This window comes from Nocardiopsis sp. NRRL B-16309, from assembly GCF_001279585.1.
Taxonomy (GTDB): domain Bacteria; phylum Actinomycetota; class Actinomycetes; order Streptosporangiales; family Streptosporangiaceae; genus Nocardiopsis.
Genome location: NZ_LGEC01000005.1, coordinates 1 through 56,972, shown reverse-complemented (window position 1 = coordinate 56,972; position 56,972 = coordinate 1). Strand labels below are relative to the sequence as shown.

General features: G+C 71.8%; 52 protein-coding genes and 1 riboswitch. Of the genes, 24 read left to right on the top strand and 28 right to left on the bottom strand.

What is annotated here, in order from left to right; genetic code table 11:
* Nucleotides 1-151: 151 nt before the first annotated feature.
* The 9 genes from mihF to pyrR all read right to left on the bottom strand — a co-directional run bounded on the left by mihF (nucleotide 152) and on the right by pyrR (nucleotide 11,531).
* Nucleotides 152-475 (bottom strand): integration host factor, actinobacterial type, encoded by a 324-nt coding sequence (gene mihF, locus ADL05_RS03010; protein ID WP_053615304.1) that lies wholly within the window; start codon nucleotides 473-475, stop codon nucleotides 152-154.
* 326 nt (nucleotides 476-801) lie between these two features.
* Nucleotides 802-1,515 (bottom strand): orotidine-5'-phosphate decarboxylase, encoded by a 714-nt coding sequence (gene pyrF / locus ADL05_RS03005; protein WP_053615303.1) that lies wholly within the window; start codon nucleotides 1,513-1,515, stop codon nucleotides 802-804.
* Between the two features lie 303 nt (nucleotides 1,516-1,818).
* Nucleotides 1,819-2,760: a dihydroorotate dehydrogenase gene (locus ADL05_RS03000; RefSeq protein ID WP_053615302.1), complete on the bottom strand. Its 942-nt coding sequence runs from the start codon at nucleotides 2,758-2,760 to the stop codon at nucleotides 1,819-1,821.
* An 80-nt stretch (nucleotides 2,761-2,840) separates the two neighbouring features.
* Entirely contained in the window at nucleotides 2,841-3,740 is a 900-nt protein-coding gene (locus ADL05_RS02995; RefSeq protein WP_053615317.1) for a dihydroorotate dehydrogenase electron transfer subunit, read from the bottom strand.
* Nucleotides 3,741-3,942: 202 nt separating this feature from the next.
* On the bottom strand, nucleotides 3,943-7,248 hold the full coding sequence (gene carB, locus ADL05_RS02990; RefSeq protein WP_053615301.1) for a carbamoyl-phosphate synthase large subunit: 3,306 nt from the start codon (nucleotides 7,246-7,248) through the stop codon (nucleotides 3,943-3,945).
* Between the two features lie 10 nt (nucleotides 7,249-7,258).
* Nucleotides 7,259-8,404, bottom strand: a complete 1,146-nt coding sequence (gene carA, locus ADL05_RS02985) for a glutamine-hydrolyzing carbamoyl-phosphate synthase small subunit (RefSeq protein WP_053615316.1) — start codon at nucleotides 8,402-8,404, stop codon at nucleotides 7,259-7,261.
* A 50-nt stretch (nucleotides 8,405-8,454) separates the two neighbouring features.
* Nucleotides 8,455-9,756 carry a dihydroorotase gene (locus ADL05_RS02980; protein ID WP_053615300.1) on the bottom strand — a complete coding sequence of 434 codons (1,302 nt, stop codon included), beginning with the start codon at nucleotides 9,754-9,756 and terminating at the stop codon, nucleotides 8,455-8,457.
* A gap of 267 nt (nucleotides 9,757-10,023) precedes the next feature.
* On the bottom strand, nucleotides 10,024-10,932 hold the full coding sequence (locus ADL05_RS02975; RefSeq protein ID WP_053615299.1) for an aspartate carbamoyltransferase catalytic subunit: 909 nt from the start codon (nucleotides 10,930-10,932) through the stop codon (nucleotides 10,024-10,026).
* Nucleotides 10,932-11,531, bottom strand: coding sequence for a bifunctional pyr operon transcriptional regulator/uracil phosphoribosyltransferase PyrR (pyrR, locus tag ADL05_RS02970; RefSeq protein ID WP_197285671.1), 600 nt, complete (start codon nucleotides 11,529-11,531; stop codon nucleotides 10,932-10,934). The genes ADL05_RS02975 and pyrR overlap by 1 nt, the downstream gene beginning before the upstream one ends.
* 559 nt (nucleotides 11,532-12,090) lie before the next feature.
* Between pyrR and ADL05_RS02965 the strand changes: the two genes are divergently transcribed.
* Nucleotides 12,091-12,585 carry a transcriptional regulator gene (locus ADL05_RS02965; protein ID WP_053615297.1) on the top strand — a complete coding sequence of 165 codons (495 nt, stop codon included), beginning with the start codon at nucleotides 12,091-12,093 and terminating at the stop codon, nucleotides 12,583-12,585.
* A 275-nt stretch (nucleotides 12,586-12,860) separates the two neighbouring features.
* The gene (locus tag ADL05_RS29265; protein ID WP_197285669.1) at nucleotides 12,861-13,478 is read left to right on the top strand and encodes a GNAT family N-acetyltransferase; all 618 of its coding nucleotides are present in this window, start codon (nucleotides 12,861-12,863) and stop codon (nucleotides 13,476-13,478) included.
* On the opposite strand, the gene metF is transcribed toward ADL05_RS29265, so the two are convergent.
* Nucleotides 13,387-14,343, bottom strand: a complete 957-nt coding sequence (gene metF / locus ADL05_RS02955) for a methylenetetrahydrofolate reductase [NAD(P)H] (RefSeq protein WP_197285668.1) — start codon at nucleotides 14,341-14,343, stop codon at nucleotides 13,387-13,389. The two genes, ADL05_RS29265 and metF, sit on opposite strands and share 92 nt — an antisense overlap.
* 161 nt (nucleotides 14,344-14,504) lie before the next feature.
* Between metF and ADL05_RS02950 the strand changes: the two genes are divergently transcribed.
* The 3 genes from ADL05_RS02950 (at nucleotide 14,505) to ADL05_RS02940 (ending at nucleotide 17,969) form a co-directional block, all read left to right on the top strand.
* A complete protein-coding gene (locus ADL05_RS02950; protein WP_053615294.1) occupies nucleotides 14,505-15,587 on the top strand; it encodes a polyprenyl synthetase family protein in 1,083 nt (360 codons plus the stop codon).
* 137 nt (nucleotides 15,588-15,724) lie between these two features.
* On the top strand, nucleotides 15,725-17,008 hold the full coding sequence (locus tag ADL05_RS02945) for a DUF418 domain-containing protein (protein ID WP_053615293.1): 1,284 nt from the start codon (nucleotides 15,725-15,727) through the stop codon (nucleotides 17,006-17,008).
* Between the two features lie 67 nt (nucleotides 17,009-17,075).
* Complete coding sequence (locus tag ADL05_RS02940) at nucleotides 17,076-17,969, top strand: SDR family oxidoreductase (RefSeq protein ID WP_053615292.1); 894 nt, start codon at nucleotides 17,076-17,078, stop codon at nucleotides 17,967-17,969.
* An 82-nt stretch (nucleotides 17,970-18,051) separates the two neighbouring features.
* Here the strand turns inward: ADL05_RS02940 and thiE are convergent, their stop codons facing one another.
* Nucleotides 18,052-18,726, bottom strand: coding sequence for a thiamine phosphate synthase (gene thiE, locus ADL05_RS02935; RefSeq protein WP_053615291.1), 675 nt, complete (start codon nucleotides 18,724-18,726; stop codon nucleotides 18,052-18,054).
* Between the two features lie 114 nt (nucleotides 18,727-18,840).
* Complete coding sequence (locus tag ADL05_RS02930) at nucleotides 18,841-19,200, bottom strand: Rv2175c family DNA-binding protein (RefSeq protein ID WP_053615290.1); 360 nt, start codon at nucleotides 19,198-19,200, stop codon at nucleotides 18,841-18,843.
* 85 nt (nucleotides 19,201-19,285) lie between these two features.
* Nucleotides 19,286-19,398, top strand: a riboswitch (TPP riboswitch).
* Between ADL05_RS02930 and thiO the strand changes: the two genes are divergently transcribed.
* From thiO to thiI, 7 genes are all read left to right on the top strand, one after another.
* Nucleotides 19,366-20,616, top strand: coding sequence for a glycine oxidase ThiO (gene thiO / locus ADL05_RS02925; protein WP_053615289.1), 1,251 nt, complete (start codon nucleotides 19,366-19,368; stop codon nucleotides 20,614-20,616). (Overlaps the previous riboswitch by 33 nt.)
* Nucleotides 20,607-20,822, top strand: a complete 216-nt coding sequence (gene thiS / locus ADL05_RS02920) for a sulfur carrier protein ThiS (protein WP_053615288.1) — start codon at nucleotides 20,607-20,609, stop codon at nucleotides 20,820-20,822. Before thiO ends, thiS begins: the two co-directional genes overlap by 10 nt.
* Before the next feature lie 4 nt (nucleotides 20,823-20,826).
* Entirely contained in the window at nucleotides 20,827-21,591 is a 765-nt protein-coding gene (locus tag ADL05_RS02915; protein ID WP_053615287.1) for a thiazole synthase, read from the top strand.
* 686 nt (nucleotides 21,592-22,277) lie between these two features.
* Nucleotides 22,278-24,260, top strand: coding sequence for a Stk1 family PASTA domain-containing Ser/Thr kinase (pknB, locus tag ADL05_RS02910; protein ID WP_053615286.1), 1,983 nt, complete (start codon nucleotides 22,278-22,280; stop codon nucleotides 24,258-24,260).
* 45 nt (nucleotides 24,261-24,305) lie between these two features.
* Nucleotides 24,306-24,968 (top strand): response regulator transcription factor, encoded by a 663-nt coding sequence (locus ADL05_RS02905; RefSeq protein WP_053615285.1) that lies wholly within the window; start codon nucleotides 24,306-24,308, stop codon nucleotides 24,966-24,968.
* 282 nt (nucleotides 24,969-25,250) lie between these two features.
* Nucleotides 25,251-26,276, top strand: coding sequence for a 6-phosphofructokinase (locus ADL05_RS02900; RefSeq protein ID WP_053615284.1), 1,026 nt, complete (start codon nucleotides 25,251-25,253; stop codon nucleotides 26,274-26,276).
* A gap of 153 nt (nucleotides 26,277-26,429) precedes the next feature.
* Nucleotides 26,430-27,710 (top strand): tRNA uracil 4-sulfurtransferase ThiI, encoded by a 1,281-nt coding sequence (gene thiI, locus ADL05_RS02895; RefSeq protein WP_053615283.1) that lies wholly within the window; start codon nucleotides 26,430-26,432, stop codon nucleotides 27,708-27,710.
* Nucleotides 27,711-27,763: 53 nt separating this feature from the next.
* On the opposite strand, the gene aroF is transcribed toward thiI, so the two are convergent.
* Nucleotides 27,764-28,810 carry a 3-deoxy-7-phosphoheptulonate synthase gene (aroF, locus tag ADL05_RS02890; RefSeq protein ID WP_053615282.1) on the bottom strand — a complete coding sequence of 349 codons (1,047 nt, stop codon included), beginning with the start codon at nucleotides 28,808-28,810 and terminating at the stop codon, nucleotides 27,764-27,766.
* 449 nt (nucleotides 28,811-29,259) lie between these two features.
* On the opposite strand from aroF, the gene ADL05_RS02885 reads away from it, so the two are divergent.
* Nucleotides 29,260-29,781, top strand: coding sequence for a molybdopterin-dependent oxidoreductase (locus ADL05_RS02885; RefSeq protein ID WP_053615315.1), 522 nt, complete (start codon nucleotides 29,260-29,262; stop codon nucleotides 29,779-29,781).
* A gap of 261 nt (nucleotides 29,782-30,042) precedes the next feature.
* On the opposite strand, the gene macS is transcribed toward ADL05_RS02885, so the two are convergent.
* From macS to ADL05_RS02870, 3 genes are read right to left on the bottom strand one after another with little or no spacing between them, the layout of a single operon-like run.
* Nucleotides 30,043-31,128, bottom strand: a complete 1,086-nt coding sequence (macS, locus tag ADL05_RS02880) for a MacS family sensor histidine kinase (protein WP_369800877.1) — start codon at nucleotides 31,126-31,128, stop codon at nucleotides 30,043-30,045.
* A gap of 39 nt (nucleotides 31,129-31,167) precedes the next feature.
* Nucleotides 31,168-31,998: a hypothetical protein gene (locus ADL05_RS02875; RefSeq protein ID WP_053615280.1), complete on the bottom strand. Its 831-nt coding sequence runs from the start codon at nucleotides 31,996-31,998 to the stop codon at nucleotides 31,168-31,170.
* Nucleotides 31,995-32,792 (bottom strand): carboxylesterase, encoded by a 798-nt coding sequence (locus ADL05_RS02870; protein WP_053615279.1) that lies wholly within the window; start codon nucleotides 32,790-32,792, stop codon nucleotides 31,995-31,997. The genes ADL05_RS02875 and ADL05_RS02870 overlap by 4 nt, the downstream gene beginning before the upstream one ends.
* 379 nt (nucleotides 32,793-33,171) lie before the next feature.
* On the opposite strand from ADL05_RS02870, the gene ADL05_RS02865 reads away from it, so the two are divergent.
* Nucleotides 33,172-34,011: a 1-acyl-sn-glycerol-3-phosphate acyltransferase gene (locus ADL05_RS02865; RefSeq protein ID WP_053615314.1), complete on the top strand. Its 840-nt coding sequence runs from the start codon at nucleotides 33,172-33,174 to the stop codon at nucleotides 34,009-34,011.
* Between the two features lie 82 nt (nucleotides 34,012-34,093).
* On the opposite strand, the gene ADL05_RS02860 is transcribed toward ADL05_RS02865, so the two are convergent.
* A complete protein-coding gene (locus ADL05_RS02860) occupies nucleotides 34,094-35,041 on the bottom strand; it encodes an ROK family glucokinase (protein WP_053615278.1) in 948 nt (315 codons plus the stop codon).
* 146 nt (nucleotides 35,042-35,187) lie between these two features.
* Entirely contained in the window at nucleotides 35,188-35,628 is a 441-nt protein-coding gene (locus ADL05_RS02855; protein WP_053615277.1) for a hypothetical protein, read from the bottom strand.
* A gap of 500 nt (nucleotides 35,629-36,128) precedes the next feature.
* Here ADL05_RS02855 and ADL05_RS02850 point away from each other — a divergent pair, with 500 nt between their 5' ends.
* Nucleotides 36,129-37,928: a long-chain fatty acid--CoA ligase gene (locus tag ADL05_RS02850; protein WP_053615276.1), complete on the top strand. Its 1,800-nt coding sequence runs from the start codon at nucleotides 36,129-36,131 to the stop codon at nucleotides 37,926-37,928.
* Nucleotides 37,929-38,834: 906 nt separating this feature from the next.
* Here the strand turns inward: ADL05_RS02850 and ADL05_RS02845 are convergent.
* From ADL05_RS02845 to ADL05_RS02830, 4 genes are all read right to left on the bottom strand, one after another.
* On the bottom strand, nucleotides 38,835-40,487 hold the full coding sequence (locus tag ADL05_RS02845) for a cytochrome bc complex cytochrome b subunit (protein ID WP_053615275.1): 1,653 nt from the start codon (nucleotides 40,485-40,487) through the stop codon (nucleotides 38,835-38,837).
* A 3-nt stretch (nucleotides 40,488-40,490) separates the two neighbouring features.
* Nucleotides 40,491-41,615: a ubiquinol-cytochrome c reductase iron-sulfur subunit gene (locus tag ADL05_RS02840; protein WP_053615274.1), complete on the bottom strand. Its 1,125-nt coding sequence runs from the start codon at nucleotides 41,613-41,615 to the stop codon at nucleotides 40,491-40,493.
* Nucleotides 41,608-42,510 (bottom strand): cytochrome c, encoded by a 903-nt coding sequence (locus ADL05_RS02835; RefSeq protein WP_231640579.1) that lies wholly within the window; start codon nucleotides 42,508-42,510, stop codon nucleotides 41,608-41,610. Before ADL05_RS02835 ends, ADL05_RS02840 begins: the two co-directional genes overlap by 8 nt.
* A gap of 95 nt (nucleotides 42,511-42,605) precedes the next feature.
* Nucleotides 42,606-43,160, bottom strand: coding sequence for a heme-copper oxidase subunit III (locus tag ADL05_RS02830; protein ID WP_082376063.1), 555 nt, complete (start codon nucleotides 43,158-43,160; stop codon nucleotides 42,606-42,608).
* A gap of 553 nt (nucleotides 43,161-43,713) precedes the next feature.
* Here ADL05_RS02830 and ADL05_RS02825 point away from each other — a divergent pair.
* A complete protein-coding gene (locus ADL05_RS02825; RefSeq protein WP_053615272.1) occupies nucleotides 43,714-44,151 on the top strand; it encodes a hypothetical protein in 438 nt (145 codons plus the stop codon).
* 234 nt (nucleotides 44,152-44,385) lie between these two features.
* A complete protein-coding gene (gene trpD, locus ADL05_RS02820) occupies nucleotides 44,386-45,477 on the top strand; it encodes an anthranilate phosphoribosyltransferase (RefSeq protein WP_053615271.1) in 1,092 nt (363 codons plus the stop codon).
* 58 nt (nucleotides 45,478-45,535) lie between these two features.
* Here the strand turns inward: trpD and ADL05_RS02815 are convergent, their stop codons facing one another.
* Nucleotides 45,536-45,913 carry a hypothetical protein gene (locus tag ADL05_RS02815; protein WP_156365693.1) on the bottom strand — a complete coding sequence of 126 codons (378 nt, stop codon included), beginning with the start codon at nucleotides 45,911-45,913 and terminating at the stop codon, nucleotides 45,536-45,538.
* Nucleotides 45,914-45,945: 32 nt separating this feature from the next.
* Nucleotides 45,946-46,413 (bottom strand): ATP-binding protein, encoded by a 468-nt coding sequence (locus ADL05_RS02810; RefSeq protein WP_053615312.1) that lies wholly within the window; start codon nucleotides 46,411-46,413, stop codon nucleotides 45,946-45,948.
* Nucleotides 46,414-46,762: 349 nt separating this feature from the next.
* On the opposite strand from ADL05_RS02810, the gene ADL05_RS02805 reads away from it, so the two are divergent.
* Together ADL05_RS02805 and ADL05_RS02800 are read left to right on the top strand one after the other, a co-directional pair.
* A complete protein-coding gene (locus tag ADL05_RS02805; protein WP_053615269.1) occupies nucleotides 46,763-47,575 on the top strand; it encodes a helix-turn-helix transcriptional regulator in 813 nt (270 codons plus the stop codon).
* 6 nt (nucleotides 47,576-47,581) lie between these two features.
* Nucleotides 47,582-47,776 carry a DUF397 domain-containing protein gene (locus ADL05_RS02800; RefSeq protein WP_053615268.1) on the top strand — a complete coding sequence of 65 codons (195 nt, stop codon included), beginning with the start codon at nucleotides 47,582-47,584 and terminating at the stop codon, nucleotides 47,774-47,776.
* Between the two features lie 47 nt (nucleotides 47,777-47,823).
* Here ADL05_RS02800 and ADL05_RS02795 read toward each other — a convergent pair whose 3' ends face one another.
* The 3 genes from ADL05_RS02795 to ADL05_RS02785 are packed head-to-tail and all read right to left on the bottom strand — an operon-like array spanning nucleotide 47,824 to nucleotide 50,669.
* On the bottom strand, nucleotides 47,824-48,099 hold the full coding sequence (locus tag ADL05_RS02795; protein ID WP_053615267.1) for an Lrp/AsnC family transcriptional regulator: 276 nt from the start codon (nucleotides 48,097-48,099) through the stop codon (nucleotides 47,824-47,826).
* A gap of 52 nt (nucleotides 48,100-48,151) precedes the next feature.
* Nucleotides 48,152-48,919, bottom strand: a complete 768-nt coding sequence (locus ADL05_RS02790) for a rhomboid family intramembrane serine protease (protein WP_053615266.1) — start codon at nucleotides 48,917-48,919, stop codon at nucleotides 48,152-48,154.
* Nucleotides 48,894-50,669, bottom strand: coding sequence for a DEDD exonuclease domain-containing protein (locus tag ADL05_RS02785; protein ID WP_053615311.1), 1,776 nt, complete (start codon nucleotides 50,667-50,669; stop codon nucleotides 48,894-48,896). Before ADL05_RS02785 ends, ADL05_RS02790 begins: the two co-directional genes overlap by 26 nt.
* 131 nt (nucleotides 50,670-50,800) lie before the next feature.
* Between ADL05_RS02785 and ADL05_RS02780 the strand changes: the two genes are divergently transcribed.
* The 4 genes from ADL05_RS02780 (at nucleotide 50,801) to ADL05_RS02765 (ending at nucleotide 55,111) form a co-directional block, all read left to right on the top strand.
* Nucleotides 50,801-51,064: a hypothetical protein gene (locus tag ADL05_RS02780; protein WP_053615265.1), complete on the top strand. Its 264-nt coding sequence runs from the start codon at nucleotides 50,801-50,803 to the stop codon at nucleotides 51,062-51,064.
* Nucleotides 51,061-52,476, top strand: a complete 1,416-nt coding sequence (locus ADL05_RS02775) for an NYN domain-containing protein (protein ID WP_053615264.1) — start codon at nucleotides 51,061-51,063, stop codon at nucleotides 52,474-52,476. The genes ADL05_RS02780 and ADL05_RS02775 overlap by 4 nt, the downstream gene beginning before the upstream one ends.
* Nucleotides 52,477-52,723: 247 nt before the next feature.
* Nucleotides 52,724-53,725 carry an NlpC/P60 family protein gene (locus tag ADL05_RS02770; protein ID WP_082376060.1) on the top strand — a complete coding sequence of 334 codons (1,002 nt, stop codon included), beginning with the start codon at nucleotides 52,724-52,726 and terminating at the stop codon, nucleotides 53,723-53,725.
* A 345-nt stretch (nucleotides 53,726-54,070) separates the two neighbouring features.
* On the top strand, nucleotides 54,071-55,111 hold the full coding sequence (locus ADL05_RS02765) for a C40 family peptidase (RefSeq protein ID WP_053615263.1): 1,041 nt from the start codon (nucleotides 54,071-54,073) through the stop codon (nucleotides 55,109-55,111).
* 39 nt (nucleotides 55,112-55,150) lie between these two features.
* Here ADL05_RS02765 and ADL05_RS02760 read toward each other — a convergent pair whose 3' ends face one another.
* Complete coding sequence (locus ADL05_RS02760; RefSeq protein ID WP_053615262.1) at nucleotides 55,151-55,456, bottom strand: YrhK family protein; 306 nt, start codon at nucleotides 55,454-55,456, stop codon at nucleotides 55,151-55,153.
* A gap of 128 nt (nucleotides 55,457-55,584) precedes the next feature.
* Here ADL05_RS02760 and ADL05_RS02755 point away from each other — a divergent pair, with 128 nt between their 5' ends.
* Nucleotides 55,585-56,715: a glycosyltransferase family 4 protein gene (locus ADL05_RS02755; protein WP_053615261.1), complete on the top strand. Its 1,131-nt coding sequence runs from the start codon at nucleotides 55,585-55,587 to the stop codon at nucleotides 56,713-56,715.
* Nucleotides 56,716-56,972: the final 257 nt, after the last annotated feature.

Here is a 56,972-nt window from a genome sequence, read left to right as displayed (position 1 = left end):
GACCTGGGGCCGACCGCCCGCCGACCGCGGCGCGGGGATGACACTCATCCGGGCCCGGCCGCCTGCGCGGCGGGGGCTCCGCCGCGACTGTGGGGGACGCGGCGAGTCCGGAGCACTGCTTTTGTCCGGGTCCTACTCGGTCCTGCTGGTGCTACTTGGTGAGGTCGCCGAACTCGTCCTCAAGGGCGGCACGCTGGTTGGTACCCAGACCCCGTACACGGCGCGACTCAGCGATGTTGAGCCGCTCCATGATCTGCTTGGCACGGACCTTGCCGACACCGGGAAGGGATTCGAGCAGAGCCGAAACCTTCATCTTCCCGATGACGTCGTCCTTGAGGCCGTTGGAAAGCACCTCGGACAGCGAGATCCCGCCGTTCTTGAGCTTGTTCTTGACCTCGGCTCGCTCTTTTCTGGCCTTGGCGGCCTTGGCAAGAGCCGCGGTGCGCTGCTCGGGTGTGAGGGGAGGAAGGGCCACGCCGGGTCACCTCGGATTTCTACTCGTTTGTAGAGGGCGGACGCCTGCGCAAGTTAGTAGGTCTGACCCCTGTTAGGCAACGTAAAGTGCCCTTTCAGCGGCTATTTCATCGAAGGAACTACGCAGAGTAATGACTCAATTGCGGCCTGAGACGAAAATGAGGACCTTAGTCCCGATTAAAGGCCCCAGGACGCACGCCACCAGCGCAGGTCACAGAGGGGTGACCCGGGTCACTCTGGGGCGCCGAAACCGGGTTTCGGACACACCTATTTCGTGACCGTCCGTAAGACATAACTGCGCGTGATGAGCCCGCTGCGTTCACTCCTCTACACCCGCACACCGGCGCGCCGGACGGCCGCCGCGATCGAGGCGGCCGCCGCGCCCGGGTCCGGCGCCCGGGTGATCGGCCGGCCGACCACCAGCAGGTCCGCCCCCGCGGCGATGGCCTCCTCGGGCGTGGCCACGCGCGACTGGTCGCCCAGGTCCGCCCCCGCCGGGCGAACGCCCGGGGTGATCAGGGTGATGTCGGGCCCCACCTCCTCGCGCACCAGGGCGACCTCCTGCGGCGAGCACACGAGGGCGCGCGCCCCCGCTCCCACGGCCAGCACCGACAGCCGGCGCACCGCGTCGCGGGCCGGTCCGAGCAGCCCGATCTCCTGCAGGTCCTTCTCCCCCATCGAGGTGAGCACCGTCACCGCGGCGATCCTGGTGTCCGGCGCGGCCTCCACCGCGGCCCGGACCATGTCCGCTCCCCCGCCCGCGTGCACGGTGAGGATGGAGGGCCGCAGGCCGGCGACACTGCGCGCCGCGCCCGCGACGGTGGCGGGGATGTCGTGCAGCTTCAGGTCCAGGAAGACCTTGACCCGGTTGGCGCCGCGCATGGCGCTGATCACCTCGGGCCCGTAGCGCAGGTACAGCTCCAGGCCCACCTTCACCGTGCTCACGTGCGGCGCGACCGCGGACGCCCAGGTAGCGGCGGTCTCGATGTCGTTCGCGTCGATCGCCACGGCGATCGGAGCTGGCGCGGAAGGCGCGGTCATGCGGTTCTCCATTCGTGTGCCACCGGCTCGGTGCCGGCGTCGGCATCCCCGACGTTCTTACAGCCGTACTCGAGGATGCACGTTCGCTGTCATGTGCACACCACCATGGTGTGCGGTTCCCCGGATGAGTCACTTCATGCGCCCAGGGAGGATCACTTCCCCGTAACAGCCGCCCAAACGGCCGCAGGGACGCGTTCCTCGCCGCGCCGACCAGGTTGTCCCGGATGTCCCCGAGTGGTCGCACAGGACCCTCTCAGAGCCGTTCAGGCCGGTCAGAGGCCTACCGCCCCCCGTCGCGGCCCCTCAGACCCCGGTCCCGGGCCGGTGGGCGGCGCCCACCAGGTCCCGGGCGCGCGCGATGCCCCGCGCGTCGAGCGCCTCGGTGAACTCCCTGAGCACGCGGGCGCAGGCCGAGGGGTCGGAGAAGTTCACCGTCCCGACGGCGACGGCGCTCGCCCCCGCCGCCATGAACTCGATCACGTCCGCCCCCGTGCGGACCCCGCCGACACCGATGATCGGCACGTCCGGCATGGCCTCGTGGACGCGGTAGACGCACCCCACCGCGATCGGGCGCAGTGCCGGTCCTGACAGCCCGCCCATCCCCCCGGCGACCGCCGGGCGCAGCGTGCGGGAGTCCACCGCCATGCCGCGCACTGTGTTGATCATCGTCAGTCCGTCGGCGCGGGCGGCCACGCACGCCCCCGCCAGGTCCACCACGTCGGGCACGTCGGCGGAGAGCTTCGCGAGCACCGGGAGGTCCGAGCGGGCGTGCGAGCGCACCGTCTGGACCACCGCCGCGGCCTGGGCCGGGTCGTCGGCGAAGTACCGGCCCGCCGGGTCGGCGTGGTTGGCGCAGGACAGGTTGACCTCGATGGCGCTGACGCCCTCGGCGTCGGAGATCCGGCGGGCCAGCTCCCCGAACTCGTTCACGCCCCCGCCCGCGATCGACACGATCGCCCGGCCGCCCCGGGACAGCAGCCACGGCAGGTCCCGCTGGAGGAACACGTCCACGCCCGGCCCCTGCATGCCCGTGGTGCTGAGCATGCCGCTCGGCGTCTCGGCCATGCGCGGCGCGGGGCGGCCGGCGTGCGGCTCCAGCATCACCGACTTGGTCGTGACGGCGCCGATGTGGGCGACGTCGAAGAACTGCGCCAGCTCGCGCCCGGATCCGGCGCACCCGGCGGCGGTCACCACGGGGTTGGGCAGGTCCATGCCGCCCAGCCGCGTCCTGAGGTCTGCGTTCACGTGCCTTCTTGCTCGCTCGTCGTTGCCGCGTCGGTGCCGCGGTGCTCTGCGGTTCGGGGAGGGTGGGACGGAGAGGGGGCTCAGGCGATGTCGCGGGCCGACTCGGCGGCGCGCGCGGCGCTGGATCCCTTCCACCCGGGCGCGCCCAGGGCGTCGAAGGGGATCGAGCCGACGTCGTCGAAGCGCACCTGCTCGCCCCGGAAGACCGGGCCGTCCACGCAGGAGCGCACCATGCGGGTGATGCCGTCGTCGCCCACAACGGGGACCACGCAGGTCATGCAGATCCCGGTGCCGCAGGCCATGGTCTCCTCGACCGAGACCTGGACCGGGATGCCGTGCGTGCCGGCCACGGCGGTGACCGCGCGCAGCATCGGCATCGGGCCGCACGCGTAGACCACGTCGGAGCGGGCCTCCTCGATCACCCGTCCCAGGACGTCGGTGACGCGTCCGCGCGTGCCGAAGGACCCGTCGTCGGTGGTGAAGACCGCGGTCTCGGCCACGCGGCGGGCGGTGATCGCGCTGAACACCCGGTCGGCCGAGGCCGCGCCCAGGACGAAGTCCACCCGGCATCCGCGCCGGCGCAGCGACTGCGCCAGCGGGAAGAGCGGAGCGCTGCCGGACCCGCCGCCCACGAGCACGCAGTTGACGGGGTCGCGGGGCAGCGGGAAGGGGCGCCCCAGCGGGCCGACCACGTCGAGCAGGTCGCGTGATCTTCGCTCGGCCAGCCAGGCGGTCCCGGTCCCGCGCACGGAGAACAGGAACTCGACGGTGCCGCCGTAGTCGGGCTTGACGTCGTGGATGGCGAAGGGCCGTCGCAGCAGTGTGCTGGAGTGGTCGCCGCCCACCGACACCGAGACGAACTGGCCCGATCGGAAGCGCTCGGCGATGCCCGGGGCGACGACGGTGATGGCGTAGTAGGCGTCCACCCGGCGCACGTTCAGCACGGGGCACCTGACCTGCACCGGTCCGTTGTCGCTCATGGTGTGGCGCAAACCCCTCTCAACCTCGGCGGTGCGGACGCCGGGGCCCACGGCCCGCGGCGCCCGCACTCTACAGTCCGCCCGTGGCCCGTACCCGGCGGATACGGCCCGGACGTACAGCCTAGGCTGTGTTCCCCCGAACCCCCGCTTCGCTTCGGCCGGGCCGGACGGCGCCCCGTCCCGCGGGGCGCCGTCCGGCTTCCTAGGCCTCGCGGCGGGCGGTGAGGGCGCTCGCGTGCTCCTGCAGGGAGCGCACGCCCACGTCACCGCGGACCCGCGCCTCGATCGCCTGCACCGCGGCGGCCAGTCCCTGCACGGTGGTGACGCTCGGGATGCCGCGCAGGACGGCCGCGGTGCGGATCTCGTACCCGTCCAGACGGGGTCCCGACTGCCCGGCTCCGCCGAAGGGGGTGTTGACGACCAGGTCGACGCCGCCCTCGTGGATGAGCCGCACGATGGTGGGCTCCCCCTCGGGGCCGGGCCCCTCGCTGTGCTTGCGCACCACCGTGGCGTGGACGCCGTTGCGGCGCAGCACCACCGCGGTGCCCTCCGTGGCCAGGATCTCGAAGCCGAGGTCGGCCAGGCGCTTGACCGGGAAGATCATCGAGCGCTTGTCGCGGTTGGCGACCGAGACGAACACCTTGCCCTCGGTCGGCAGCGAGCCGTTGACGGCCAGCTGCGACTTGGCGTAGGCCGCGCCGAACTCCACGTCCAGGCCCATGACCTCGCCGGTGGAGCGCATCTCCGGGCCGAGGATGGTGTCGACGCCCTCGCCCTCCTTGTTGATGAACCGGTTGAAGGGCAGCACGGCCTCCTTCACCGACACCGGGGCGTCGGCGGGCAGGTCGCCGCCGTCGCCGGAGGCCGGGAGCATGCCCTCGGTGCGCAGGTCCGCGATCGAGGTCCCGGCCATGACGCGGGCCGCGGCCTTGGCCAGCGGCACCGCCGTGGCCTTGGACACGAACGGCACGGTGCGCGAGGCGCGCGGGTTGGCCTCCAGCACGTAGAGCACACCGGAGGCGAGCGCGTACTGGACGTTGAGCAGGCCCCGCACCCCGGTGCCGCGGGCGATGGCCTCGGTGGAGTAGCGGATCCGCTCGATGTCGTCGCTGCCCAGGGTGATGGAGGGCAGGGTGCACGCCGAGTCCCCGGAGTGGATCCCGGCCTCCTCGATGTGCTCCATGACGCCGCCCAGGTACAGGTCGCGGCCATCGTAGAGGGCGTCGACGTCGATCTCGATGGCGTCGTCGAGGAAGCGGTCGATCAGCACCGGGTGCTCGGGGCTGACCTCGGCGTTGCGCTTGATGTAGTCGGCGAGCATGGACTCGCTGTAGACGATCTCCATGCCGCGCCCGCCCAGCACGTAGGACGGTCGGACCATGACCGGGTAGCCGATCTCGTCGGCGGCGGTCTTGGCCTCGGCGAAGGAGTAGGCGGTGCCGTACTTGGGCGCGGGCAGTCCCGCCTTGGCCAGGACCTTGCCGAACTCGCCGCGGTCCTCGGCCAGGTCGATGGCCTCGGGGCTGGTGCCGATGACGGGCACGCCCGCCTCCTTGAGGCGGCGGGCCAGGCCCAGCGGGGTCTGGCCGCCCAGCTGGACGATGACGCCGGCGACGGTGCCGGTGAGCTGCTCGGCGCGCACGACCTCCAGCACGTCCTCCAGGGTGAGCGGCTCGAAGTAGAGCCGGTCGCTGGTGTCGTAGTCGGTCGAGACGGTCTCGGGGTTGCAGTTGACCATCACGGTCTCGTAGCCGGCGTCGGAGAGCGCGAAGGAGGCGTGGACGCAGGAGTAGTCGAACTCCACGCCCTGGCCGATGCGGTTGGGACCCGAGCCCAGGATGATGATCTTGGGCCGCTCGCCCTGCGGGACCTCGGTCTCCACGTCGTAGCTGGAGTACAGGTACGGCGTCTTGGCGGCGAACTCGGCCGCGCAGGTGTCCACGGTGAGGTAGACGGGGTGGATGCCCAGGGCGTGGCGCAGCTCGCGCACGACCTCCTCGGGCTTGCCGGTGATCTCGCCGATCTGGAGGTCGGAGAAGCCCAGTTCCTTGACGGCGCGCAGCTGGTCGGCGTCGAGCTTGGGTGCGGCGGCCAGGTCGCGGGCGGCCTCCTCCAGGCGCAGCATCTGGTCCAGGAACCAGGGGTCGATGCGCGTGGCCTCGTGCAGTTCCTCGACGGTGGCGCCGGCGCGCAGGGCCTGCTGGACCTGGCGGAGCCGGTGCTCGGTCGGGGTCGCGGACCGCCGCAGCAGCTCGTCCTTGTCGCCGGGCTCGCCCGCCCAGGTCAGACCGACGCCGGCCTTCTCCAGGGAGCGCATGGCCTTCTGCAGCGCCTCGGGGAAGGACCGGCCGATGGCCATGGCCTCGCCCACGGACTTCATGGTCGTGGTGAGGGCGGGGTCGGCGCCGGGGAACTTCTCGAAGGCGAACCGGGGGACCTTGACGACGACGTAGTCGAGCGTGGGCTCGAAGCTGGCCGGGGTCTCCTGGGTGATGTCGTTGGGGATCTCGTCGAGTGTGTAGCCGACGGCGAGCTTGGCGGCGATCTTGGCGATCGGGAAGCCGGTGGCCTTGGAGGCCAGGGCCGAGGAGCGCGACACCCGGGGGTTCATCTCGATGACGATGATCCGGCCGGTGGTCGGGTGCACGGCGAACTGGATGTTGCAGCCGCCGGTGTCCACGCCGACCTCGCGGATGACGGCGATGCCGATGTCGCGCAGCCGCTGGTACTCGCGGTCGGTCAGGGTCATGGCGGGTGCCACGGTGATGGAGTCACCGGTGTGCACGCCCATGGGGTCGAGGTTCTCGATGGAGCACACGACGACGACGTTGTCGTTGGTGTCGCGCATCAGCTCCAGCTCGTACTCCTTCCAGCCGAGGATCGACTCCTCCAGGAGCACCTCGGTGGTCGGGGAGAGCGCCAGGCCCTGTCCGGCCATGCGGCGCAGTTCGTTCGCGTCGTGGGCGAAGCCGGACCCGGCCCCACCCATGGTGAAGGAGGGACGCACGACGACCGGGTAGTTCAACTCCTCGGCCGCGTCCAGGCACTCCTGGACCGTGTGGCAGATGCGCGAGCGGGCGGACTCGCCGCCGATGCGCTCGACGATCGTCTTGAAGGTCTCGCGGTCCTCGCCGGACTGGATGGCCTCGATGTTGGCGCCGATGAGCTCGACGTCGTACTTGGCCAGGACGCCGGACTCGTCCAGGGCGACCGCGGCGTTGAGCGCGGTCTGGCCGCCCAGGGTGGGCAGCAGGGCGTCGGGGCGCTCCTTGGCGATGATCTTCTCGATCATCTCGGTGGTGATCGGCTCGACGTAGGTGGCGTCGGCGATCTCCGGGTCGGTCATGATCGTGGCCGGGTTGGAGTTGACCAGGATGACCCGCAGGCCCTCGGCCCGCAGGACACGGCAGGCCTGCGTGCCCGAGTAGTCGAACTCGGCCGCCTGGCCGATGACGATCGGACCGGAACCGACCACGAGGACGGATGAAAGGTCACTACGGCGCGGCATGCTCTTCCTCTTACTGCTTGGCAGCCGGTGCGGGCTGGGCGGACATCAGGTCACAGAACTCGTCGAAGAGTGCGGCGGCGTCGTGGGGGCCGGCGGCGGCCTCCGGGTGGAACTGGACGCTGAACACGGGCCGGTCCAGCAGACGCAGGCCCTCGACGACCTGGTCGTTGAGGCCGATGTGGCTGACCTCGGCCCGGCCGTAGGGGGTGTCGAAGGGCGTGTCGAGCGGCGCGTCGACGGCGAAGCCGTGGTTCTGGCTGGTGATGGCGACCTTGGTCGTACGGGTGTCGCGGACGGGCTGGTTGATGCCGCGGTGCCCGAAGCGGAGCTTGTAGGTGCCCAGGCCCAGGGAGCGGCCCAGGATCTGGTTGCCGAAGCAGATGCCGAACAGCGGCGTGCCCGCGTCCAGCACTCCGCGCATCGCGGCCACGGGGCCGTCGGCGGTGGCCGGGTCGCCGGGCCCGTTGCTGAAGAACACGCCGTCCGGCTCCAGGGCGAGGATGTCCTCGGCGGTGGCGGAGGAGGGCAGCACGGTGACGCGGCAGCCGCGCTCGGCCAGGCGCTGCGGGGTCATCGCCTTGATGCCCAGGTCGACGGCGGCCACGTGGAAGCGGGCCTGGACGCCCTCGGGCGGCAGGACCTCGTACGGGGCGTCGGTGGTGACCTCGGCGGCCAGGTCGGCGCCGGCCATGGCCGGCTGCTCCAGGACGCGGGCGAGCAGCGCCTTCGGGTCGGTCTCCACGGAGCTGACGGCGGCGCGCATGGCGCCCCGGTCGCGCAGGTGGCGGGTCAGGGCGCGGGTGCCGCTGAGGGCGATGCCGACCACGCCCTGGCGGCGCAGCTCCTCGTCGAGGGTGCGCTTGGCACGCCAGTTGGAGGTGATGCGCGCGGGCTCGCGGACGACGTACCCGGCGACCCAGATCCGGCCGGACTCGGGGTCGTCGTCGTTGACGCCGGTGTTGCCGATGTGCGGCGCGGTCATCACGACGATCTGCCGGTGGTAGGAGGGGTCGGTGAGGGTCTCCTGGTAGCCGGTCATGCCGGTGTTGAAGACGGCCTCGCCGAAGGTCTCGCCGACGGCGCCGAAGGAGCGGCCGTGGAAGACTCGGCCGTCCTCGAGCACCAGAATCGCCGGTCCGCCCGTTGCCTCGGACACGTTGTCCCCCTCCACTGCGCCAGGGTGTGCCTGCGCGTTCTCTGCTCTGCTCACTTGATCTCGCCTTCCAGGACGGTCGGGACGCCGCGCAGGAACGTGGCCTGGACGCGGCCCGGCAGGGTCATGCCCCGGAAGGGCGTGTTGCCGCTCTTGGTGGCCATGGCCGCCCCGTCCACCGCCACGGGCGCGGCCGGGTCGTACAGGACGACGTTGGCGGGCTCGCCGACGGCGAGGCCGCGCCCGTGTCCGTCGACCCGGCCGATGCGGGCCGGGACGGTGGACATGCGCTCGGCGACCTCGGCCCAGGTCAGCAGGCCGGTGTCGACCATGGCCTCCTGCACCACCGACAGGGCGGTCTCCAGACCCACCATGCCCATGGCGGCCGTGGACCACTCGGTCTCCTTGGCCTCCGCCGGGTGCGGCGCGTGGTCGGTGGCCACGATGTCGATCGTGCCGTCGGCCAGGCCCTCGCGCAGCGCACGGACGTCCTCGGCGGTGCGCAGCGGCGGGTTGACCTTGTAGACCGGATCGTAGCTCTCCACCAGCTCGTCGGTGAGGAGGAGGTGGTGGGGTGTGACCTCGGCGGTGACGTCGCAGCCGCGCGCCTTGGCCCAGCGGATGATGTCGACCGAGCCCTTGGTGGAGACGTGGCACACGTGCAGGCGGGAGCCGACGTGCTGGGCGAGCAGGCAGTCGCGGGCGATGATCGCCTCCTCGGCGACCGCGGGCCAGCCCGGCAGTCCGAGGCGGTCGGAGACGCGTCCCTCGTTCATCTGGGCGCCCTCGGTCAGGCGCGGCTCCTGGGCGTGCTGGGCGACGACGCCGTCGAAGGCCTTGACGTACTCCAGCGCGCGGCGCATGAGCAGGGCGTCGGAGACGCAGATGCCGTCGTCGGAGAAGACGCGGACGCGGGCCGCGGAGTCGGCCATGGCGCCGATCTCGGAGAGGCGCTCGCCGGCCAGGCCGACGGTGACGGCGCCGACAGGGCGCACGTCGCAGTACCCGGCCTCGCGGCCCAGGCGCCAGACCTGCTCGACGACGCCGGCGGTGTCGGCGACGGGGTCGGTGTTGGCCATGGCGTGCACGGCGGTGTAGCCGCCCATGGCGGCCGAGCGCGATCCGGTGGCGACGGTCTCGGCGTCCTCGCGGCCGGGCTCGCGCAGGTGGGTGTGCAGGTCCACCAGGCCGGGCAGGGCGATCAGGCCGGCGGCGTCGACGACCTCGGCGCCCTCGGGGGCGGCCAGGCCGGGGCCGGCCTCGGTGATCCTGCCCTCGGAGAGCAGGAGGTCGACGGGGTCGCCGCCGAGCGGACGTGCGCCGCGGATGAGGTGCGGTGCGTGGGTGTCGGGCATCGCGGTGTGGCTTCCTTGTTGTTCGTGTGAAGTCTGGTTCTGTGGCCGTCCCGGGTGCCGGTCGGGCGCGCCCGTGGACGGGGTCCGTCCTGCGGCCCGCCCGGCCGCGTGGGGCCGGGTCGGGTGCCGCTGCGGTTCCGGAGGGTCCGCGGGCGGACCGGCGCGGTCACGAGCCGGTACCGCGGAGGGCCCGGTGTGCCTTCTCGGGCCCGGTTCCGGCCACGCGGGCGCCCGGCCGGGCGGGCGGGGCGAGCCGGAGGGCAGGGTTCAGGACCCGCCGAGCAGCAGGTAGAGCACGGCCATGCGCAGGCTGACGCCGTTGGCGACCTGTTCCGTGACGGTGCAGCGCGGGGAGTCGGCGACCTCGGCGGAGATCTCCATCCCGCGCACCATCGGCCCGGGGTGCATGACGATGGCGTCCTGCGGCATGCGGCCCAGGCGCTCGCCGTCGAGTCCGAAGCGCCGGCTGTACTCGCGCTCGGACGGGAAGAAGGACTCCTGCATGCGTTCGGCCTGGACGCGCAGCAGCATGACCACGTCGGACTTGGGCAGGACGTCGTCGAGGTCGTAGGAGACCTCGCACGACCAGGTGTGGACCGAGACCGGCAGCAGGGTGGGCGGTGCGACCAGGGTCACGTGCGCGCCCAGGGTGGTGAGCAGGAGCACGTTGGAGCGGGCGACGCGGCTGTGCAGGATGTCGCCGACGATCGCCACGCGCAGGCCCTCCAGGCGGCCGAGCCGGGAGCGCATGGTGAAGGCGTCCAGGAGGGCCTGGGTGGGGTGTTCGTGGGTGCCGTCGCCCGCGTTGAGCACGGCGCCGTCGACCCAGTTGGCGAGCCGGTGCGCGGCACCGGACGCGCTGTGGCGGATGACGACGCCGTCGGCGCCCATCGCCTGCAGGGTGAGCGCGGTGTCCTTGAGGCTCTCGCCCTTGGAGACGCTGGAGCCCTTGGCGGAGAAGTTGATGACGTCGGCGGACAGGCGCTTGGCGGCCAGTTCGAAGGACGTGCGGGTGCGGGTGGAGTCCTCGTAGAAGAGGTTGACCACGGTGCGGCCGCGCAGGGTCGGCAGCTTCTTGACGGAGCGGTCGCCGACCCGGGCGAGCTCCTCGGCGGTGTCGAGGATGAGGGTGGCCTCGTCGCGGGACAGGTCGCCGGTGGACAGCAGGTGGCGCATCAGTCGTTCCCCTCGGTGGCGGCGGCGCGCGCGGGCGGGGAACCGGCCCGGGGGCCCCGGTGGGCGGGGCCGAGGAGGACGGCGTCGTGCCCGTCGGTCTCCTCCAGACGCACGGTGACGTTCTCGCGCAGCGAGGTGGGCAGGTTCTTGCCCACGTAGTCGGCGCGGATGGGCAGTTCGCGGTGGCCGCGGTCGACCAGGACGGCGAGCTGTACGGCGCGGGGGCGCCCGAGGTCGCCCAGGGCGTCCAGGGCGGCGCGCACGGTGCGGCCGGAGAAGAGGACGTCGTCGACCAGGACGACGACGCGGTCGTCGAGTCCGCCGACGGGGATCTCGGTCCTGCCGAGGGCGCGCGCGGGTGCCATGCGCAGGTCGTCGCGGTACATGGTGATGTCGAGGGATCCGACCGGGACGGCGAGGTCCTCGACGCGTTCGATGCGCCGCGCCAGGCGCTGGGCGAGCGGGACCCCGCGGGAGGGGATGCCCAGGAGGGTCACGCCCTCCCCGCCTTTGGTGCGTTCGAGCACCTCGTGGGCGATGCGGGTCAGGGCCCGATTGATCTCGGGGCCGTCGAGCACGGCCCGGGTGCCCTCGGGCACCTCCGGTGAGGCTGGGGGCACGCCCCGACTCTCACTTCCTGCTTGTTTTTGCGCACACAAAGTGATGACCCCTTCCCTGCCTCACAGAACAGGTCGTTAAAGGATGTCGATACGACCCACGCTACCAGCGACGATCACGGAGCCCGAGTGAGGGGCGGCGACCACCGCGGGGAGTGTGACTCTCGTCACACCCCATGTGGGCGGTTTCGTGCCCGAGAGTAGCCAAATCATGACAAGACGGATACGTCCTTACCTGGTGCAAAAGCTGAAATTCCCTGTAGGGACGGGCTTTTCGCCCATCCGATGTGCCCCCGCTCGTCCTGATCGATCCGGACATGAGAGGAGTCTCACCTACACACGGTTTGGCCACTGATTAGTCGCGTTTCACCCCAACGGCTTGACCTGGGAGCCAGACCGTCCTAGCGTCACTGTCTGTAATCAATACCGGGTGGGGTTGCGCCCCGTCACCGAACTGCCGGTCCGCTCAGCCGGGCGGGCGAACGAACGGTCCACATCCCCCTCCGATCCAGCCACCGTCACGGCCGGGAGCGACAAGAACATGCCATCCGAATACGCGAAGTCCCTCGGTGCGCGACTGCGTGCCATCCGCACCCAGCAGGGCCTGTCCCTGCACGGGGTGGAGGAGAAGTCCCACGGGCGCTGGAAGGCCGTCGTGGTCGGCTCCTACGAACGTGGCGACCGTGCGGTCACTGTCCAGAAGCTCGCCGAACTGGCCGACTTCTACGGTGTCCCGATGTCGGAGCTGCTGCCCGGCGGCGCCGCGCCCACGCCCCTGGGCCCCACACCCAAGCTCGTCATCGACCTCGAGCGCATGCAGCAGGTCCCGCAGGAGAAGGCGGGCCCGCTGTCGCGTTACGTGGCCACCATCCAGAGCCAGCGCGGCGACTACAACGGCCGGGTGCTCTCCATCCGCCAGGAGGACCTGCGCTCACTCGCGGTCATCTACGACAAGTCGCCCTCGGACCTGACCGAGGAGCTCATCAACTGGGGCGTTCTCGACCCCGAGGCGCGCCGGGCCGTCGACGCCTTCTGACCGGGACACTCCCGCACTGACCAGAACCGGTAGCCGCCCAGGCCTGCCGGTTCTCGTCGTGTCGGCTCCCCTCCGCTCCCGGGACCCGGCACACGGGTGGCGCGGACGAGAGCGGCGCGACCGGGCGTTGGGGCTTCCCCTCCCCAAGCCGGCCGCGCCGCCGCTCCGCCGGCCGAACCGGCGGCGATCGAACTCCTGTTCGATGAGCCCAGTTAACCGCAGCCCGCGCGGGTCGTCAAGCATCTCCGAGGGCCGCGCGGGCATAGGGTTGGTCCGTGGTAGACGACACCGAGCTGCGCGAACTGGACCCACGGGCGTTCGCGCACGCCGTCCCCGCCCTCCTACAGGTGTACGAGGCGGCCATGCGCCCGCCCCCGGAGCAGCTGCCCGGGCGGGCCGCCATCATGGACGGCCACGCCTCCTACCCCGGGTTCCGCTCGGTCGCCGCCCTGAGCGGCCCGGACGCCGTCGGTTTCGCCTACGCCTTCCACGGCCGCCCCGGCCAGTGGTGGCACGACACGGTCGTGGAGGGGCTGCGCGCCCACGGCCGGACGCGCGACGTGCGCCGCTACCTGGCCGACCCCCTGGAGATCGCCGAGGTCCACGTCCGGCCGGACGCGCAGGGCCACGGCATCGGCCGGGCCATGCTGCACGCCCTGTGCCGGGACAGGCCCGAGCGCACGGCGGTGCTGTCCACCCGGGCGGGTCCCTCCGTGGCCCGCCGCCTGTACCTCTCGTGCGGGTTCACCGAGGTGCTGGAGGAGTTCACCTTCCCCGGAAGCCCCGGTCAGCCCTTCGCGATCATGGCCGCGCGACTCCCGCTGAACGGCCCTCCCGACGACCGGAGACCTCCTGATAGATCTGCCTGGTGGCCGTGGAACGGTTCGAGGTGATGAAGTGGATGCCCGGCGCGCCCTCCGCCAACAGCCGCTGGCACATGCGCTGGGCGTACTCGATGCCGAAGGCGCGCACGGACTCGGCGTCGTCGCCGAAGCTCTCGAACTTGGCCGCCAGATCGGCCGGGAACTTCGCGCCCGACAGCTGCTCCGAGCGCGGGATGAACGACGTGCGCACCACCGGGAAGACCTCGGGGATGATCGGGATCTCGCACCCGCGCGCCGCCACGCGGTCGCGCAGCCGCAGGTAGTCCTCCGGGTCGAAGAACATCTGGGTGATGGCGTAGTCCGCGCCCGCGTCGCACTTGCGCACGAAGTGGTCGGTGTCGGTCTCCACGTCCGCCGAGCGCGGGTGCTTGTACGGGAAGGCCGCAACGCCCACGCAGAAGTCACCGCTGTCCTTGAGCAGCCGCACCAGTTCCTCGGTGTAGGTGAGCCCCTGGGGGTGGCGCACCCACTCGCCGTCGGGGTCGCCGGGCGGGTCCCCGCGCACGGCCAGCATGTTGGACACGCCCGCGTCGGCGAAGCGGCCGATGAGGTGGCGCAGTTCGGCGACCGAGTGGTCGACCAGGGTCATGTGCGCGACCGGCAGCAGTGTGGTGTCGGTCGCGATGCGCTCGGTGGTCTCGACGGTCATGCCGCGGGTGCTGCCGCCCGCCCCGTAGGTGACGGAGACGAACGAGGGGCCCAGCGCCTCGATCTCGCGGATCGCGCGCCACAGGCGCTCCTGCGCCTGCTGGGAGCGTGGCGGGAAGAACTCGAAGGAGAACAGCGGCTCGCCCGCGTGCAGCAGCTCTCGGATGTGCCGGGGGCGGGCCGTGGGGTTTCGGAGCGCCACGGGGCGTGTCGGTGCAGCGAGCATGACTCCAACCTTAGGCGAGGACTCCCGGTCGGCGTGGAGAAGGCGTTCCATTACGTGAGATCTGCCGGGAGAATGTCAGGATCCACACCGCGCCCGCCCGGCCCGCACACGTGTTCCCGGGCCGCGCTCCGACCGGTGGGACAACCGCTACTGTGCTGGGTATGGCCCCTTCTTCTTCCTCTTCCGCCTCACCCGTCACCGCGATCCGTTCCGCCGTCGACCGGGAGCTGGCCGCGTTCTGCGCCGACCACCGCGCCCAGGTGCTGGCGATCGGCGAGGAGCTCGCACCGGCCATGGACGCGTTGGAGGCGATGATCGCCGGCGGCAAGCGCCTGCGCCCGACCTTCCTCTACTGGGGCTGGCGGGGTGCCGGGGGCGCGGCCGAGGACGACCGGGTGGCCCGCGCCGGCGCCGCGCTGGAGTTCCTCCAGGCCTGCGCGCTGATCCACGACGACGTCATCGACAACAGCGACACCCGGCGCGGGCTGCCCGCCACGCACAAGCGCCTGGCCGCGCTGCACGCCGACCACGGGTGGAGCGGCGACGCCGACGAGTTCGGCCAGGGCGCCGCGGTCCTCATCGGCGACCTGTGCCTGGCGTGGTCGGACGAGATGTTCCAGGCGAGCGGGTTCCCGCTGCCGACGCTGCGGGACGCCCGGCCGCCCTTCGACGCCATGCGCACCGAGGTGATGGCCGGGCAGTACCTGGACACCCTGGAGCAGGTGCGTGGCACGGCCTCGCGCGAGGCGGCCCTGCGGGTCATGCGGTACAAGGCCGCCAAGTACACGGTGGAGCGCCCGCTGCACGTGGGCGCGGCCCTGGCCGGGCGCCTGGACGGCCTGGGCGCGGTCTACACCGCCTACGGGATGCCGCTCGGTGTCGCCTTCCAGCTGCGCGACGACGTCCTGGGGGTCTTCGGCGACCCGGGGACCACCGGCAAGCCGGCCGGGGACGACCTGCGCGAGGGCAAGCGCACACTGATCGTCGCCGAGACCCTGGCCCGGGCGCAGGCGTCCGAGGGCGAGCGGTTCCGCTCGCTGCTGGGCGCGCCCGGACTGTCGGCGGAGTCGGTGGCGTGGATGTGCTCGCTGATCGAGCGCTCGGGGGCGCTGGACGCCTGCGAGAAGATGATCGAGGGCTACGCCGAGGAGGCGGTCACCGCCCTGGAGAGCCCGGAGCTGGACGACGCCGCCCGGGGGCCGCTGCGCGAACTCGTGGTGGCCGCCACCGCGCGCACCCACTGATCTCGCGGTCCCGCGGCCGTCCCCTAGGGGAGATCTGGGTGGTTCCCCCGACCCGGCTCCGGTTGTGCCCCGGGTGCCGGTCCCGTTTGAATCGGTGAGAAGACATATCGCGAACCGTAGAGAACGGGGCACCGTCCATGACACGCGCGAGTACGTCGCGAGGGCCCGTCGGCCGGGGTGAGCGTTCGCTCGCACCCGATCTGGCACGCGGCTTCATGCTGTTGTTCATCGCGATCGCCAACTCGACCTGGTACCTGTGGGCGGAACCGATGACCGGGGGGAACGCCCATCCCACCCCCGAAGGCCCCCTGGACGCGGTCTCGCAGTTCCTCACCCTCGTGCTGGTGGACTCGCGCAGCTATCCGATGTTCGCCTTCCTGTTCGGGTACGGGATGGTGCAGCTGGCCGCCCGGCAGGAGGCGGCGGGCGCCGACCCCCGCGCCGTCGACGCCCTGCTGCGCCGGCGCAACCTGTGGCTGCTGGTCTTCGGCTTCTGGCACGCCCTGCTGCTGTGGATGGGCGACGTCCTGGGCGCCTACGGACTGGCCGGGCTCGTGCTGTGCTGGCTGTTCTTCCGCCGCCGGGACACCACCCTGCTGGTGTGGTCCGGCGTGCTGGTGGGCCTGATGGCGCTCATGTCCGCCGCGAGCCTGCTGGCGATCGCCTTCACCCCGCCCGGCGGTGGCTCGGACGGCCTCGACCTGGACTTCATGTCGGCCAGCATCGCCAACCCGTCGCTGCTCTGGGCCGCCGTGGGCCGTGTCACGATCTGGCCGGTGGTCGTCCTGGGCCAGGGGCTGCTGGGCCTGGCCGTGCCGGCCGCAATCCTGCTGGGCTTCTGGGCGGCACGCCGCCGGATCCTGGAGGAGCCGGGCCGCCACCTGCGCCTGCTGCGCACCGTGGCGGTCGCGGGTCTGGCCACGGCGTGGATCGGCGGCCTGCCCGAGGCACTGGCCCAGGTCGGGATCTGGGAGCTCGACGACGCCCGCGCCACCATGCTGGCCATGCCGCACACGGTGACCGGCCTGGCCGGCGGACTGGGCTACGTCGCGCTCATCGCGCTGGTCGCGCGCCGGATCGAGGCGCGCGGACGCGAGCCCGGCGCGGTCCTGACCGCGCTCACCGCGACCGGCAAGCGCTCCCTGACCTCCTACCTGGGCCAGTCCGTGCTGTGCGCGCCGATCCTGGCCGCCTGGGGCCTGGGACTGGGCGCGCACCTGACCTCGTGGAGCATGGCCCTGTACGCGGTCGGGGTGTGGCTGGTGACCGTGGCCGCGGCCTACGCGATGGAGCGGGCCGACCGGCGCGGCCCGGCCGAGGTCCTGCTGCGCCGCCTGTCCTACCAGCGCCCCGCCGCGGCACCGGCGGGCGCGGTGACGCCGTCCGGAGCCGACGAGGGCCAAGAGCGCACCAGCCGCTGACCGGATGCCGCAAAAAGGGCGTGCCGGTGAGTGCCCGGCGGCCCCGCGTCCCTCAGGATGAGGTGTCATGGGCGACGATCACATGACAAACCACACCATAGGGGTGACCGGGGCCACCGGAGCGCTGGGCGGTCGGGTGGCCGCCAGGATCGCGCGGCTGGGCCTTCCGCAGCGGCTCATCGTCCGGGACATCAACCGGGCACCGGAGTACCCCGGCAGTACCGCCGCGATGGCGGCCTACGAGGACACCGCCGGCTTCGAGCGGGCGTGCCGCGGCGTGGACACGCTGTTCCTGGTGCCCGCGACCGAGTCCGAGAGCCGGATCGACACGCACCTGAGCGCGGTGGACGGCGCGGTCAAGGCCGGGGTGTCCCGGATCGTCTACCTGTCCTTCCTGCGGGCCGGCCCGGCGGCGACCTTCACGTTCGCGCGCACGCACTTCTTCACGGAGGCGCACATCCGGGCGACCGGCGTGGGGCACACCTTCCTGAGACCCGGCCTCTTCCTGGACCTGCTGCCCGACTGGGTGGGCGGGGACGGCGTGATCCGCGGCCCGGCCGGTGACGGCCGGGCCGCGTGGGTCTCCCGGGACGACCTGGCGGACGTGGCCACGGCGGTCCTGACCGACCCGGAGCGGGCGGCCCTCGCGGAGGGGGCGACCTACGACGTCACCGGGCCCGAGGCCCTGACCCTCGGTGCGACCGTGGACAAGCTGAGCGCCCTGACCGGCCGCACCGTGCGCTACGTGCCCGAGACCTGGGAGGAGGCGCTGGAGTCGCGCCGCGCCGGAGGGGTGCCGGAGTGGGCCGCCGAGGGCTGGGCCTCCTCCTACGCGGCGATCGCCGCCGGAGAGATGGACGTGGTCGCGCCCACCGTTCCCATGCTCACGGGCCACCCCGCGCAGTCCATCGAGGGGTTCCTGCGCCGCCACCCGAGCGCTCTGTCACACGTGTCCGTGTGAGCCCGGAGCCCCGGCGGTCGAGAACTCGACGGCCGGGGCGCCACAGGGCATGAAGCGGGTCCTCGCGACCCGCGCAGGACGGTCAGGTGTCGGCCTGGGCCTGTTCGACCAGGCGGGCGCGCAACACGGCGGCGGCGGCGCGCGGGTCCTCTGCCTCGGTGATGGCGCGCACGACCACCACCCGGCGGGCCCCGGCGTCGAGCACCTGGCCGATGTTGTCGGAGTCGATCCCGCCGATGGCGAACCAGGGCCGGTCGGTACCCAGGGCGGCGGCCCGCTCCACCAGTTCCAGCCCGGCCGCGGGGCGTCCCGGCTTGGTGGGCGTCTCCCAGACGGGGCCCACGCAGAAGTAGTCGCTGCCGGGTTCCTCGGCGGAGGCCGCCGCGGCCTCGGGGTCGTTGTTGGAGCGCCCGATGACCGGGTCGGCGCCGACGACGTCCCTCGCCATGGGGACGGGAAGGTCGCGCTGGCCCAGGTGCAGGACGTCGGCGCGCACGGCGCGCGCGATGTCGGCGCGGTCGTTGACCGCGAGCAGGGCCCCGTGCCGTTCGCAGGCGCCCCGCAGCACCTCCAGTGCGGCGATCTCCTCGCGGGCGTCCAGGCCCCTGTCGCGGAGCTGGATGATGTCCACCCCGCCGGCCAGGGCGGCGTCGGCGAACTCGGCGAGATCGCCGCGCCCGGTCCGGGCGTCGGTGCACAGGTACAGAAGGGATGCGTCCAGGCGCTTGCGCAGGCTGGTTCCGTGGCTGGTCCTCACACGCACCACCCTAGGGGCTGCGGGAGGGCCGCCCAAGGGTCGCGGACACCGGCGCGCCTCGGGCGCCTACGGTTCTGTCCTTCCTGCTTCGGCCCGTGACCGGAGGGGACCGAGTCAGAAGGCCAGGCTTTGGGCGCGTCGGCGCACCTCGGTGCCGCGGTTCTCCCGCATGGCCTGGATGGGCGTGCCGGGCAGCGTCTCGTCGGGCGTGAAGAGCCAGCGCAGGGCCTCCTCCGTGGAGTACCCGGCGTCGGTCAGCAGGACCAGGGTGCCCGGCAGCCCCTTGACGAGGTCGTGGCCGTCGACGAAGTCGGCCGGGATGGAGAGCTCTCCGCGGCGGACCACGCCCATGAGGCGGTTCTCCCGGATCAGCGTCTTGATCCGGTTCGGGCTCACGCCGAGCGGCTGGGCCGCCTCCTTGAGGGTCAGCCAGGTGCCGACCAGGGTGTCGATGTCGCTGTCGCTGTGTGTCACACCTCCAATCTGCCACATCCGCGCGGGCGGCGAGCACCGCGGCGGGACCCTCCCGGGCGCTCTGGCCTAGGATGGGGGACAGAACAGAACATCCCGCGGGAGCCGGGTGGGACCCGGCTGAGAGGGAGGCTGCGAGCCTCCGACCGCACGAACCTGATCCGGGTCATGCCGGCGAAGGGAGTGGAATCGAGCACCATGCCCACCAATTCCGGGGAACACGGTGTCGTCGTGGTCGGCGGCGGACTCGCCGGACGGGTGACCGCCTGGCGGGCGGTCGGCCAGGGCCTGCCGGTCACCGTGGTCGAGCCCGACCCCGTCACCGATCCGAGCGGCGCCCGTGCCGCCTCCACCGTCGCCGCGGGCATGCTCACCCCCGCCACCGAGGCGATGTTCGGCGAGGAACCCCTGATGGAGTTCGCGATGCGCTCCGCCGGGATGTTCGCCGACTTCGTCGCCGAACTGGAACGGGCCAGCGGCCACACGGTCGGCTACCGCGCCACCGGCACGCTCCTGGTCGCCTACGACCGCGACGACCTGGCTCTGCTGACCGACCTGCACGCCCTGCAACAGCGCCTGGGCGTGGCCGCGGAACGGCTCACCGGCCGCGAGTGCCGTCGGCTGGAACCGATGCTCGCCCCGTCCGTGCGCGGCGGGGTCCTGGCCCCCGACGACCACTCCGTCGATCCGCGGCTGCTGCTGCGGGCGCTGGCGGAGGCCGGAGCGCGCGCCGGCGCCGCCGAGACCAGGGCCCGCGCCGAGGAGGTTTTGAGTCCCGGCCCCGACGAAGCCCGGTTGGGCGTGCGGCTGTCCGACGGACGGACCCTGCCCGCCGACCAGGTCGTCCTGGCCGCGGGCTGCTGGAGCGACCGGATCGCGGTCCCCGAACCCGTCGTGCCGCCGGTCCGCCCGGTCAAGGGCCAGCTGCTGCGCATGCGCGTGCCCGCCGGTGAGCCGCCGATCGTCCACCGCACCGTCCGGGGCCTGGTCAGGGGCTCCCCCGTCTACTTCGTCCCACGAGCGGACGGCGAGGTGGTCGTCGGCGCCACCCAGGAGGAGCTGGGCTATGACACCTCTCTCACCGCGGGCGGCCTCTGGCAGGTCCTGCGGGACGCGCGCGAACTCGTGCCCGGTGTGACCGAGCTGGAGGTCACCGAGGCCTGTGTGGGCCTGCGTCCCGGCTCACCCGACAACGAACCCCTCCTGGGCCCCACGCGTGTCCCCGGCCTGCACCTGGCCGCGGGGCACTTCCGGCACGGCGTGCTGCTGACCCCCGTCACCGGCGAGGTCATGGCCCAGGTCCTCACCACCGGCGCGCTGCCCGAGCACGCGCGCCGCTTCGCCGCCGACCGCGTACCGGGCGGCGCGCCCGGCGGCGGCCACGGCCACACCACGACCCTGGAGGAGCAGTGGAACTGATCATCAACGGCGCCCCGCGCGACGTCACCGCCGACACCACCGTGGAGTCGGTCGTGCGGGAGCTGACCGGGACCGCCGAGGGCGCCGTCCCCGGCGGCATCGCCGTGTCCCTCAACGACGAGGTGGTGCGCCGGGCCGCGTGGGGCGAGACGCCCCTGCGCGCCCGCGACCGCGTCGACGTCCTGACCGCCGTCCAGGGAGGCTGAGACCATGACCGCGCACACCGACGACCCGCTCGTGATCGCGGGCACCGCGTTCGGCTCCCGGCTCATCACCGGGACCGGCGGGGCACCCTCCCTGGAGGTCCTGGAGGACGCCCTGGTCACGTCCGGGACCGAGCTCACGACCGTGGCCATGCGCCGGGTGGCGCCGGGCACGCAGGGATCGGTCTGGGACGTCCTGAGCCGCAACAAGATCCGTCCCCTGCCCAACACCGCGGGCTGCTTCACCGCCGCCGACGCCGTGCGCACCGCCCGGCTGGGCCGGGAGGCACTGGGCACCGACTGGGTGAAGCTGGAGGTGGTGGCGGACGAGCACACGCTGCTGCCCGACCCCGTCGAGCTGCTGGACGCCGCCGAGCGGCTCGTGGACGACGGCTTCACCGTCCTTCCCTACACCAACGACGACCCGGTCCTGGCCCGGCGCCTGGAGGAGATCGGCTGCGCCGCGGTGATGCCCCTGGCCGCGCCGATCGGCTCCGGCCTGGGCATCCGCAACCCGCACAACCTGGAGCTGATCGTCGAGCGGGCCGGGGTGCCCGTCATCGTGGACGCGGGCATCGGCACCGCCAGCGACGCCGCGCTGGCCATGGAGCTGGGCTGCGACGCGGTCCTGCTCGCCACGGCCGTCACCCGCGCGCAGGACCCGGTGCTGATGGCCGCGGCGATGCGCGACGCCGTGCGCGCCGGACGCGCCGCCCGCCTGGCCGGGCGCATCCCGGTGCGCCGCTACGCACAGGCCTCCACCCCCGACTAGGGCCGTCACCCGGGCCGAAGCAGGAAGGACCGCGCCGGAGGCGTCCGTTGAGGGTGGTGGCGGGCGACGGTGCGGGCACGAGCGGCGGCCCAAGGCAAGCAGGGGGTGAGGGGCGCGCCGGTGCCTGCAGGCGACGACGAGGGCTCTGGCGTTAAACGCCCGAAGCCGCGCCGCAGGGGGGTGAAGGTGAACGGTTCCGCTCACCGGAACCACAGGGGGTTGGTCGGGCCAAAGCGAGGAACGAGCGGCGGCCCAAGGCAAGCAGGGGGTGAGGGGCGCGCCGGTGCCTGCAGGAGGAGTCTCTGCCGCCAGCGAGGAACGAGCCAGGCAGTAGCGACGACGAAGGACCCGGCGTGATGCGCCCCGAACCCTACCGGCGTGAAGCGCCCCGAACCCTCGCCCCGAACCCTCGCCCCGAACCTCCACCCCGAACCATCCTCCCCCGGGTGCTTGCCCCCGTCCCCTACCGTGGTGGGATGCGCCCTGCCCCTCCGGGCACGGCGCGGACGACGAAGAGAACGGCGCCACCGCCTCCCCTGCAGCGGACGCGGGGCGCCACGACCGCAGAGCGCGGGGCAGATCCGGCGCGGGCTTCCGCTATCGTGTCGGTTCGACACCCTGTGTCGGGTTACGCGCCACCGGCCGCGACACGCCCGCGCTCCCCGCAGCAAGGACAGCACTCCGCCGTGGACATGACGACTTCCGACCCGCTCGTAGGCTCGACTCTGGACCGACGCTACTTCGTCGAGTCCCGGATCGCCGGTGGCGGGATGGCGACCGTCTACGTCGCCCATGACCTTCGCCTGGACCGACGGCTCGCGCTCAAGGTCATGCACGCGTCCCTGGCGCAGGACCCGACCTTCGTCCAGCGCTTCATCAACGAGGCCCACTCGGTCGCCAAGCTCTCGCACCCCAACGTCGTCCAGGTCTTCGACCAGGGTGAGGACCAGGGCCACGTGTTCCTGGCCATGGAGTACGTGCCCGGCCGCACACTGCGCGACATGCTCAAGGAGCGCGGCCGCCTCACGCCGCGGGACGCCCTGAACACGATGGCGCCGGTGCTGGCCGCTCTGGGGGCCGCCCACCAGGCGGGGATGGTGCACCGCGACGTCAAGCCGGAGAACGTGCTCATCACCGCGGACGGCCGGGTCAAGGTCGCCGACTTCGGTCTGGCCCGCGCCGTGGAACAGTCCAACCAGGGCCTGACCCGGACCGGGACGCTCATGGGCACCGCCGCCTACCTGGCGCCCGAGCAGATCGAGAAGGGCACCGCCGACGCGCGCAGCGACGTGTACGCGTCCGGCATCATGTTCTACGAGCTGCTCACGGGCAGCCAGCCGCACACCGGCGAGACGCCGATCGCGATCGCCTACCAGCACGTCACCGAGGACGTCCCGCGCCCGTCGCACTTCCTGCCCGGCCTGCCCCCCGAGGTCGACGCCCTGGTGACCAAGGCCACCGAGCGCGACCCCCGGTACCGTCCGAGCAACGCGGGACAGTACCTCGCCAAGGTCCTGGAGGTCCTGGGGCGGCTGCCTGAGGACACCGGGGCGCCCGCCGGACCGCTGCCGCCCGTGGCCGCCGGAGCCGCGCCGACCGCCGCCGTCACCGCTCCGCAGCTGATCGCGGGCGGGGCCGGGCCCGGGACCGAGAACGCCACGATGATCGTGGAGATGGGCGGCGCCGCCCTCGACGACGACCGCTACGCGGACGACGACTACCCCGACGACGACGCGCCGCGCGGCCGCCGCGGCCTCCTGCTGGGGATCGGCGCGGCCGCACTGGCGATCGTGCTGCTCGCCGGCGGGTGGTGGTTCCTCTTCGGCCGGTTCGAGGCCGTACCGGAGGTGGTCGGGGCCGCGCCCGAAGTCGCCCGCGAGGACATCCGCACCGCCGGGCTCGTCTACGACCTGGTCGAGGAGCCCGTCTACAGCGACGAGGAGCCGGGCACGGTCGCCCGTACCGAGCCCGGCGCCGGTGAGCGGCTCTCGCCCGGCGACGACGTGAGCGTGTTCCTGTCCATGGGCCCGCGGTCGGTCGAGATGCCCGACCTGGAGGGCGAGAACATCGCCAACGCCCTCGCGGACCTGGAGGACCTCGGGTTCGACCCCGAGACCCTCGTCGAGGAGCCCGTCGACGCCGAGGGCGTGGAGCCCGGCGAGGTGATCTCCACCGTTCCGGAGGCCGGTGCCGAGGCCGACCGCGAGGAGGGCGTCACCCTCACGATCAGCCGCGGCATCGAGGTGCCCGCGGTCACCGGGCAGGAGCTGGAGGAGGCCCGCCAGGCCCTGGAGGAGCTCGGACTGACCGTGTCGGTCACCGAGGAGGAGAGCGAGGACGTCGACGAGGGCGTGGTGATCACGCAGAGCCCCGACAACGGCAGCACGGTCGGTGCCGGGGCCGCGGTCGAGCTCACGGTCTCCACCGGCCCGCCGGGCATCGACATCCCCGACGTGACCGACATGCGCGTGGGCGAGGCCCGCGAGGAGCTGGAGGACGCCGGGTTCGAGGTGAAGGTCGAGCGCCTGTTCGGCGGCAACGTCGTGGTGTCGCAGTCGCACACCGGGAAGGCGCCGGAGGGCACCGAGATCACCATCACCGCGACCCCGGTCGGCATCGACCTGGGCGACGGGGGCGGCGACGACCGCGACAGGGACGACGACGACTGACCCCGGCCCCCGCGGCGCCCGTGCGGTGCCGATAGGCTCGGCCGCATGGGCATGGACGCGATCCGGGTACTGGTGGTGGACGACCACCCGATGTGGCGCGACGCGGTCGCGCGCGACCTCGGCGAGGCCGGGGTGGACGTGGTCGGGACGGCGGGCGACGGCGCCAAGGCCCTGCGCATCGCGCCGGCCGCGCGCCCCACGCTGGCCGTGGTCGATCTGAACCTGCCGGACATGTCCGGCGTGGAGCTGACGGCGGGGCTGGTGGCCCTGGCCGACCCGCCGCGCGTGCTCGTGCTGTCGGCCAGCGGCGAGGGCGACGACGTCCTGGCCGCGGTCAAGGCCGGAGCCACCGGGTACCTGGTGAAGTCGGCCGCGCGCGAGGAACTGCTCGACGCGGTGCGCCGCGTGCACGCCGGGGAGGCGGTCTACACCCCGGGGCTGGCCGGTCTCGTCCTGGGCGAGTACCGCAGGCTGGCCTCGGCGAAGGAGCCCCGGGAACCGGACGGCCCCGCTCCCGCGCTCACCCCGCGTGAGACCGAGGTGCTGCGCCTGGTCGCCAAGGGGCTGGCCTACAAGCAGATCGCGGCGCGGCTGTCGATCGCGCACCGCACGGTGCAGAACCACGTGCAGAACACCCTCACCAAGCTCCACCTGCACAACCGGGTGGAGCTCGTCCGCTACGCCATCGACCAGGGGCTCGACGACTAGGTCGTGATTCTTTGCGGCATTCCGGGCTCGCGGCCGCCAGGCCGCCTCTCGCCGCGCCTCTGCGCTCGTGCAGCACAACCAGGCTGAACTTCGCACATCGTCCTGCGAGGGATGGCCTGACGACCGCTCGCTCACCCGGAAGCCCGCGGAAGAACACTCCCTGGCCTCGCCCGCCCGCGTGATCCACACCCGCCCACGGGTTGGCCTGGACTCCCTGGGCCCACTATGGTCTAGACCATATGGCGCGATGCGCTCAATCACACTACGTCGAGGAGTTGTCGCATGCGAGTCGGGGTGTTGACCGGCGGTGGAGACTGCCCTGGTCTGAACGCGGTCATCCGCGCCGTCGTCCGTAAGGGGATCAAGGACTACGGCTACGAGTTCGTGGGCTTCCGGGACGGCTGGCGCGGCCCCCTGGAAGGCGACACCATGCCGCTGGACGTCACGGCGGTGCGCGGGATCCTGCCGCGCGGCGGCACCATCCTGGGTTCCTCGCGCACCAACCTGATGAAGATCGAGGGCGGTGTCGAGCGGGTCAAGGACAACATGGCCGGACTGGGCGTGGACGCCCTGGTGGCCATCGGCGGCGAGGACACCCTGGGTGTGGCGCGCCAGCTCCACGACCGCGGTGTGAACGTCGTGGGCGTGCCCAAGACCATCGACAACGACCTCAACGCGACCGACTACACGTTCGGCTTCGACACGGCCGTGAACATCGCGATGGAGGCCATCGACCGGCTGCACACCACCGCCGAGTCCCACCACCGCGCGCTCGTGGTCGAGGTCATGGGCCGCCACGCCGGATGGATCGCGCTGCACTCGGGCATGGCGGCCGGCGCCAACGTGATCCTCATCCCCGAGCGCCCCTTCGACATCGACCAGGTCGTCAAGCACGTCGAGAGCCGCTTCCAGACCCAGTACGCCCCCATCATCGTGGTCGCCGAGGGCGCGCACCCGATGGAGGGCCAGATGGAGCTGGCGACCGGCGAGACGGACGCCTTCGGCCACGTCCGCCTGGGCGGCATCGGCCAGCGCCTGGCCGACGAGATCGAGCAGCGCACCGGCAAGGAGGCGCGCTCGGTGGTGCTCGGGCACGTGCAGCGCGGCGGTACCCCCTCCGCGTTCGACCGGGTGCTCGCCACCCGCCTGGGCGTCCACGCGATCGACGCCGTGCACGACGGCTCGTTCGGCAAGATGGTCGGCCTGCAGGGCACCGACATCGTGCGGGTGGACCTGGCCGAGGCCACCGACACCCTCAAGACCGTCCCGGCCGAGCGCTACGAGGAGGCCGAGGTCTTCTTCGGCTAGCGGCCCCTCGGGGCTCCTGCTCCCCTGTGGCCACCGCCCCCGTACCGGCGTCCTGCTGGTGCGGGGGCGCCGCTGTGGAAAGCGTTCGGAACGGTGGCGCGGATGTTCGATACTGGAGACGGCAGTCATCTCGTACCCACCGGAGGTAGCACCATGTCAGCGTCGCTCGAGTCCGCGCCGCTCCCCGCAGCCAAGGTCGGAGCCGGCACCGGGCTGGGCGAGCTCTGCGTGCTCATGAAGCTCGGCGAGATCGTCCTCAAGGGGTCCAACCGCAAGCTGTTCGAGCGGCGGCTGCACAACAACATCCGCGCGTCGGTGCGCGACCTGGGCGACGTCCGGCTCTCCCAGCGCGGTTCCGGCGTGATCATCGTCCGCAAGCCCGGCGCCTCCGACGTGGAGGTCGCCGAGATCGCCGACCGCATGGCCAACGTCATGGGCGTCGTGTGGGTGCACCTGGTGCGCCGGGTGGCCAAGGACCTGGACGCCATCACCGACATCGCGGTGCGCTCCCTGGCCGACCGCACCGGCACGTTCGCCGTGCGGGCGCGCCGCCGGGACAAGCGCTTCGAGATGACCTCGTCCGAGCTGGCCGGCTACCTCGGCTCCAAGATCATCGAGGCGCACGGGTACCCGGTCAACCTCAAGCGGCCCGACAACACCCTGTTCGTCGAGGTGGACAAGGACGAGGCGTTCGTGTTCACCGACGGCATCCCCGGCCAGGGCGGCCTGCCCGCCGGGATGAGCGGGCGCGGCCTGGTGCTGATGTCGGGCGGCATCGACTCGCCGGTCGCGGCGCACCGGATGATCCGGCGCGGCCTGAAGGTGGACTTCCTGCACTTCTCCGGGATGCCCTTCACCGGCCCGGAGTCCATCTACAAGGCCTACAGCCTGGTCCGCCAGATCGACCGCTACCAGGTCGGCTCGCGGCTGTTCGTGGTGCCCTTCGGCAAGGCCCAGCAGCAGCTGAAGAGCTCGGGCATCGAACGGCTGCAGATCGTCGCCCAGCGGCGGCTGATGCTCAAGACCGCCGAGGCGCTCGCCGACGACCTGGGCGCGGAGTGCCTGATCACCGGGGACGCCCTGGGCCAGGTGTCCAGCCAGACGATGACCAACCTCACCGCCCTGGACGACGCGGTGGACCTGCCGATCCTGCGGCCGCTCATCGGGATGGACAAGACCGAGATCATGGACCAGGCCCGCCGGATCGGCACCCTGGCCATCTCGGAGCTTCCCGACGAGGACTGCTGCACGATGCTGACGCCGCGCCAGGTCGAGACCGCCGCCAAGATCCCGGACCTGCGCCAGATCGAGAAGCGGTTGGACGCCGAGGAACTGGCCGAGCACCTGGTCACCACGGCCCAGCTGCACAAGCCCAGTTTCCTGGGCGAGGCGGCACCCGCCCGGGTGGCGCCCGCCGCCGCGGCCCGCGTCTGAGACGGGGGTGCTCCGCGCGCCCGGGGGGCCGCGGAGCACCCGCTCTCACGCGTTCACAGTCCGGCGAGTTCCCGGCCCGGGGCGGGCGTCAGGGTACGGCCGCTCAGGGTGGCCAGGGTCGCCGACAGGTCCCGCAGCTCCGCCAGGTCGGACTCCAGCAGGGCCTGGGGGCCGTCGCACAGCGCCTCCTCCGGCGTGGGGTGCACGTCCACGATGATGCCGTCGGCGCCCACCGCGATGGCGGCCCGCGACAGCGGCAGGACGAGGTCGCGCTTGCCCCCGGAGTGCGAGGGGTCCACGATGACCGGCAGGTGGGACAGGTTCTGCGCCACCGGGACGGCGCTGATGTCCAGGGTGTTGCGGGTGGCCTTCTCGAAGGTGCGGATGCCGCGCTCGCACAGGACGATGTCGAGGTTGCCGCGCTGGGCGATGTACTCGGCGGCCATCAACCACTCCTCGATCGTGGCGCTCATGCCGCGCTTGAGCAGGACGGGCTTGCCCGCGTCGCCGACCGCCTGCAGCAGGGCGAAGTTCTGCATGTTGCGCGTGCCGACCTGGAGCATGTCGGCGTAGGAGGCGACCAGCTCGACGTCGGCGGCGTCCACGACCTCCGTCACGATGGGCATCCCGGTCTCCTCGCGCACGTCCGCGAGGATCTTCAGCCCCTGCTCCCCCAGGCCCTGGAAGGCGTAGGGGGAGGTCCGCGGCTTGTAGGCGCCGCCCCGCAGCAGCGACGCGCCGGCGGCCAGCGCCATCCGGGCGGCCTCCAGGGTCTGGTCGGGGGTCTCGACCGCGCACGGACCGGCGATCACGGTCATGTTGTCGCCGCCGATCGGGACACCGCGCACGCTCACCACGGTGCGGCTGTCGTGGTTCTCGCGGCTGACGAGCTTGTAGGGGACCGAGATGCGCAGCACGTCGCTGACACCGGGCTTGGCGGCCAGGCCGAGGTCCTGGAAGCGCTCGACGTCCCCGACCAGGCCGATGATCGTACGGCTCACGCCGCGCGTCACGTAGGCCTCGCCGCCGACCGAGCTGACCAGCTCGACCAGATCGTCGATGTTGTCGGGGGTGGCGTCCGGTGCCATCACGATGACCATGTGGGTAGTCCCTGTTCGTTGGAGTGGCGGGTGGCTGAACCCTGTGGCCGCGCCCGGAACGCGAAGGAGCCCCGGGCCGTCCGGCCCGGGGCTCCTTGGAAGTCGTCCTGTATCAGCGCAGCGCTTGACAGGCGACCGGGGAGTTGGGCCGGTAGCCATAAAAGCGCCAAAAGTTCCGCTGCATGGCTGTGACTATAGCGCACGATCGGAGGGGACCCGCACACCCGGGGGGAGTGACCTAGCTCTCGTTGCCGCCTGGCAGGATGGCGAGAGCCTCCCTTCCCCCACCCAGCGAGGGGGGCAGGTCGCGAGAAGCAGTGACGGCACGGGCGGACCGGCCGTCTGAGAGAGGGGACGGATTGCACGAGGGAGCCCGGACCGGGGACCGGGGGGACACGCGGCGGGCCGACCTGCCGCCCGGCCAGGTGATACGCCACGAGCACAAGCCACTGCACTACGGACCCGTGCCCACGTTCCGGCCGCACCGGTGGGACTTCCGGGTCATGGGGGCCACCGAGACCCTGGGCACCTACCGCTGGACCTGGGACGAGTTCGCCGAGCTGCCGCGCGCGGACACGGTCCGCGACTTCCACTGCGTCATGCGCTTCAGCGTCCCCGACGTGCCCTGGTACGGGGTGCGTCCCCAGGATCTGGTCGACATCGCCCCACCCGCCCCCGAGGTCACACACGTGATGGCGTGGGGCGAGTACGGCTACAGCGCGAACCTGCGCCTGGACGACTTCCTGGCCGAGGGCACGATGCTGGCCATGGGCCGCGACCACCGGCCGCTGGACCCCGAGCACGGCTTCCCGCTGCGCCTGGTGGTGCCGCACCTGTACGGCTGGAAGAGCGTCAAGTGGCTGCGCGCCGTCGAGTACATGACGGCCGACCGCCGGGGGTTCTGGGAGGAACGCGGCTACCACAACCGGGCCGACCCGTGGCAGGAGCAGCGCTTCGCCTCGGGCGCCTAGTAGACGGGGCCTCACCGCGCCCGCCCTGGGCCGCCGCTCGTGCCCACACCGTCGCCCGCCACCACCCTCAACGGACGCCTGCGGCGCGGTCCTTCCTGCTTTGACCGGATAGACCCCCTGTGGTTCCGGCAGGCTGGACGGCCGACCTCTCGCCCCCTCGAGTCCCGTAGGGCTGTGCGTACATCTTCGATCCATCGGGGCACAGGCGATGGCACGCAACCTCGCGGCAGGGGTGACGGCCCACGAGGGGCGCCGCGTACTTCACCCCGCTGGGACTCGGGGGACGCGTAGTTCGACCTCGGCGCCCTCGCCGGGCTGGGACACGTACTCGGCGGTGCCGCCGAGGTCCCGCAGGCGGCCCTGGATGGACTGGGCCACGCCCAGGCGCCCCTCGCGGCGGGCGGCGTCCAGCCGGTCGGGCGGGATGCCCGGGCCGTCGTCGCGGACGGAGACGGTCACGGTGTCGTCCTCCTCCTCCACCAGCACCCAGGCACGGGTGCCCGCCGGGCAGTGGCGGGCCACGTTGTCCAGGGCGGCCTGGACGGCGGCGGAGAGCTCCGCGGCCGACCGGGCGGGCAGCAGCACCGGTGTGGCGGGGGTGGCGACGGAGACGGTGACCGACTCCTGCCTGCGCAGCAGTTCGCGCAGGTCCACCGGGCCGCCCTTCGGTTCGGGCAGGCCGTCGGTGATGAGCGAGCGCAGGCGCACCTCCTGCTCACCGGCCATCCGGCCCAGCTCCGCCGCCTCGCCGCCGGCCTCGGCCCCGCGGCGCCGGACCAGGGCCAGGACCTGCAGGACGGAGTCGTGGATCTCCCGGGCCAGCTGCTCGCGCTCGAACAGGCGGGCCTCCAGCGCCACCGCCTGGGTGAAGCGCTCCTCGGCCCGCTCGGCCACCCGGGCCATGTAGCCCACGGCCAGGCCCGTCAGGAGCAGGAGCACCACGCCGCGCGCGGTCGCCCCCGTGATGGCCGCTCCCATGACCACTCTGAGGGTGAGGTCGGCGAAGCCGTAGAGCAGGGCGACGGTGGCGGCGCCGCGCCGGCCCCAGATCACGCTCGCCGACAGGGAGGCCCCGGCGAACCAGTAGCCGCTCAGCGGCGGGGCCTGCGTGAGGTAGTAGGGAGAGGCCGCCAGGGCCGTCGCGAACAGGCAGCCGAAGGAGACCGCCAGGTCCGCGGTCAGCAGGCGCCACGTCCGCCACGGGGGGCGGACGTAGGCGTGGGCGGTGACCGCCGTCCAGGCCGCCATGACCGCCAGGACGCACCAGGCGGCCCAGGGCCGGGCCAGGTGCTCGTGGTGCTGGACGAGCAGGACCAGCGCGTAGACGAGGGCGGCGGCGCGGTACAGCGTGATCCCGCGCCACAGGGGGACGTCGAAGCCCAGGGCTCAGACCACCGCCCCGTCGTCGGGCCCGTTGTCACCGGGGGCCCGGCTGTCGGTCATGCGCAGGACCAGCACGACGAAGCTGGCCAGGAACGCCACGACCGCGGCGAACATCAGCCAGTTGGGCAGCGAGATCCCCAGGAAGGCCGACCCGAAGAGCACCACGGGGCCGCTCAGCAGTCCGAACCAGGCCGCGATGCCCACCCGGCTCCCCTGCAGCAGGGGCGGCGGTGGCGGCGGCTCGTAGTGGCCCTCCAGCTCCGCCTCGACCCGGCGGGCGAGCTCGGCCGCGTCCTCGTCGTCGGCGTCGTCCGGGCCGGCCAGGATGTCGCCGCCCACGCGCCCGGGTCCGGAGCGCTCGTCCGCGTCCGGGGCGCTCAGGTTCTCCGCGTCGGGCCAGCCCGTCCGGCGGCGCTCGGCGCCGTCGTCCCCGTCGTAGAACCGCGCGACCAGGTCCTGCCACACCGCGTCCTCGTCGGCGGGCTCGGCGGGCTCGGCGTCGGGGTCGACGTTCTCCGGAGGGCCGTCCAGCAGGTCGCCGCCCACCGGGGGGCCGGATTCGACGCGGGCCGTCTCGCCCAGGCCCGGCAGTTCGGCGCCCAGCACGCGTTCGGCGGCCCCGCGCTCATCGGCGTCCACGTAGAGGTGGTCGGTGGGCGGGTCGTCGGCCCGTCCTCCGGCGGGGTCCAGCACGTCCTCCTCCAGCGGCACCGCGTACGCGGCGATCCCGCTGCGGCGCAGGGCGTCCAGCATCAGGTCCGCGTGCGAGGGCGCGAGCAGGATCAGGGGCACGTAGGCATCGGCGAGCAGGCCGTTGCCCCGACGTTGTGTCATCGGTCGGCTCCTTCCCCGCTTTCACAGTGCTCTCGCACGAACGCGAGGCTCCCGTCGAATATGGCGGGCGCGTCGTGGTCGAGCGTGGCCACGTGGTAGCTGTCGTGCAGCAGGTGGATGGCCACCGTCGTGTTGACCGCCCTGTGAGCGAGCATACGCAGACTCGCGGGTCCCACCACATGGTCCTGGGGGCTCCGGAAGGCCAGAACAGGCGCCCGCAAACCGGACATGCCCTGCTGAACCGCACGCCACAGCTTCGGGAGTGTCGCCGCGGCCGCGGTCGGGACCCGGTCGTAGCCGCCTTCGGTCGTGTCGTCCTTGGAGACGTCGCTGGTCACGCCCGCGGTGGAGGGCAGCAGTCGCGCCGCCAGGCGCCCGAACGGGGCGATCAGGGGGAGCCTGTAGTCCTCCACCACCAGGGAGGGGTTGACGAGCACGATGCCGCGCACCAGGCCGGGGTGCCGCTGGGCCAGCCGGACCGTGAGCGCGCCGCCCATGGACAGGCCCATCACGTAGACCTCGTCGCACCGCCGCGCCAGGTCGAGCAGGGCCCGCTCCACGTGCGCGTACCAGTCGTCGGACCCGGTGAGGTTCATGTCCTGCCACACCGTGCCGTGGCCGGGCAGCAGCGGCACCTCCACGGTCAGCCCGGCCGCGGCCAGGTACTCGCCCCAGGGGCGCATGGAGTGGGGCGACCCGGTGAATCCGTGGCAGAGCAGGACGCCTGTCCTGGAGCCGGCGTGGCTGAAGGGCTCGGCACCCGGGAGGACCGGGGCTGCGTCGGTCGGGTTCACGCGGTGGCTCCCAGGGGATCGTGCGCCGCGCGGTCGCGCGGATGGTGCGGGCGGGCGGTGGGTGGCGGGGCACACTCCGGGATCGCGTTCCCGGCCCCAGGCGTGAGGCTAGCCGTTCGACGGAGTGTTTGTCATGGAGTGAAGACTAACGTTCCCCCCTTGACTCGGTATCCTCAGGCGGGGCACCGGTCACCGCGGCCCCAGGGGGCGGGGGGCACTTTGGCAGTTCGCCCCGCGCGGTGGGAGGATGGCGCATGTCAGTCGCGCTCTCCCCCTCAGTCGGTGGCCGGGGCGGTTCTGACGTTGTCGGCCGAGCGGGACAGAGAATCGGGCAGGCCCTGCCTGCGGACTCCCCGCGTGTGCAGGGGTGATCTGGACGATGTTCTACTGGGTGGTCAAGGCGTTCCTGGGCCCGATCCTGGCCGTGTTGTGGCAACCGCGCGCGGAGGGCGTGGAGAACGTGCCGCGGCGCGGTCCGGCCATCATGGTGAGCAACCACCTGTCCTTCTCGGACCACTTCTTCGGTCCGCTGCCGCTCCCCCGCAAGATCACGTTCCTGGCCAAGTCGGAGTACTTCACCGGGACCGGTGTCAAGGGCTTCTTCAGCCGGGCGTTCTTCACCGGTGTGGGGCAGATCCCGATCGACCGCTCCGGCGGCAAGGCCAGCGAGGCGGCCCTGCGCACGGGCCTGCGCGTGCTCAAGCGCGGCGATCTGCTGGGCATCTACCCGGAGGGCACCCGCTCCCCCGACGGCAAGCTCTACCGCGGCCGCACGGGCGTGGCGCGGCTCGCCCTGGAGGCCAAGGCCCCGGTGGTGCCGATGGCGATGATCAACCTGGAGAAGATCATGCCGCCCGGCCGCACCGTCCCGAAGCTGGGCGTGCGCCCCAAGGTGGTCTTCGGAAAGCCGCTGGACTTCTCGCGCTACTACGGCATGGAGCGGGACCCGCGGGTCCTGCGGGCCATCACCGACGAGATCATGTACGCGCTGATGGAGCTGTCCGGCCAGGAGTACGTGGACCGCTACGCGCAGTCGGTCAAGGCGGAGCTGGAGGCCGAGGCCAAGGAGGCCCGCCGCGAGCAGCACGCCAGCGACAAGGACCGCCGCCGCTCCGACCGGGCCAAGCGCAAGGAGGAGCGCCGCGCGCGCAAGGCGGCCAGGCGCGCCGAGCGCGGGGCCGCGGACGGCGGGAAGGACGACGCCGCGCCGCGGGAGTGACGCGGCTTCCGTACACGTGTGAGGGCGCGGCCCCGGTGGTGCACCGGCGCCGCGCCCTCGTCCGTGTCCGGGCCGTGCGGCGTCAGTGCCGGGCGAGGTCGCCCGCGCCGACGATCCCGGCCTCGCCGCCGAGCTCGGCCAGCCGCACCTCGGCCAGCCTGCGGCCGGGGCGGCCGGAGACGTGGCGGGCGAAGGAGGCCATGACCGGGTCCAGCAGGATCGATCCCGCGTCGGAGACCCCGCCGCCGAGCACGAAGCACTCCGGGTCGAGGATGGCCGCCAGGTCGGCCAGGCCGAGCCCGGCCCACTCGCCGACGATGCGGAAGCACTCCAGGGCGGCGCTGTCGCCCTCCAGCGCGGCCTGGGTGATGACGTGCCCCTCCACCTTCTCCACGTCGCCGTCGGCGAGCTTGAGCATCCGCTCGCCGGCCCTGGGGTCGGTCCGCGCCAGGTCCTGCCCCTCGGCCACCAGGGCGCGTCCGCTGGCGTACTGCTCCCAGCACCCGTGGTTGCCGCAGGCGCAGCGGCGCCCGTGCGGCACCATCCGGTAGTGGCCGATCTCGGCCGCGACGCCGAACCGGCCGCGGAAGAGGGCGCCGTCCAGGACCAGGCCGCCGCCGATGCCGGTGCCCAGGGTGACGCAGACCAGGTGGGCGCTGCCCCGTCCGGCGCCGAAGCGCGCCTCGGCCCACGCGGCGGCGTTGGCGTCGTTCTCGATGACCACGGGCAGGCCGACCCGGGCCTGGACGCGTTCCTTGAGGGGTTCGTCGCGCAGGCCGAGGTTGACCGCGACCTGGACCGTGGCGCGGTCCTCGTCGACGAACCCGGCCACGCCCACGCCGACCGCGTGGCACGCCCGCTCCGGCTGACGCGAGCGCAGGTCGTCGACGGCGCGGGCGACCACGTCGGCCAGGCCCGCCGGGTCGTTGGAGGGGGTGGGGTACTTGACCTTGTCCAGGATCTGCCCGTCCTGGTCCACGACCCCGGCTGCGACCTTGGTACCGCCGATGTCTACGCCGATGGTCAGCATGGGGGCAGTTCCTTCCTACTTACGCACGAACTCTGACATAAGCCGCGCGGTTCATGACAGAGGTCTTTCAAATGGTGTAAACCCCTCGATTAAACCAGCCCTCGGCGGCCCGAGGTACCCCAGGAGCCGAACCCGTCCGAAGCGCCCTAGTCCCCGGAGGTGACCTGCGGCTTCGCCTCCTCGCGCCGGTCCTGCGCCGACTCGGCCCCGGAGTCGTCCGCCTGCGGGCGGCTCGCGTCCGACCCGGTCTGCTCCAGCGAGCGCTCGACCACGTCCCACGTGCGCCCCAGGGCGCCCGCGAGGGCCAGCCCCGCTCGGCCGAGGTGCCCGGCGACCTCCGGCGCGGACGTGCGCACGATGTCGAAGAGCTCCTCCACGGCGGGCCGCTCCGGCTTGGTCTCCAGGCGGATGGCCTCCTCCCACACGTCGCCCTTGCGCGGCGCGGAGGTGACGGCACCGACCCCGCGCCGCACCCCCGCGGTGACCAGCTTGCGCTGCAGGCCGTCGACCAGCTTCAGGGCGTCGTCGATCAGGTCGGGGGCCTCGCCCCGCCCCGGCTCCTGCGGGCGACCGTCGTTCTCCGTCATCTCCGGACCTCCTTCGTCGGCATCCTCAGGCCTCACGTTAACCGGCGCGGGCGGCGCCGGGCCGGTTTCTCAGGGCAGGATCAGGGGCGAACCAGGGTGCCGCCCGCGGCCTCCGAAGGCCGGCCACTCCGTCCGTCGGGACCGGAAAACGCCCGAAACGCCGCAGAAGCCACCTGATGTGCACGAAGGTCACGACAGGAGATAGTCTCGCGTGCGTACGAGAAGGAGCCGGGACCACAGTTCTGACCTGCGCACTCCCGGACGGCCTGACGGCGTCGATCGCCGCCGGACCGGGCATACCCCCCGTACGAACAACCATCCCAGGGGGTCGGGGACACCGCTCCCACACCGTCCCGAGCTGCGGGTTCACAGCATCCGGAGCCGGACACGGGTCACTGTTGGATACCGAACGGCAACACGGCCTACTCACGAGTAGCATGTGTTGTTACGCTCGTCACGTCCCCCCTTTCAAGATCCCCGTACACGTCCAGGAGCATCACGTGCGCGAATACAGCTCTCCCGTCAAGGTTGAGATCGCCGATGACGCGCGGCTGACCGACACGCTCTACGCGCGCGCGGCAAGCGAGCCCGACGCCGTCGCCGCCCGTCGGCAGGAAGCCGGCCAGTGGCGCGACATCACCGTCGCGGAGCTGCACGGCGACATCGCCGCGTACGCCAAGGCGCTCATCAACGCGGGTATCGAGCACGGTGACCGGGTCGCCCTGATGTCGCGCACCCGCTACGAGTGGACGGTCCTCGACTACGCCATCTGGTCGGTCGGCGCCGTCACCGTCCCGGTCTACGAGACCTCCTCGGCCGAGCAGGTCGAGTGGATCCTGGGCAACTCCGGGGCCCGTGCCGCCTTCGTCGAGACCGCCGACCACGCCGAGCGCGTCGAGTCCGTCCGTTCCTCCGCCCCCGAGCTGGGCCAGGTATGGACGATCGAGGGCGAGGACCTCGCCCGGCTGCGCGAGACCGGCGCCGAGATCGACGACGCCGCGCTGGAGAAGCGGCGCACGGCGGTCAAGGTCGACGACCTCGCGACCCTCATCTACACCTCGGGCACCACCGGCCGCCCCAAGGGCTGCAAGCTCACCCACCGCAACTTCCTCTTCATCGCCCACCAGGCCCTGGAAGGACCGGCCCAGCAGATCCTCAAGGGCAAGGAGAACCCCTCCACCCTGCTCTTCCTCCCGCTGGCCCACGTCTTCGCCCGCTTCGTCCAGGTCATGGTCATCGAGGGCAAGGCCACCCTGGGCCACTTCCCCTCCACCGGCCCGGAGCTGATCGAGCAGTTCTCGGAGTTCCGCCCGACGTTCCTCCTCGCGGTCCCCCGCGTGTTCGAGAAGGTCTACACCAAGGCCGAGCAGAAGGCGACGGCCGAGGGCAAGGGCAAGATCTTCAAGGCCGCGGCCGACACCGCCATCGCCTACAGCAAGGCCCTGGACACCGGCCGGATCCCGCTGGGCCTCAAGCTCAAGCACGCGCTGTTCGCCAAGCTCGTCTACGGCAAGCTCCTGGCCGCCCTGGGCGGCAACGCCGACCACGCGGTCTCGGGCGGATCGGCGCTCGGCGCCCGCCTGGGCCACTTCTTCCGCGGCATCGGCTTCACGATCATCGAGGGCTACGGCCTCACCGAGACCACCGCCCCCACCTCGGTCAACAGCCCCGAGTTCAACAAGATCGGCACCGTGGGCCAGCCGCTGCCGGGCACCTCCGCCCGCATCGACGAGGACGGCGAGATCCTGGTCAAGGGCGACCACATCATGGTCGGCTACTGGGACAACGAGAAGGCCACCAAGGAGGCCTTCACCGAGGACGGCTTCTACCGCACCGGCGACCTCGGCTCCCTGGACGACGACGGCTTCCTCAGCATCACGGGCCGCAAGAAGGAGATCATCGTGACCGCGGGCGGCAAGAACGTCGCCCCGGCCGTGCTGGAGGACCGCATCCGCGCCCACGCGCTGGTCAGCCAGTGCATGGTGGTCGGCGACAACCGCAAGTTCATCGCCGCCCTGGTCACGGTCGACCCCGATGCCTTCGAGCAGTGGAAGGAGGCCAAGGGCAAGTCCGGCACCATCGCCGACCTGACCGAGGACCCCGACCTCAACGCCACCATCCAGGAGGCCGTGGACAACGCCAACATGGCCGTCTCCAAGGCCGAGGGCATCAAGAAGTTCCGCATCCTGCCCAGCGACTTCACCGAGGAGAGCGGCCAGCTGACCGCCTCCCTCAAGGTCAAGCGCCACGTGGTGAACAAGGAGTGGAGCCAGGAGATCGAGGACATCTACGCCGGGTAGGGGAGGTTCGGGGCGAGGGTTCGGGGCGAGGGTTCGGGGGCGCTTCACACCGGGTCCTTCGTCGTCGCTACTGCCTGGCTCGTTCCTCGCTGGCGGCAGAGACTCCTCCTGCAGGCACCGGCACGCCCCTCACCCCTGTGCCTTCTTTGGGCCTCCGCTCGTTCCTCGCTTTGGCCCGACCAACCCCCCTGTGGCTCCGGTGAGCGGAACCGTTCACCTTCACCCCCCACGGGGTCCCGGTGAGCGGTCCCCTCCACTCTCACCCGCTGTGGCCCCGTAGGCACTACGCCCTACGGGGCCACAGCGCGTTCAGGACCGAAAACGACACCGCCACCCGCGTGTCAGCGGCGCACCCCCCGAACAGGCCTACCTGAACCCCAGAGGGCTTTCGGCACACAGAACCCCGGCGGAGCGAAAGGTCTCCGTCCAGCCCGCCGAGACCACAGGGGGTTGGTGGTGCACACACGTGCCTGCCCCAGCCTCAGGGGGTTGGACCTGCACACGCGGGCCTGCGTTAGCCCGCGGAGGTTCGAGGTAGCCCTTCAACCCGCCGAGACCACAGGGGGTTGGTGGTGCACATGCGGGCCTGCGTGCACCTCAGGGGGTGAAAGGTGGCCGTTCAGCCCGCGGGGCCACAGGGGGTGTCGCGAGGGGCGCGCCAGTGTTCTGCAGGAGGAGACGCGCCAGTGTTCTGCAGGAGGAGACGGGGCCGCCGCGAGGAACGAGCAAGGCAAGTCGACGACGAAGAACATCTGGCCTCCAGCGCCCCGAGCACGGGCCAAAGCGAGGAACGAGCGGAGGCCCCAGACAAGCACAGCACAGAGCCCCAAAAAACACACCCCCGAGGAAAACCCAAACACAAAGGGCCCGGCTTTCGCCGGGCCCTCTCTGCGTGGTTCGCTCGCCCTAGTGGGCGGGCTCCTTGTCCTGCTCCTCGGTGGAGTGGGAGTGGTGCAGGTGGTGGCCGGAGTGCGCCTCCACGTCCGCCACGGACACGTTGTCCCTCGTGTACCAGAGGGCCAGGCGCCGACGGAGCTTGCCCATGCCCTTGCGGGACTCGGGGCTCTCCACACCCTTGTCGTCGACCGTCTCGTCCAGGGCCGTCGACGTGATCGTCGGCTTGCTGGAGAGGATCTCCACGGTCTCGTCCGAGCTCTCCCGGTGGACCTCGATGAACTCACCGCTGGGCAGCTGCTGGATGACGCCGCTCTCGTACCCGTGCTCCAGGGTCTCGCGGTCGCGCCGCTGCAGGCCCAGGCAGATCCGCTTGGTCACGATGAACGCGATGATCGGGCCCAGGATGACCAGCACACGGAAGATGTACGTGGTGAGGTACAGGTTGATGGAGAAGGTCTCCGACAGGATGTCGTTGGACCCCGCCAGCCAGAGGACGCCGTAGGCGGTGATGCCCGCGACGCCCAGGCCGGTGCGCACGGGGACGTTGCGCGGCCGGTCGGCCACGTTGTGCGCCCGCTTGTCTCCGGTGATCCACTGCTCGATGAACGGCCAGGCGCCCAGCGCGCCGAACAGCAGGCCCATGACGCCGAGTCCCGGGATGAGCACGGCGACGGGCACCGCGTATCCGAAGATGTCGAAGTCGAGCGTGTTCGGGAAGATGCGCAGCGAGCCCTCCAGGAAGCCCATGTACCAGTCCGGCTGGAGGCCGGAGGTGATGGACGTGGGGGTGAACGGCCCGAACAGGTGGATCGGGTTGATCTGCACGAAGGCGCTCAGACCGGCGGTGACGGCGAAGGTGAAGAAGAAGAACCCTCCGGCCTTGACCGCGAACGCCGGGAACATGGGTGTTCCCACGACGGTCTTGTTCGTATGCCCCAGACCTGGATACTGCGTGTGCTTCTGGTGCCACAGGATCATGAAGTGGGCCACGATCAGGGCCAGCAGCAGCGCCGGGAGCAGCAGGATGTGCAGCATGTACAGGCGCGTGATGATGTCCTCACCGGGGAACTCCCCGCCGAACAGGAACATCGAGACGTAGGTGCCGACCAGCGGCAGCGACAGGATCACGCCCTGCAGGATGCGCACGCCCATGCCCGAGGGCAGGTCGTCCGGCAGCGAGTAGCCGAAGAGGCCTTCGACGATCGCGATGCTGAAGATACCGACGCCGATGAGCCAGTTGATCTCACGCGGCTTGCGGAACGCCCCGGTGAAGAACACCCGGAGCATGTGCACCACGAGCGCCGCCAGGAAGATCAGCGCGGCCCAGTGGTGGATCTGCCGTACGAGGAACCCTCCGCGCACTTCGAAGTCGATGTACAGCGTGGAGGCGTAGGCCTCACTCATCGGAACGCCCTGGAGGCGCTCGTAGGAGCCGTCGTAGATGACCTCGACCATGCTCGGCTTGAACCACAGCGTGAGGAACACGCCGGTGACGAGCAGGATGATGAACGAATACAGGGCGATCTCGCCCAGCATGAAGGACCAGTGGTTCGGGAAGACCTTGCGGAGGTTCTTCTCGCCCATCTTGGCCAGGTGGAAGCGGTCGTCGATGAAATTCCCGACGCCGCGCAACGCCTTGGGTGCTTGCGTGGTCTTACTCATCGACTAGTCCTTCGCGTAGTCCCAGAACGTCGGACCGGGCGCTTCGGAGAAGTCGCCCGTCGACACGAGGTAGCCCTCGGAGTCGACGCCGATCGGCAGCTGGGGCAGTGGGCGGTGCGCCGGCCCGAAGACCACCTCGGCGGCGTTCGCGGCGTCGAACGTGGACTGGTGGCACGGGCACAGGATGCGGTGCGTCGTGCGCTCGTACAGGGCCGCGGGGCAACCGACGTGGGTGCAGATCTTGGAGTAGGCGATGATGCCCTCGTGCGTCCAGTTGCGGCGCTCCTCGGTCATCCCCTCCCCCCACTCGACCTGGCCGTCCTCGCCCGTCGGCATCTTGATCAGCAGGATGACCGACTTGGCCTGGTCGTTGAGGCTGATCCCGTGCGGGTAGTGGACGTTCTCCCCGTAGTCGTCCTCGTGCATGAGGGGGAGAGCGGAGATCATGCCGTACGGGTCCTGTGCCAGGTCCTCGGGCCGGATCTCGCGGTGCGTGCCCTCGACGATCATGCGGCGGCCGTCGGCCCACGGCGTGACCTTGAGCTTGTCCCCGGGCAGGGGGCCCGTGTCGCGCAGCAGGATGATCGGCGCGATGCCCAGCGGCAGCATGGCCGCGATGAGCGTGCGCCGCATCAGCGGACGGCGGGTGAAGCCGCTCTCGTCGGCGCTGCGCATGAAGAAGGCGCTGAAGGAGCTCTTCTCCTTCTCGTCCGAGGGCAGCTCGTCGTAGGGCGAGGAGACCTCGTAGTGCGGCATCACGTTGCGCGCCCACACCGTCATTCCCGCGCCGATGCCGAACAGGGACAGCGTCAGCGTCCCGCCCAGCAGGGCGTTCGAGAACTGGCTGATCCGCGGGTCGGCGATCTCCTCGGGGCCGTACACGAAGTAGGAGACCAGGAAGCCGATGCCGCCGAGGAAGGCGAGGATGAACCACAGCGACGCGATCTTCTCGCCGCGGCGCTGCTGCTCCTCGGGGCGCTGGTGGGTCTCCGACGCCTTGTAGGGGCCCTCGTGGGAGCGCTCGGCCTCGGCCTCGGCCACCGTGTGCTCCTCGGCCGCGGGTGTGCCCACGACGCGCTCCGGCGTCTCGTCGGGCTCGTTGTTGTCGTTGTTCGTCTTGTCAGTCATGTGCACGCTGCTTAGCGGTGATCCAGATCGCGCAGGCGACGATCAGGGCCAGACCGATGGTCCACGAGATGAAGCCCTCGGCGACCTGGCCGATGCGCTGGAGGTCGATGGGACCGCCGGCGTTCGGCTCGGTCTGGAGTGTCTTGACGTAGGAGATCAGTTCCTGCTTCTCGTCCGGCTCGATCACGGTGTCGCTGAACATCGGCATCGCGCCGGGACCGCTGACCATGGCCTCGTAGATCTGCCGCGGGCTCGCGTCGTGGATCTCGGGGGCCCAGCGGCCGTCGGTCAGGGCGCCGCCCCCACCGGACCAGCTGTGGCAGTGCGCGCAGTTGGTCAGGTAGAGCTTCATGCCCATGTCGGTGTTGTCGGCACCGGCGATGTAGGCGTCGAACTCGGCCTCGTACTCCTCGATGGCGGCCTCGTACGCGGCCTCGGCCTCCTCGACCGCCTCCTCGTAGGACTCCTCGTCCTCGAAGTCGGCGCGGACCGGGGTCGGGAACTCCTCCCGGTCGGGCGCGTGGCCGGGAACGTCGGCGGGGATCGGTGCCCCGGCGTCGCCGTTCCTGATCTCCGCGTTGTAGTACGCGATCAGGTTCGCCAGTTCCTCTTCGGACATGACCATGTGCCGACGCGGCATCTGGGCGTTCGGGTCCATCGACGGCATGCGGCCGGTGCTGACCTGGAAGTCGATCGCCGCGGGGCCGACGTCGCGCAGGTCGGGACCGTTCGTGGTCCCGGACCCGTCGTAGTTGTGGCACGTGGCGCACGTCTGGTCGTAGATGTCCCGGCCCTCGGCGACGTCGACGTCGGCGTCGTCCTGTGACGAGACGTCAGCGGCGAGGGTCCGCGCCTGGGCCTGGTCGGCGGTGGGCGCCAGTGCGGCGTACCCCACCCCGAACAGGGCTAGCGCGAGGATGACGACGACATACCCCGCGAGGGGATGCCGTCGCCGCGCGGTAATCCATTTCACGGTTTCCCCGTTTCGGGTTACTGAAGGAAGTAGATGGTGCAGAACAAAGCGATCCAGACGACGTCGACGAAGTGCCAGTAGTAGGACACGACGATCGCGCTGGTCGCCTGCTGGTGGGTGAAGCGCTTCGCGGCGTACGTGCGTCCCAGCATGATGAGGAACGCCACCAGACCGCCGATGACGTGGAGTCCGTGGAAGCCCGTGGTCAGGTAGAACATCGACCCGTAGGCGCTCGACTGCAGAGTCAGGCCCTCGTGCGCGATGAGCTGGTAGTACTCGAAGGCCTGTCCGCAGATGAAGAACAGACCCATGAAGAACGAGATGAAGAACCACAGGCGGAGCTTCTTGACGTCCCCGCGCTCGGCGGCCCAGACGCCGGCCTGCGCGGTGAAGCTGGAAGCCACCAGGACAACGGTGATGGATGTCGCCAACGGCACGTTGAGGTGCGTCGCCGGCCACGGCCCGAGCTCGGGGTTCCCGTTGGTCACCGATCGGATGGTGAAGTACATCGCGAACAGCGCAGCGAAGAACATGAGCTCGTTGGCCAACCACACGATGGTGCCAACGCTCACCAGGTCAGGACGCTTTGCCGCACCATGCGCTGGTGTCGGTGCTGATTTTGGTTTCGCGGTTGCTGTCGCCACGGGAGCATTATTACGGCATCTCGCCAAGACCCGAACTCGACCCCCCGTAAGGAGGCCGAACAGACCCGGGAACGACCTTCCGCGGGCCCGGGAGCGGGCTCTTCACCGTGACTCGGGCGTTACTGTAGCGGCTCGACCGCCGTCCGTGGGCGCGGAACACGCCCTGGCGGGCCATCTGACGCGATCCGGGGCGGCTGAGGCGTTCCGTACCCCCGCTCGGGGCGCTCCAACCGCGCTCCGCCTACGGCGGGACAACGAATCGGTCACTGTTGCACAACGCCGCCGCCCGGGCGGGTGAGCGGCGCCCCCGGACGTGCTGGCATCCTGTGGTGTCGAAGGTCTCAGCCCGGCGGCGGTCGCGTGATCCGTCCTGGGCAGTGGGCCCGCGAGGCAATACAGTCAGAGGCGAGAGCCAACGAAAGCCCCGGCCGCACCCCCCGATGGCGGCGGCCGCGGTCCGACGCGATGGGACGGTTGCGCGATGGTCGAGAGCGGTACGGACACGGGTGCCAGGATGCGCGTGCTGGTCTACAGCGACAAGGCCGAGACCCGTGACCAGGTCATGACCGCGATCGGTCGGCGCCCGGCCGCCGACGTGCCCAAGGTGGAGTTCGTCGAGGTCGCCACCGCCCCGGTCGTCCTGCGCAAGCTGGCCTCCACCGACCCGGCCGAGCGCATCGACGTCGCGATCTTCGACGGCGAGACGGCCCCGGTCGGCGGGATGGGCCTGTGCCGCCAGGTCAAGGACGAGATCTACCGCTGCCCGCCGATCCTGCTCCTGGTCGGCCGGCGCGACGACGGCTGGCTCGCGACCTGGTCGCGGGCCGAGCAGGTCGTCAGCCACCCGATCGACCCCATCGCGCTCGCCGAGTCGCTGGCCGAGCTCATGCGCCGGCGCGTCGCGGCGCTCAGCGGGTGACCCTCGTGGGACACGGCCGCGGGACGGACGGGAACGGTGAGCGGGACATGCGCCGCCGCCGGGCGGTGGGCGGCGCCCTGAACCACGGCGCCGACACCGGGCGATGGCGCGTGTCCGCCGCGCGGAACGCGGGATAGGGCCCCACCCTCAGCGGAGGGCCTCCGGCCCCCGTTCCCGCCGCCACCCCACCCGTCAACGCCCCGAAGCCCGTCGCACCGTGGAGTCCCAGAACCGATGAACGCCCCTTCCCCTTCCAGCCCCGCCGCCGACCGCTCCGCCGTCGCCGAGCGCACCTGGTCCAACCTCATCACCGCCCTGCTCAACGACGTGACGCTCAGCGCCTCCGACACCGAGTGGGCGATGGACGAGATCATGTCCGGCTCCGCGAGCGACGTGCAGATCGCCGGCTTCGCCGTCGCGCTGCGCGCCAAGGGCGAGAGCGTGTCCGAGGTGACCGGTCTGGCGCAGGGCATGCTCGACCACGCCGTCCGGATGGACGTGTCCGGGCCGACCCTGGACATCGTCGGCACCGGCGGCGACCGCGCGCACACGGTGAACGTGTCGACCATGGCCGCGATCGTGGCCTCGGCCGCGGGCGCGCGCGTGGTCAAGCACGGCAACCGCGCGGCGTCGTCCTCGTGCGGCACGGCCGACGTCCTGGAGCGCCTGGGCGTGGTCCTGGACCTGTCACCGGAGCTGACCGCCCGCGTCGCCGAGGACGCCGGGATCACGTTCTGCTTCGCGCCGATGTTCCACCCGTCGCTGCGGCACGCGGCCAAGACCCGCCGCGAGCTGGCGGTGCCCACGATCTTCAACTTCCTGGGTCCGCTGACCAACCCGGCGCGGCCTTCAACCTCGGCGATCGGCGTGTTCGACGAGCGCATGTGCGAGATCATGGCCGGGGTGTTCGCCGAACGCGGCTCCGCCGCCCTGGTGTTCCGCGGCGACGACGGTCTGGACGAGCTGACCACCACCACGACCTCCACGGTGTGGGTGGTCCGCGACGGCGAGAAGCGCCGTGAGCGCCTGGACCCGGCCGACCTGGGGATCGCCCGGTCGGTGCCGGAGGACCTGCGCGGCGGCGACGTGGAGTTCAACGCCCAGGCCGTACGCGACCTGGTCGCGGGCCGGCCCGGGCCCGTGCGCGACGCGGTCCTGCTCAACGCCGGTGCGGCGCTGGCCGCGGTGGCCGGTGTGGAGGGCTCCCTGGTGGAGGCGGTGCGGGCCGGGTACGAGCGCGCGGCCGCGGCCGTCGACAGCGGCGCCGCCGAGCGCACGCTCTCCACCTGGGTGGAGACCAGCCAGGGGTACGCCAAGAGCGTGTGATCCACCACACGGCAGAGAGGGCGCGACCGGTCACCGGCCGCGCCCTCACGTGTATCGATCAGTCGGCCCCGCCCGGATGGAGATCAAGGTAGACCCGGATCAGGTTCGCGAGTTCGTCGAACTCCCCCGACCCGGTTCCGGTTCCCGGCGCCACCTCCTCACCCCCCGCGCGGCGTGGCGGTGGGGGCATGTACGGACGGACGAGGGCACCGGGATCGTCGAACGGTGGGGCGAACGTTTCGTCGGCGAGGGCCCGTGTGCGCCGCGGAAGCGGTGGCCGGGGCCGTTCTGGTGCCGGATCGAGCGCGGGGCGGTCCGTTCGCGGCGGCAGCAACACGTGGGCCAGGGCGAGCGCCAGCGCGGCGGCGGCGATGTGCCACACGTGTTCGGCCCACGTGCGCTGGGGTCGGCGGTGTCGCCCGGTAGGGGGTCGCACAGTCTTCTCCTGGTGGATTCGCTGGTGTCCGGTCAGTTCCGCAGCCCGGCGGTCGACCCCGCGTCGCGATCCGGGTCGATGAGGGCCCACACCGTCAGCGGCCTTCCGGGTTCCCCGCTCCACCACCACTTCTCGGCGACGGCGTCGACCAGCCGCAGTCCCCGCCCGCCCGGCGCGAACTCGTCCACCCGGCACGGCAGGTGTGGCAGGGTCACGCCCCTGCCCACACGCGGCCCGTCGTCGGTCACCGACAGCAGGACGACTTTTCCGGGCAGGACCTCCAGCCCCACCTCCACCCGCCCGAAGCGGCCTCCTGACGCGGTGTGCCGCACCGCGTTCGAGGCCAGTTCACTCACGGTGAGCAGCACCGGATCGCAATGGTCGGCAGGGAGCTTCATCGCCTGCTGACACCAGGTCCGGATGTGTGCCACCTGGGTCGGCGTCCCGCCGAAGAACGCCCTGCGCGCCCCCGCTCGCGCGCCCCTCTCTCTGACCGGCATCCCACCCGCCACCCGCCGGTCACCGCCGTCTGCCCGCCTGTCCCACGGGTCGCCAATGCTGCTCATCGTGATCCTCCTCAGACTCGGTCTGCCCCAGCGGCCTGTTCTCAAGTGCGCGCAAGATTCTCCAATGCAAGAGCATGAGAACCGCCTGATCGCTACGATCTGATTGTTATACGCCACAGAGAGATACGCAACTGATTCTGACGAAATTTTCGTCTACCCAAGTTTCGTGAGTTGGTTCTCCACTCCGGCGTAGGCCAAACTGGGGCGTACACCAACCACCCATCCGGGGAGCGCTTCAGTGGCACAGACTGTCGGAATAGCTCGTCGGACGCTCTCCCGTGTGATGCGCGAGGCGCGGCGCACAGCAGGCGTCCGAGCTGGTGACGCGGCTGTGCAGGTCGGGGTGACTCCGGGGACGCTGAGCAAGTACGAGAAGTCCGAACACCCGTGGCCGCCCGCTGTCGTCTACGCCCTGAGCGACATGTACAAGCTCAAGAGGGAGGATCGCGACAAGCTGGTGGAGCTGGCCAGACAGCGTGAGCCCGGGTGGTGGCAGACCAGCGCGGTGCCGACGTGGTTCGCCCCGTACATCGGCGTGGAATCGGAAGCCGCGGAGCTCGACAACTACAACGACGGGCTGATCCCCGGGCTGTGCCAGACACCTGACTACGCCCGTGCTCTCATCACCGCCGTGGCGGAGGACGAGGGGCCTGATCGCGTCGATGGCCACGCGGCCGTTCGCGTCCGCCGCCAACAGCGGCTCTCAGGAGACTCCCCCCTTCGCTTCTCGGCCGTCTTCAACGAGGCCGCGCTACACCGCGTCGTGGGTGGAGTCGAGGTCATGCGGGAGCAGCTCGCCCATCTGCTGGCCGTGTCCGAGCAGCCCAACGTGGATCTCCGCTGTCTCCCCTTCTCCGCAGGCGCACACGCGGCGACCGAAGGCAACTTCGTACTTCTGCGTTTTCCCGACGTCATCGAGGGCGTCAACTCGGGCGACGCCGTGTACATCGAGTACGCGATCGGTGGCCTGTTCCTGGAGCAGGAGTCCGAGACCGCCTACTACCAGGTCCTCTATCGCAAGGCGCAAGGGGCAGCGCTGGACCAGCAGGCGACCCGGCAACTCGTCCAGCAAGTGTTGGACGACCAGTACAAGTAGGAAGAGATGACTGTGGAGAACGTGTGGAACTGGCGTAAGTCCAGCTACAGCGGGGGCCACGGCGGCGAGTGCGTCGAGATCGCCGACATTCCCGGAGGGGCCGCCGTGCGCGATACCCAGAACCGGCGGCTCGGGCACCTCACGTTCGAGAACGCCGAGTGGACCGGGCTCCTCACCGCCCTCAAGGCGAGCACGCGATAGCCAAGGGGCGCGGCGCCGGGATCACCGGTGCCGCGCCCCCTCCGTTCTCACCAGCCGAGGGCGAAGGCCGACTCCAGGTCGTGCTTGGAGTAGGTCTGGAACGAGATGTGGGTGTCGGAGGCGATCACGCCCGGGACCTTGTTCACCCGGCCGGGGATGACCTCGGCGAGGTCCTCGTGGCGGCGGACCCGCACCATGGCGATGAGGTCGACGTTGCCGGTGACCGAGTAGACCTCGCTGACGCCCTCGATCTCGGCGATCGCCTCGGCGACCTCGGGGATGCGGTTGACGTCGGCTTTGACCATGACGATCGCGGTGATCACAGTGCCTCCTGGGCGTTGGGTGCGAGACGGGCGCCCGGCGCGGCGGCGCGCACTAGTAGACGTCGGAGAGCCGCGTCCCGGAGCGCCATCGCAGCCGGTAGACCGCCAGTCCCGCGATCACCCCGGCGATGAACCCGTAGACGTGCGCCGCGTAGGCCACGTTGGATCCGGCGCCCGGAGCGTACGAGGTGGTGACATAGAGAAGATACTGAAACGCGAAGTAACTTCCCACCAGGGCCCACCCGGGGAGCCGCATCGGGACCACCCCGAAGACCAGCGAGGTCACGCGGCTGCGGAACTGCACGACCAGGTAGGCGCCGAGCACACCGGAGATCGCACCGGAGGCGCCCACCATGGGGACGGTCCCGTCGATGTCGGTGAGCGCGTGCCCGTAGGCCGCGGCGAGGCCTGTGACCAGGTACAGGCCCAGGAAGCGGACCCGTCCGATCCGGTCCTCGACCACCGGGCCGAACACGAACAGGTAGACCATGTTGCCGATGACGTGCATGGGGCCCGCGTGCACGAACATCGAGGCGAACACCGACAGCCACACGGACTTGCCGTCGATGGCGCCGCACGCCTCGGTCAGGGGCGGCGCCTGGTCGACGCGGCCGAGCATCTCGTTGGGGATCGCGCCCCAGCGCATGAAGTAGTCCTCGATGGCGCAGTAGCGGCCCACCATGTCGACCGGGTACCACACGGCGGTGGACGCCTGCGGCGAGGCCAGGTAGACCAGCACGTTGACCGCGATCAGTGTGAACGCGACGACGGGGGCTCGGCGGACGGGGTAGTCGTCATTGAGCGGGAGCAGCGCGGCCATGGGCCCAGTGTGTCAGCTCGGCGTGCGCTTCGGCGCCCCGCAGAGGGCATGTCCACTCGCCCTCGATCTCGACCAGGCGCGTCGCGGGGTCGGCGAGCCAGTCGAGGATGAGTTCGCTCTCGCCCGGCAGGGCCCGGGGGCTGGGGCCGTGTCCGGGGGGCACGCGCTCCGCGGTGGCCACCAGGGAGGCGAGGAAGGCCGCGGGGTCGGTGCCGGGCCGCAGCACCGCGCTGGCGGCGAGCCGGCCGTGGCGGACCACGCACGTCTCCCATCCGGTGGCCGCGCGGCGCGAGGCCACCAGGTGCGGGACGGCCGACAGCGCGGACAGTCGCTGGGCGCGCCGGGCGCCGGTCAGGAAGGCGGCGAGGCGGTCGCGGTGGCCGGCCGCCTCCTCGTAGCGCAGTGCGGCGGCGAGCTCCGCGATCCGGGCGGTGTGGGCGGCCACGACCAGCGCGGGATCGCCCGTCATGGCCTCGGCGGCGGCGTCGGCGTGGACGGCGTACTCCTGGAAAGACTCGGTGCCGTCGCAGGGCGCGCCGCAGCGGCCGAGCTGGGCCAGCACGCAGGGCCGCGCCCATCCGGCGGGCTCCGCCGCCGACGGTGAGCCGTCGGCCCGCCGCCCCTTCTTCGGGGCGGTGGGGGTGTGCGTGCACTGGCGCAGCGGGACGGCGTGCAGCAGCGCCTCCTTGGCGCGTTCGGCGTCCTTGGCCGAGGCGTAGGGGCCGATGTAGGGGGCGCCGTCGTCGCGGACGGCGCGCACGACCGACAGGCGGGGGTAGGCGTCGGTGGTGAGCTTGACCCAGCTGGCGCGCTCGGGGTTGCGCGAGCGCCGGTTGAAGGGCGGCTTGCGCTCGGCGATGATGCGCAGTTCGCGCACCGACGCCTCCAGTTCGGTGGTGCACACGATGGGGGTGACGCCCTCGACCAGCCCCGCCATCTCGCGGATGCGCCGTCGGTTCTCGGCGGCGGTGAAGTAGGAGCGCACGCGGCGGCGCAGGTTGAGGCTCTTGCCGACGTAGAGGCTGGCCCCGCGCGCGTCGGTGAACACGTACACGCCGGGTTCCTCCGGCAGGTCCTCGGCCAGGTGGCGCTTGGCGATCTGGGCCCGGCTCGGGGGCTTGTTGACCGCGCGCAGCTCCTCCAGGCTGTGCACGCCCATGGGCCCGAGGCGCTCGATGAGCCCGTGCAGCACCGAGACGGTGGCGCGGGCGTCGTCCAGCGCGCGGTGGTTGGGCGTGGTCGGGGCGCCGTAGAAGGCCGCGAGCGTGCCGAGCTTGTGGTTGCGGACCTCGCCGCGCGGCAGCAGGGCGCGCGCCAGGCGCAGGGTGTCCACCACCGGATAGCCGGGCCACTCCAGGCCCTGGCGTTCGCAGGCGGCCTTGAGGAAGCCTGTGTCGAAGGGCGCGTTGTGCGCGACCAGGGCGGTGTCGGGGTCGGCGTCGAGGAAGGCCAGCACCTTGGGCAGGACGTCCTCGATCGGCGGGGCGGTGGCCACCATGGACTGGGTGATGCCGGTCAGCAGGGTGATGCTCGCCGGGATGAGGACGCCGGGGTCGACCAGGGTGGAGAACTCGTCCAGGACCTCGCCGCCGCGGACCTTGACCGCGCCGACCTCGGTGATCCGGGCGTTCGAGGCACTGGTGCCGGTGGTCTCCAGGTCCAGCACGACGAACGTCGTCGCGGCGAGCGGAGTGCCGAGGTCGCCGAGGCTGGTTTGGACGCCGGTGGACGCCGCGGACTGTCGAACCACCCGGTCAGGGTAGTGCGCGGTACCGACCAAAGCGGTCGGGATGCGGCCTGACCTGCCCGACATGGAAAGATGGGGGTGAGTGGGGCGTGAGTGTGGGCGCCGCGCCGACAGGACGACGACGAGGAGGAACCGTGGGGATCGCGATGCCGGGTGAGAATGAGCGGTGGCGGTGCACCGGATGCGGCAACCTCACGCGGTTCGACGTCACCAGGACCGTCCGCTCCCAGGACTACCTGCACCAGGACCTGTCCGGTGCGGGGCTGGTCGAGGACCGCACCGTCCTCTCGGAGTCCGTCGAGCGCGTCAAGTGCCGCTGGTGCGGCGCGACCGACGCGGTGGAGATCGTCGCGCGCCCCGACGCCGACGCGGCTGAGAGCACGACGGGTCGGTCATGAGCGGCCGCCCGGACGAGGGCGGCGAGGGCGCGGAGGCACCGGAGGGCACCTCGCGGGAACAGGACGGGTCGGCCGCCGACGCGTCCGGCGACGGTGCCGGCGCGGGGGCGGAGCACCTGAGCCGCCCGCTGCCCGAGGCCGTGCGCGCCCGGATCGTCGAGTACGGGTCCGACGTGCTGGGCGGGATGCGCTCCGCCGACCTGCCCCCGCTGCTGCGCCGGGTGGCCAAGTTCGAGCCGCGCCGCAGGGCGCGCCTGGCGGGCCCGCAGATCGCCGCCCAGCTGGAGACCGACGACACGTTCCGCGCGATGGTCGCCTCCCGCGTCGACCAGGTGTGGCCGGAGCTGGCCGAGGGCCTGCGCTCCGGTGTGGTGCCGCCCGCCGCCGACCCCGTGGCGGTGGCGGCGTGCGCGTACCTGCTGCGGCCCGAGGGGTGGCCCCGGATCATCGACGGCGTCCACGAGGAGCTGGAGCGCGAGGCCAGCGTCCGGGAGGCGGACGCGGCGGCCGAGGCGCTGGACGCGGCGCGCCGCCAGTTGGACGAGACCAGGCACGACCACCAGGCGGACCTGGAGCGGCTGCGGGCGCAGATCCGCGACCAGCGCGCGGAGATCTCCGACCTGCGGCGCAAGGTGCACTCCGAGCGCCAGCGCGCCAGGCGGGCCCGCGAGGAGGCCGAGCACGCGCTGACGGAGACCGCGAACCGGGAGAGCGAGTCCGCGACCCAGGTCACCGCGCTGGAGTCGGAGAACCGACGGCTGCGCGCCCGTCTGGCGGCGGCGGAGTCGCAGGTGGAGAACGCGCGCCGCGCCGTGCGCACCGGGCGCAACGCCGACGAGGCGCGGCTGCGGGTGCTGGTGGACGTGCTGGTGGACGCCGCGCACGGGCTGCGCCGCGAACTGGCGCTGCCCACCGGTCTGGACAGCCCCGCGGACCTGGTCGCCGAGGCGGAGCGCGAGCACCGGCGGGTCTCGCTGGGCGGCCTGCCCGACGACGACCCCGGGCTGTTGGAGTACATGCTCACCGCTCCGCGCGTCCACCTGCTGGTGGACGGCTACAACGTCACCAAGACCGGGTACGGCACGCTGCCCCTGGCCGACCAGCGCACCAGGCTCCTCGGGTCGCTGGAGGGACTGGCGAGCCGGACCAAGGCGGAGATCACCTGCGTCTTCGACGGCGCCGACGTGGACACGCCTCCGGTGGTGGCCTCGCCCCGGCGCGTACGGCTGCTGTTCAGCGCGCCCGGGGAGACGGCCGACGAGCTGATCGTGCGCCTGGTGGGAGCCGAGCCGCCCGGTCGGCCGGTCGCGGTGGTGACCTCCGACAAGGAGATCGTGTCCGCCGTGCGCCGGTCCGGGGCGCGTGCCGTGTCGTCGGCGATCTTCCTGCGCCGCCTGGAGTCCCACGGCTGACCGGGCCCGCGACGTGAGACGGATCACCATCCGCGGTGCCGGTGTGCCGCCATGGTTGAGCCGTGCCGGACGTTCCGCTAGGTTCTTCCAGGAACGTGAGTGCTTGACCGGAGTGAGATCGAGAGCTGTGCGCTCTTGACCCGGTGGAGGCCCGCACGCTCACGCGCGCCCTCCCCCGGCGCGGTTCCCCCATCGTTCCCCTCAGCATTTCGTGCGGACATCCCAACCCCAAGGAGCGTGGACCGCCATGAAGAACACCGGTGGTCGCAGTGCGGCTCGCCGAATCGCTGCTTCGACCGGCATCGGCGCCGTGGTCGCCGGCTCCCTTCTCGTGCCGGGCACCGCTCACGCGGACCCGACCCGTGAGGACGTCGAGGAGCGCATCGAGGAGCTGAACACCGAGTCGGCCAGCGCCGTCGAGGCCTTCAACCAGGCCGAAGAGGACTACGAGGTCGCCCAGACCCAGTACGAGGAGCTCGAAGAACAGGTCGGCGACGAGGAGGAGCGCTACGACGAGCTGCGCGAGAAGGTCACGCAGTTCGCCAGCGCCACCTACCAGTCCGGCGACCTGGACTCCACGACCAACGTGCTGACCTCCGACGGCCCCGAGGGCCTGCTGGAGCAGAACGCCGACCTCAGCTACCTCTCCGAGACCCAGCAGGCCGAACTGGACGAGTTCGGCGAGTCGGCCGAGCGCCTGTTCTCGCTCAAGGACGAGGCCGAGACGGCCCTGGAGGAGGCCGAGGAGTCGCTGGAGGAGGCCGAGGAGGCCAAGGACGAGGTCGAGGACAAGATCGAGGAGCAGCAGGACCTGCTCGCCGAGTTCCCCGACGCGGACGCCTCCGCCGAGGGCGCCAGCGACGCCGGCGGCCAGTACACCGGCAGCGCGTCGGGCAACGCCGGAACGGCCCTGGACTTCGCCTACTCCCAGATCGGCAAGCCCTACATCTACGGCGGCACCGGGCCCAACGGCTACGACTGCTCCGGCCTGACCCAGGCGGCCTGGCGCCACGCCGGAGTCGACCTGCCGCGGACGACGTACGCGCAGGCCGAGGTGGGCACGCGCATCTACGACATCAACGCGCTCCAGCCGGGCGACATCATGTTCTTCTACCCGGAGCTGGGCCACAACGGCCTCTACGCGGGCGACGGGATGATGGTGCACGCGCCGCGCACCGGCCGCAACATCGAGCAGGTGGGACTGGCCGCCTACTGGGCGGGACAGTTCCAGTTCGCCGTGCGCCTGTAGGCACCGCGACCGCACGAGGCCGCCGTCCCCTTCGGGGGCGGCGGCCTCGTCGTTGCCGGTGGACCATCAGTGGGTCGCCGGTGGACCATCAGTGGGTTTTCGGACAGTCATTACCATTCGGCTGAACATCACGAAACGGTTGAGAGCGCACCAAGGGATGCACTAGTGTTCATCGCCGAGCGTGGTTGGACCTCTTCACCTCCCCCCGGAGGTGACGGCCACGCCCGGGCCGGGCACTCCCCCTCACCGTTTCGGCCGCCCCCACCGGCCTCTGATCCCGCCCGGTGCAGTCCCTCGGCCCGCGTCCCGGACGCACCCGCCCAGGGGAGAAAGGTGTCACCCAACGTGTCTGCTACCAGCACCGGCGGCCGCCGCACCGCGATCGTCGCCTCCCTCGCCGCCGGCCTCCTCCTGCTGCCGGCCTCCGTCGCGTACGCCGATCCGACCGCGGACGAGGTCCGCGAGGAGATCGAGGGCCTGGAGGAGGAGTACAGCGAGCTCAACGCCGTCTACAACGACGCGCAGGAGGCCCACGAGGCCGCCGAGGAGGAGCTGTCGGAGATCCTCGAGGACATCGAGGACACCGAGGCGCAGGTGGAGGCACTGGGCGTGGGGGTGCGCGGCCTGGCCAACGCGACCTACAGCGGTGTCGACCTCACCTCCCCCACGCACCTGATCGGCGCCGACGGCCCCCAGGAGGCGCTGGAGCACCAGGCCGACCTGAGCTACCTCGCCAACACCCAGAACCAGGGGCTGGAGCAGTACCTGGAGGAACTGGACCACCTGGAGGCGCTGGAGGCCGAGGCCAGCGACACCGAGGAGTCCGCGGCCGAGGCGCTGGAGGAGGCCGAGACCGCCGCCGAGGAGGCGGAGGAGGCGATCGCGGAGCAGGAGGAGCTGCTCTCGGAGCTGACCGCCGAGGAGCGGGCCGCGGCCACGGAGAACGTCAGCAACGACACCGGGTCCACCGGCGGATCGGGCGGCGGCACCGGCGGGAGCACGGGGGCCAGCTACACCGGCTCGGCCTCGGGCAGCGCCGCCACGGCCCTGGACTTCGCCTACCAGCAGATCGGCAAGCCCTACGTCTGGGGCGGGACGGGCCCCAACGGCTACGACTGCTCGGGCCTGACCCAGGCGGCCTGGGCCGCCGCCGGCGTGAGCCTGCCCCGGACCACCTACGACCAGGTCAACGCGGGCACCCGGGTCTCCTGGGAGAACATGCAGCCCGGCGACCTGATCTTCTTCTACGGCTCCAGCCCGGGCCACGTGGGCATGTACGCGGGCGACGGCGTCATGGTGCACGCCTCCACGTCCAGCAAGCCGATCGGCACGGTCACGCTGAACGACTACTACCGCTCGAACTTCACCGCGGCCGTGCGCCCCTGACCCCGTGGGCCCGGCTCGGTGAGCCGGGCCCGCGGGCGTTCAGAAGTCCCACGACGTCTCGTGCGAGGCCGGTCCCACCCCCGAGCGGGTGCGGACGCGGCGGACGTGGACCAGCCGGAACAGGCGGATGACGGGGCGGACGAGCATCTGCGCGCTGCCGATGAGGAAGAACCACGTTCCCGTGGTCGACCAGGCGGGCGAGAAGAACATGACGCTGCCCGCGACGAACCACAGGCCGATGAGGATGTCGTTGCAGATGCTCACCGCCTCGTAGCGCTGCCGCACCACCAGTTCGTGCCGGCCGATCTTGACGTCGATCGGCTTGTCCTCGTGCGGAACGGGCATGACGCCTCCTCGTACGGTCGCGGTACGTCCCCGCACAGGATGACGGACCACGGCCCCGCACCGGGAACGGCTCGCTGCGGAAGCGCACGACCGCGGACCCGCGTCCACGACGCCCTAGACTCTCCCCCGTGCCGCGAACGCTGATCATCACCAACGACTTCCCCCCGCGCGCCGGAGGGATCGAGTCCTTCGTCCACGAACTGGCGCTGCGCCGTTCCGACTCGGTGGTGGTGTACTGCTCCTCCCCCGCCCGGCGCGACGACGCGGCCGACCCCGGCTTCGACCTGCGCCAGCCGTTCCCGATCGTGCGCGACGCCGCGCGCGTGCTCCTGCCCACCCCCCGGGTGGCGGCGCGGGCACGGGCGATCGTGGACCTGGAGGACTGCGACTCGGTGCTCTACGGCGCCGCCGCGCCGCTGGGGCTGCTGGCCGCCGGGCTGCGCGGCCGGGTCCGGCGCCAGGTGGCCCTGACCCACGGGCACGAGACCGGCTGGTCCGGGCTCCCGGGCGCCAGGGAGGCGCTGCGGCGCGTCGGCGAGACCACCGACACCGTCACCTACCTCGGCGACTACACGCGCCGCCGCCTGGCCCGCGCGCTGTCGGCCCCGGCCGCGGCCCGGATGCGGCACCTGCCGCCGGGGGTGGACACCGACCGCTTCCGCCCCGGCGCGGGCGGCGCGGCGATCCGCGCCCGCCACGGCCTGGGCGAGCGGCCGGTGGTCGTGTGCGTCTCCCGCCTGGTCCCCCGCAAGGGCCAGGACACCCTGCTGCGCGCCTGGCCGCGCGTGCTCGCCGACGTGCCCGACGCCGCCCTGCTCATCGTCGGCGACGGACCCCACGCCGGCCGGTTGCGCGCCGCGGCCCGCGACACCGAGTCGGTGGTCTTCACCGGCCCGGTCCCCGCCGAGGAGCTGCCCGCCCACCACGACGCGGCCGACGTGTTCGCCATGCCGTGCCGGACCCGTCGGGGCGGCCTGGACGTGGAGGGCCTGGGCATGGTCTACCTGGAGGCGTCCGCCACCGGTGTGCCGGTCGTCGCGGGCGACTCGGGCGGCGCCCCGGACGCGGTGCTCGACGGTGAGACCGGTCTGGTGGTCGACGGCTCAAGGCCCGGACCGACCGCCCGGGCCCTCATCGGCCTGCTCCGCGACCCCGCCCGCGCCGCCCAGATGGGCGCACGGGGCCGGGAATGGGTGGCCCGTGACTGGACCTGGGACCGCGCGGCCCGGACCCTGGACGAGCTCCTGACCGTCCCCTGAGCCCCACCCCACCACCTGGCTTCCACGTTCCGACCCCAGAGGGCTGGACGGAGGCCGTTCAGCCTGCCCGGGCCACCAGGGGGTTGGTCGGGCCAAAGCGAGGAACGAGCGGAGGCCCAAAGAAAGCACGGGTGAGGGGCGCGCCGGTGCCTACAGGAGGAGTCTCTGCCGCCAGCGAGCTTGCGAGCCAGGCAGTAGCGACGACGAAGGACCCGGCGTGAAGCGCCCCCGAACCTCCGGGCCAAAGCGAGGAACGA

Coding starts and splice junctions, on each gene's coding strand:
- pyrF (WP_053615303.1), bottom strand. CDS start 1,515: ATGACCGCGCCTTCCGCGCCAGCTCCGATCGCCGTGGCGATCGACGCG.
- ADL05_RS02995 (WP_053615317.1), bottom strand. CDS start 3,740: ATGAGCGACAACGGACCGGTGCAGGTCAGGTGCCCCGTGCTGAACGTG.
- carB (WP_053615301.1), bottom strand. CDS start 7,248: ATGCCGCGCCGTAGTGACCTTTCATCCGTCCTCGTGGTCGGTTCCGGT.
- ADL05_RS02980 (WP_053615300.1), bottom strand. CDS start 9,756: ATGCCCGACACCCACGCACCGCACCTCATCCGCGGCGCACGTCCGCTC.
- ADL05_RS02975 (WP_053615299.1), bottom strand. CDS start 10,932: ATGCGCCACCTGCTGTCCACCGGCGACCTGTCCCGCGACGAGGCCACC.
- ADL05_RS02965 (WP_053615297.1), top strand. CDS start 12,091: ATGCCATCCGAATACGCGAAGTCCCTCGGTGCGCGACTGCGTGCCATC.
- metF (WP_197285668.1), bottom strand. CDS start 14,343: ATGCTCGCTGCACCGACACGCCCCGTGGCGCTCCGAAACCCCACGGCC.
- ADL05_RS02950 (WP_053615294.1), top strand. CDS start 14,505: ATGGCCCCTTCTTCTTCCTCTTCCGCCTCACCCGTCACCGCGATCCGT.
- ADL05_RS02945 (WP_053615293.1), top strand. CDS start 15,725: ATGACACGCGCGAGTACGTCGCGAGGGCCCGTCGGCCGGGGTGAGCGT.
- ADL05_RS02940 (WP_053615292.1), top strand. CDS start 17,076: ATGGGCGACGATCACATGACAAACCACACCATAGGGGTGACCGGGGCC.
- thiO (WP_053615289.1), top strand. CDS start 19,366: ATGCCGGCGAAGGGAGTGGAATCGAGCACCATGCCCACCAATTCCGGG.
- ADL05_RS02915 (WP_053615287.1), top strand. CDS start 20,827: ATGACCGCGCACACCGACGACCCGCTCGTGATCGCGGGCACCGCGTTC.
- ADL05_RS02905 (WP_053615285.1), top strand. CDS start 24,306: ATGGGCATGGACGCGATCCGGGTACTGGTGGTGGACGACCACCCGATG.
- ADL05_RS02900 (WP_053615284.1), top strand. CDS start 25,251: ATGCGAGTCGGGGTGTTGACCGGCGGTGGAGACTGCCCTGGTCTGAAC.
- thiI (WP_053615283.1), top strand. CDS start 26,430: ATGTCAGCGTCGCTCGAGTCCGCGCCGCTCCCCGCAGCCAAGGTCGGA.
- aroF (WP_053615282.1), bottom strand. CDS start 28,810: ATGGTCATCGTGATGGCACCGGACGCCACCCCCGACAACATCGACGAT.
- ADL05_RS02875 (WP_053615280.1), bottom strand. CDS start 31,998: ATGACACAACGTCGGGGCAACGGCCTGCTCGCCGATGCCTACGTGCCC.
- ADL05_RS02865 (WP_053615314.1), top strand. CDS start 33,172: ATGTTCTACTGGGTGGTCAAGGCGTTCCTGGGCCCGATCCTGGCCGTG.
- ADL05_RS02860 (WP_053615278.1), bottom strand. CDS start 35,041: ATGCTGACCATCGGCGTAGACATCGGCGGTACCAAGGTCGCAGCCGGG.
- ADL05_RS02855 (WP_053615277.1), bottom strand. CDS start 35,628: ATGACGGAGAACGACGGTCGCCCGCAGGAGCCGGGGCGGGGCGAGGCC.
- ADL05_RS02845 (WP_053615275.1), bottom strand. CDS start 40,487: ATGAGTAAGACCACGCAAGCACCCAAGGCGTTGCGCGGCGTCGGGAAT.
- ADL05_RS02840 (WP_053615274.1), bottom strand. CDS start 41,615: ATGACTGACAAGACGAACAACGACAACAACGAGCCCGACGAGACGCCG.
- ADL05_RS02825 (WP_053615272.1), top strand. CDS start 43,714: ATGGTCGAGAGCGGTACGGACACGGGTGCCAGGATGCGCGTGCTGGTC.
- trpD (WP_053615271.1), top strand. CDS start 44,386: ATGAACGCCCCTTCCCCTTCCAGCCCCGCCGCCGACCGCTCCGCCGTC.
- ADL05_RS02810 (WP_053615312.1), bottom strand. CDS start 46,413: ATGCCGGTCAGAGAGAGGGGCGCGCGAGCGGGGGCGCGCAGGGCGTTC.
- ADL05_RS02805 (WP_053615269.1), top strand. CDS start 46,763: ATGCGCGAGGCGCGGCGCACAGCAGGCGTCCGAGCTGGTGACGCGGCT.
- ADL05_RS02800 (WP_053615268.1), top strand. CDS start 47,582: ATGACTGTGGAGAACGTGTGGAACTGGCGTAAGTCCAGCTACAGCGGG.
- ADL05_RS02790 (WP_053615266.1), bottom strand. CDS start 48,919: ATGGCCGCGCTGCTCCCGCTCAATGACGACTACCCCGTCCGCCGAGCC.
- ADL05_RS02775 (WP_053615264.1), top strand. CDS start 51,061: ATGAGCGGCCGCCCGGACGAGGGCGGCGAGGGCGCGGAGGCACCGGAG.
- ADL05_RS02770 (WP_082376060.1), top strand. CDS start 52,724: ATGAAGAACACCGGTGGTCGCAGTGCGGCTCGCCGAATCGCTGCTTCG.
- ADL05_RS02760 (WP_053615262.1), bottom strand. CDS start 55,456: ATGCCCGTTCCGCACGAGGACAAGCCGATCGACGTCAAGATCGGCCGG.